The sequence below is a fragment of the Streptomyces sp. NPDC094448 genome (assembly GCF_044763775.1).
Classification (GTDB): Bacteria; Actinomycetota; Actinomycetes; order Streptomycetales; family Streptomycetaceae; genus Streptomyces.
This window is the reverse complement of the sequence record NZ_JBIWGU010000001.1, coordinates 748,020-805,690: the sequence shown is the minus strand read 5'-3', so window position 1 is coordinate 805,690 and position 57,671 is coordinate 748,020. Positions and strand designations below refer to the sequence as shown.

Annotated in this window: 45 protein-coding genes (2 of these 45 cut by a window edge); 17 read left to right on the top strand and 28 right to left on the bottom strand. The window is 72.2% G+C overall.

The features are described 5' to 3' along the window. The 9 genes from ACIQ9E_RS03275 to ACIQ9E_RS03235 all read right to left on the bottom strand — a co-directional run. A protein-coding gene (locus ACIQ9E_RS03275; RefSeq protein ID WP_403701356.1) for a polyprenyl synthetase family protein crosses the window boundary here: on the bottom strand, window positions 1-342 show its 5' portion. It extends 798 nt beyond the left edge of the window; 342 of the gene's 1,140 nt are visible here — the first part of the coding sequence; the start codon lies at window positions 340-342; its stop codon lies off the left edge, out of view. 20 nt (window positions 343-362) lie between these two features. Continuing rightward, the gene (hpnE, locus tag ACIQ9E_RS03270) at window positions 363-1,757 is read right to left on the bottom strand and encodes a hydroxysqualene dehydroxylase HpnE (protein ID WP_403701099.1); all 1,395 of its coding nucleotides are present in this window, start codon (window positions 1,755-1,757) and stop codon (window positions 363-365) included. 94 nt (window positions 1,758-1,851) lie between these two features. Then, window positions 1,852-2,790, bottom strand: a complete 939-nt coding sequence (gene hpnD, locus ACIQ9E_RS03265; protein ID WP_403701096.1) for a presqualene diphosphate synthase HpnD — start codon at window positions 2,788-2,790, stop codon at window positions 1,852-1,854. An 8-nt stretch (window positions 2,791-2,798) separates the two neighbouring features. Beyond that, on the bottom strand, window positions 2,799-3,770 hold the full coding sequence (hpnC, locus tag ACIQ9E_RS03260; RefSeq protein WP_403701093.1) for a squalene synthase HpnC: 972 nt from the start codon (window positions 3,768-3,770) through the stop codon (window positions 2,799-2,801). Window positions 3,771-4,280: 510 nt separating this feature from the next. Then, window positions 4,281-5,207 (bottom strand): ABC transporter permease, encoded by a 927-nt coding sequence (locus ACIQ9E_RS03255; protein ID WP_403701086.1) that lies wholly within the window; start codon window positions 5,205-5,207, stop codon window positions 4,281-4,283. Between the two features lie 92 nt (window positions 5,208-5,299). Next, a complete protein-coding gene (locus tag ACIQ9E_RS03250; protein WP_078902037.1) occupies window positions 5,300-6,079 on the bottom strand; it encodes a CDP-alcohol phosphatidyltransferase family protein in 780 nt (259 codons plus the stop codon). After that, window positions 6,057-7,118 (bottom strand): iron-containing alcohol dehydrogenase family protein, encoded by a 1,062-nt coding sequence (locus ACIQ9E_RS03245; RefSeq protein ID WP_366256827.1) that lies wholly within the window; start codon window positions 7,116-7,118, stop codon window positions 6,057-6,059. The genes ACIQ9E_RS03250 and ACIQ9E_RS03245 overlap by 23 nt, the downstream gene beginning before the upstream one ends. Then, a complete protein-coding gene (locus ACIQ9E_RS03240) occupies window positions 7,106-7,843 on the bottom strand; it encodes a sugar phosphate nucleotidyltransferase (protein ID WP_403701081.1) in 738 nt (245 codons plus the stop codon). The genes ACIQ9E_RS03245 and ACIQ9E_RS03240 overlap by 13 nt, the downstream gene beginning before the upstream one ends. Then, window positions 7,840-9,693 (bottom strand): DUF5941 domain-containing protein, encoded by a 1,854-nt coding sequence (locus tag ACIQ9E_RS03235; RefSeq protein WP_403701353.1) that lies wholly within the window; start codon window positions 9,691-9,693, stop codon window positions 7,840-7,842. The genes ACIQ9E_RS03240 and ACIQ9E_RS03235 overlap by 4 nt, the downstream gene beginning before the upstream one ends. A 322-nt stretch (window positions 9,694-10,015) precedes the next feature. Between ACIQ9E_RS03235 and galE the strand changes: the two genes are divergently transcribed. From galE to idi, 3 genes are all read left to right on the top strand, one after another. Continuing rightward, window positions 10,016-10,984: a UDP-glucose 4-epimerase GalE gene (gene galE / locus ACIQ9E_RS03230; RefSeq protein ID WP_403701078.1), complete on the top strand. Its 969-nt coding sequence runs from the start codon at window positions 10,016-10,018 to the stop codon at window positions 10,982-10,984. Window positions 10,985-11,191: 207 nt separating this feature from the next. Beyond that, window positions 11,192-12,133 (top strand): cation diffusion facilitator family transporter, encoded by a 942-nt coding sequence (locus ACIQ9E_RS03225; protein ID WP_403701075.1) that lies wholly within the window; start codon window positions 11,192-11,194, stop codon window positions 12,131-12,133. A 275-nt stretch (window positions 12,134-12,408) separates the two neighbouring features. After that, entirely contained in the window at window positions 12,409-13,002 is a 594-nt protein-coding gene (gene idi, locus ACIQ9E_RS03220) for an isopentenyl-diphosphate Delta-isomerase (protein WP_403701072.1), read from the top strand. Between the two features lie 63 nt (window positions 13,003-13,065). Here idi and ACIQ9E_RS03215 read toward each other — a convergent pair whose 3' ends face one another. Then, on the bottom strand, window positions 13,066-13,575 hold the full coding sequence (locus ACIQ9E_RS03215) for an ATP-binding protein (RefSeq protein ID WP_403701069.1): 510 nt from the start codon (window positions 13,573-13,575) through the stop codon (window positions 13,066-13,068). Between the two features lie 159 nt (window positions 13,576-13,734). Continuing rightward, on the bottom strand, window positions 13,735-14,370 hold the full coding sequence (locus tag ACIQ9E_RS03210; protein ID WP_403701066.1) for an HdeD family acid-resistance protein: 636 nt from the start codon (window positions 14,368-14,370) through the stop codon (window positions 13,735-13,737). 65 nt (window positions 14,371-14,435) lie between these two features. Between ACIQ9E_RS03210 and ACIQ9E_RS03205 the strand changes: the two genes are divergently transcribed. Continuing rightward, the gene (locus tag ACIQ9E_RS03205; RefSeq protein ID WP_403701063.1) at window positions 14,436-15,386 is read left to right on the top strand and encodes an enoyl-CoA hydratase/isomerase family protein; all 951 of its coding nucleotides are present in this window, start codon (window positions 14,436-14,438) and stop codon (window positions 15,384-15,386) included. A 210-nt stretch (window positions 15,387-15,596) separates the two neighbouring features. Here the strand turns inward: ACIQ9E_RS03205 and ACIQ9E_RS03200 are convergent, their stop codons facing one another. Continuing rightward, a complete protein-coding gene (locus tag ACIQ9E_RS03200) occupies window positions 15,597-16,232 on the bottom strand; it encodes a DJ-1/PfpI family protein (protein ID WP_403701060.1) in 636 nt (211 codons plus the stop codon). Between the two features lie 26 nt (window positions 16,233-16,258). Then, window positions 16,259-17,227 (bottom strand): GlxA family transcriptional regulator, encoded by a 969-nt coding sequence (locus ACIQ9E_RS03195; protein WP_403701058.1) that lies wholly within the window; start codon window positions 17,225-17,227, stop codon window positions 16,259-16,261. A 300-nt stretch (window positions 17,228-17,527) separates the two neighbouring features. On the opposite strand from ACIQ9E_RS03195, the gene ACIQ9E_RS03190 reads away from it, so the two are divergent. Further along, window positions 17,528-19,996: a Tex family protein gene (locus tag ACIQ9E_RS03190; RefSeq protein WP_403701055.1), complete on the top strand. Its 2,469-nt coding sequence runs from the start codon at window positions 17,528-17,530 to the stop codon at window positions 19,994-19,996. 339 nt (window positions 19,997-20,335) lie between these two features. On the opposite strand, the gene ACIQ9E_RS03185 is transcribed toward ACIQ9E_RS03190, so the two are convergent. The 4 genes from ACIQ9E_RS03185 to ACIQ9E_RS03170 all read right to left on the bottom strand — a co-directional run bounded on the left by ACIQ9E_RS03185 (window position 20,336) and on the right by ACIQ9E_RS03170 (window position 26,296). Next, complete coding sequence (locus tag ACIQ9E_RS03185; protein WP_403701052.1) at window positions 20,336-22,054, bottom strand: BCCT family transporter; 1,719 nt, start codon at window positions 22,052-22,054, stop codon at window positions 20,336-20,338. 104 nt (window positions 22,055-22,158) lie between these two features. Beyond that, window positions 22,159-23,463, bottom strand: a complete 1,305-nt coding sequence (locus ACIQ9E_RS03180; RefSeq protein ID WP_403701049.1) for a M14 family metallocarboxypeptidase — start codon at window positions 23,461-23,463, stop codon at window positions 22,159-22,161. Then, a complete protein-coding gene (locus ACIQ9E_RS03175; RefSeq protein ID WP_403701046.1) occupies window positions 23,460-25,478 on the bottom strand; it encodes a Xaa-Pro dipeptidyl-peptidase in 2,019 nt (672 codons plus the stop codon). Before ACIQ9E_RS03175 ends, ACIQ9E_RS03180 begins: the two co-directional genes overlap by 4 nt. Window positions 25,479-25,804: 326 nt before the next feature. Continuing rightward, complete coding sequence (locus ACIQ9E_RS03170; RefSeq protein WP_006345450.1) at window positions 25,805-26,296, bottom strand: ATP synthase F0 subunit B; 492 nt, start codon at window positions 26,294-26,296, stop codon at window positions 25,805-25,807. 266 nt (window positions 26,297-26,562) lie between these two features. Here ACIQ9E_RS03170 and sph point away from each other — a divergent pair, with 266 nt between their 5' ends. Together sph and ACIQ9E_RS03160 are read left to right on the top strand one after the other, a co-directional pair. Further along, complete coding sequence (gene sph / locus ACIQ9E_RS03165) at window positions 26,563-27,576, top strand: sphingomyelin phosphodiesterase (RefSeq protein WP_403701043.1); 1,014 nt, start codon at window positions 26,563-26,565, stop codon at window positions 27,574-27,576. A gap of 279 nt (window positions 27,577-27,855) precedes the next feature. Further along, the gene (locus ACIQ9E_RS03160) at window positions 27,856-28,935 is read left to right on the top strand and encodes a S1 family peptidase (RefSeq protein ID WP_403701040.1); all 1,080 of its coding nucleotides are present in this window, start codon (window positions 27,856-27,858) and stop codon (window positions 28,933-28,935) included. A gap of 146 nt (window positions 28,936-29,081) precedes the next feature. Here the strand turns inward: ACIQ9E_RS03160 and ACIQ9E_RS03155 are convergent, their stop codons facing one another. Next, window positions 29,082-30,209: a LuxR C-terminal-related transcriptional regulator gene (locus ACIQ9E_RS03155; protein WP_403701037.1), complete on the bottom strand. Its 1,128-nt coding sequence runs from the start codon at window positions 30,207-30,209 to the stop codon at window positions 29,082-29,084. Window positions 30,210-30,667: 458 nt separating this feature from the next. Here ACIQ9E_RS03155 and ACIQ9E_RS03150 point away from each other — a divergent pair, with 458 nt between their 5' ends. Continuing rightward, entirely contained in the window at window positions 30,668-31,573 is a 906-nt protein-coding gene (locus ACIQ9E_RS03150) for a MerR family transcriptional regulator (protein ID WP_403701034.1), read from the top strand. A 228-nt stretch (window positions 31,574-31,801) separates the two neighbouring features. Here ACIQ9E_RS03150 and ACIQ9E_RS03145 read toward each other — a convergent pair whose 3' ends face one another. From ACIQ9E_RS03145 to ACIQ9E_RS03130, 4 genes are all read right to left on the bottom strand, one after another. Next, entirely contained in the window at window positions 31,802-34,039 is a 2,238-nt protein-coding gene (locus ACIQ9E_RS03145; protein WP_403701031.1) for a 3-hydroxyacyl-CoA dehydrogenase NAD-binding domain-containing protein, read from the bottom strand. A 45-nt stretch (window positions 34,040-34,084) separates the two neighbouring features. Next, complete coding sequence (locus ACIQ9E_RS03140; RefSeq protein ID WP_403701028.1) at window positions 34,085-35,305, bottom strand: acetyl-CoA C-acetyltransferase; 1,221 nt, start codon at window positions 35,303-35,305, stop codon at window positions 34,085-34,087. 394 nt (window positions 35,306-35,699) lie between these two features. Continuing rightward, window positions 35,700-36,899, bottom strand: a complete 1,200-nt coding sequence (locus tag ACIQ9E_RS03135) for a CaiB/BaiF CoA transferase family protein (protein WP_403701026.1) — start codon at window positions 36,897-36,899, stop codon at window positions 35,700-35,702. Window positions 36,900-37,060: 161 nt separating this feature from the next. Next, complete coding sequence (locus tag ACIQ9E_RS03130; RefSeq protein ID WP_403701023.1) at window positions 37,061-37,759, bottom strand: endonuclease V; 699 nt, start codon at window positions 37,757-37,759, stop codon at window positions 37,061-37,063. A gap of 315 nt (window positions 37,760-38,074) precedes the next feature. Between ACIQ9E_RS03130 and ACIQ9E_RS03125 the strand changes: the two genes are divergently transcribed. The 5 genes from ACIQ9E_RS03125 (at window position 38,075) to ACIQ9E_RS03105 (ending at window position 44,849) form a co-directional block, all read left to right on the top strand. Then, window positions 38,075-38,371 carry a YciI family protein gene (locus ACIQ9E_RS03125; protein ID WP_403701020.1) on the top strand — a complete coding sequence of 99 codons (297 nt, stop codon included), beginning with the start codon at window positions 38,075-38,077 and terminating at the stop codon, window positions 38,369-38,371. 172 nt (window positions 38,372-38,543) lie between these two features. Further along, window positions 38,544-38,966: an SsgA family sporulation/cell division regulator gene (locus tag ACIQ9E_RS03120; RefSeq protein ID WP_403701017.1), complete on the top strand. Its 423-nt coding sequence runs from the start codon at window positions 38,544-38,546 to the stop codon at window positions 38,964-38,966. A 389-nt stretch (window positions 38,967-39,355) separates the two neighbouring features. Continuing rightward, window positions 39,356-41,146, top strand: coding sequence for an ABC-F family ATP-binding cassette domain-containing protein (locus ACIQ9E_RS03115; protein ID WP_403701014.1), 1,791 nt, complete (start codon window positions 39,356-39,358; stop codon window positions 41,144-41,146). Window positions 41,147-41,298: 152 nt separating this feature from the next. Further along, window positions 41,299-43,671 (top strand): ATP-binding cassette domain-containing protein, encoded by a 2,373-nt coding sequence (locus tag ACIQ9E_RS03110; protein ID WP_403701350.1) that lies wholly within the window; start codon window positions 41,299-41,301, stop codon window positions 43,669-43,671. 203 nt (window positions 43,672-43,874) lie between these two features. After that, on the top strand, window positions 43,875-44,849 hold the full coding sequence (locus tag ACIQ9E_RS03105; protein ID WP_403701011.1) for an acyl-ACP desaturase: 975 nt from the start codon (window positions 43,875-43,877) through the stop codon (window positions 44,847-44,849). A 31-nt stretch (window positions 44,850-44,880) separates the two neighbouring features. Here the strand turns inward: ACIQ9E_RS03105 and ACIQ9E_RS03100 are convergent, their stop codons facing one another. The 3 genes from ACIQ9E_RS03100 to ACIQ9E_RS03090 form a co-directional block, all read right to left on the bottom strand. Further along, window positions 44,881-45,132, bottom strand: coding sequence for a WhiB family transcriptional regulator (locus ACIQ9E_RS03100; RefSeq protein WP_403701008.1), 252 nt, complete (start codon window positions 45,130-45,132; stop codon window positions 44,881-44,883). 103 nt (window positions 45,133-45,235) lie between these two features. Beyond that, window positions 45,236-46,027: a VOC family protein gene (locus tag ACIQ9E_RS03095; protein WP_403701005.1), complete on the bottom strand. Its 792-nt coding sequence runs from the start codon at window positions 46,025-46,027 to the stop codon at window positions 45,236-45,238. Between the two features lie 112 nt (window positions 46,028-46,139). After that, on the bottom strand, window positions 46,140-47,108 hold the full coding sequence (locus ACIQ9E_RS03090; RefSeq protein ID WP_403701002.1) for a multicopper oxidase domain-containing protein: 969 nt from the start codon (window positions 47,106-47,108) through the stop codon (window positions 46,140-46,142). Between the two features lie 403 nt (window positions 47,109-47,511). Here ACIQ9E_RS03090 and ACIQ9E_RS03085 point away from each other — a divergent pair, with 403 nt between their 5' ends. Further along, complete coding sequence (locus ACIQ9E_RS03085) at window positions 47,512-50,007, top strand: ThuA domain-containing protein (RefSeq protein WP_403700991.1); 2,496 nt, start codon at window positions 47,512-47,514, stop codon at window positions 50,005-50,007. 71 nt (window positions 50,008-50,078) lie between these two features. Further along, entirely contained in the window at window positions 50,079-52,319 is a 2,241-nt protein-coding gene (locus tag ACIQ9E_RS03080) for an OmpL47-type beta-barrel domain-containing protein (RefSeq protein ID WP_403701347.1), read from the top strand. Between the two features lie 83 nt (window positions 52,320-52,402). On the opposite strand, the gene ligD is transcribed toward ACIQ9E_RS03080, so the two are convergent. After that, window positions 52,403-53,485: a non-homologous end-joining DNA ligase gene (gene ligD, locus ACIQ9E_RS03075; protein WP_403700986.1), complete on the bottom strand. Its 1,083-nt coding sequence runs from the start codon at window positions 53,483-53,485 to the stop codon at window positions 52,403-52,405. Window positions 53,486-53,537: 52 nt separating this feature from the next. Here ligD and ACIQ9E_RS03070 point away from each other — a divergent pair, with 52 nt between their 5' ends. After that, window positions 53,538-54,611 (top strand): ATP-dependent DNA ligase, encoded by a 1,074-nt coding sequence (locus tag ACIQ9E_RS03070; RefSeq protein ID WP_403700983.1) that lies wholly within the window; start codon window positions 53,538-53,540, stop codon window positions 54,609-54,611. A gap of 27 nt (window positions 54,612-54,638) precedes the next feature. Here ACIQ9E_RS03070 and xylB read toward each other — a convergent pair whose 3' ends face one another. After that, window positions 54,639-56,135 carry a xylulokinase gene (gene xylB / locus ACIQ9E_RS03065; protein ID WP_403700980.1) on the bottom strand — a complete coding sequence of 499 codons (1,497 nt, stop codon included), beginning with the start codon at window positions 56,133-56,135 and terminating at the stop codon, window positions 54,639-54,641. A 165-nt stretch (window positions 56,136-56,300) separates the two neighbouring features. On the opposite strand from xylB, the gene xylA reads away from it, so the two are divergent. Next, window positions 56,301-57,467 carry a xylose isomerase gene (gene xylA / locus ACIQ9E_RS03060; protein WP_403700977.1) on the top strand — a complete coding sequence of 389 codons (1,167 nt, stop codon included), beginning with the start codon at window positions 56,301-56,303 and terminating at the stop codon, window positions 57,465-57,467. 193 nt (window positions 57,468-57,660) lie between these two features. Here xylA and ACIQ9E_RS03055 read toward each other — a convergent pair whose 3' ends face one another. Next, window positions 57,661-57,671, bottom strand: the final stretch of a protein-coding gene (locus tag ACIQ9E_RS03055; RefSeq protein WP_403701344.1) for an ROK family protein. It continues 1,210 nt past the right edge of the window; only the last 11 of its 1,221 coding nucleotides appear in the window; the start codon falls outside the window, past its right edge; it ends in the stop codon at window positions 57,661-57,663.

Here is a 57,671-nt window from a genome sequence, read left to right as displayed (position 1 = left end):
GCCGGGGACACCCGCCTGGGGCAGGGCGCCCGCGGCCTCGGCGGAGAGCAGCGCGAGCGCCGGGCGCACGGCCTTCCCGCCGTCGCCGTCGGCGGGCCGTCCCTGGGCGTCGATCCACCCGAAGTGGTAGGCGGCGACGGTGTCCATCGGAGGGGCCAGCCGGTCGACGGCAGCCCGCAGGACCGGTACGGACATCTCCCGGGCACGCTCCAGGAGCGCCGCGATGTCGACCCCGGCCGCGCCGGCCGCGCGCTCGATGCCGGGCGCGGTGTGTTCCGCCGGGTTCGCCGAGGGCACTGTCGGCACGGTCTCTCTCCTGTTGTCGATTGCTTCGCTGGTCACGGTGGGTCCGGTGCGCAGGCTCACGCCGCCTCCTTGAGCGGATGTTCGTGGGGGCGGCCCAGGGCGGCAAGGGCGGCGCCCGCGGCGGTCAGTCCGCTGCGTACGGCGCCCTCCATGGTCGCGGGCCAGCCGGTAGCGGTCCACGCCCCGGCGAGGTAGAGGCCGGGCGCCCGGGTGCGGGCCCCGGGGCGCAGCCGTCCGACGCCGGGCGCGGGTGCGAAGGTCGCGGTGCGCTCCCGGGTGACGAAGAAGTCGCGGACGGCCGCGGTACGGGTGGGCGGCAGCAGCCGCTCCAGCTCCGGCAGATAGCGGGCGCGCAGTTCCGCGACGGGCGCGTCGATCTCGTCCTGGACGGCGGACTGGGACAGGGCCAGATACTGGCCGCCGTCGTTCAGCCCGGAGGCTTCCGTACGGTCGAAGACCCACTGCACGGGCGAGCCCAGGGCGGCGAAGAAGGGCCGGCGAAGGACCGGGCGGTCGTAGACGACGTGGACGTTGAGGATCGGCGCGGTACCGATGTCGAGCAGCCGGTCGGGGGCGTCGAGCGCGCCTTCGGGCAGCAGGGCGTGGGTTTCGCGCTGGGCGGTGGCCAGGACGACGATATCGGTGGCGGTGCCGAGCAGTTCCGTATCGGTCTGCACAAGCCAGCGGCCGTGCCCGTCGCGGGCGACGTCCTTGACCCGGGTGCCGGTCACCACGCGGACTCCGGCGGCTTCGAGGGCGGTGCGGGCCAGGGTGTCGTGGAGGTCGCCCAGCGGCACCCGGGCCCAGCCGATGTCGGCGGCGCCGGGCTCGGACAGCAGCCCGGTTCTGAAGACCATGGCGGCCAGGCCCAGGGAGGCGTCGGCGGCGCGGGCGTTGAGGGTGGCCACTCCGACGAGGTCCCAGAGCGCCTCGACGGTGCGCGGCGACTGCCCGTGGCGATGCAGCCAGGTGGCGAAGTCGACGCCGTCGAGTGCCGGGTCGGCCGGGTCGAGGCCGCGGAGCGCCAGCGCGGCCCGCCCCACGGAGGCCCGTTCCGCGAGGGAGAGATGGGGGTACGTGGCCAGGCTCGCGGCCAGGTGCAGCGGGACCGGCAGTGCGGTGCGCCGGAGCCTGCCGAGCCGGGACCCGGCGGGCCGGCCGGCGTCCAGTACGGGCACGTCCAGCCGGTCCTGTACGGGCGCCAGCGCGGTACCGCCGATCCGGTCGAGGAACCAGCGGTAGGCGGTGCAGCAGCGCAGATACACATGCTGGCCGTTGTCGACGACGAGGTCGCCGCGGCGGAAGGAGAACGCGAGGCCGCCCAGCCGGGGGCGGCCCTCCAGCAGGGTCACGCCGATTCCGGCCTCGGCGAGCCGCAGGGCCGCGGTCACCCCGGCCAGACCGCCGCCGACCACGACCGCGGTCAGGGGGGTGCCGGTCCGGTCCGTCATACGACCTCCCCTCGGGCCGTCGTGGTCAGGGACGCGTTCCCGCCGCGCGCGGTTGCCCGCAGCGCGGCGGCGCGGTGCCGGTGGCGGCGGGGCATCAGACCCGCCCCCTGAGGCTCTGGCGGCTGATGTGCCGGGTGTCGATCCCGGAGAGCCCGCGGATGGCGACGTACGCCTTCTCGTGTCCGGGCAGGGAGACCCGGCCGCGGAGCACGGCCTCGGGATCGGCGGCGATCCGGTCCAGCAGCCGCCGGTAGATCCCGGCCATCGCGGCGACGCAGGCGCCGCTGCGCCGGTCCAGCATCGGCAGCAGCCGGTAGCCCTCGGCGAAGAGGGCCCTGGCCCGGCGCACCTCGAAGTGGACCAGGCCGGTGAAGTCGGCGCCCGGTGGCGGGGTGGCCGTGTGGAAGCCCGCCGAACAGCCGAACTTGGCGAGATCGTCGGCCGGCAGATAGACCCGGCCGTTGGCGGCGTCCTCGCGAACGTCCCGCAGGATGTTGGTGAGTTGCAGGGCGAGCCCCAGGGTGTCGGCGTACTCGGCGGCCCGTTCGGCGCCCGGTACCCCGGGCTGGGTGCCGAAGACGCCCAGCGAGAGCCGTCCGATGGCGCCCGCGACACAGCGGCAGTACGCGCGCAGGTCGTCCCAGGTCTCGTACGTCTCGCCGTGTACGTCCATCAGAACGCCGTCGATCAGTTCGTCGAGGCCTTCGAGCGGGATCGGGAAACGCGTGGCGGCGTCCGCGAGGGCGACCGCGACGGGGTCGGTGTCGTCCTCGGACACGGCTCCCCGGCGGACCCGGTCGAGCACCTCCCGGGTCCCTTCGAGACGCTCCCGCTTCTCGGCGGCGCCCAGGGGTCCGTCGCCGATATCGTCCACCCGCCGGGAGAACGCGTACAGCGCGGACATCGCCTGCCGCTTGTCGGTCGGCAGGAGTCTGATCCCGTAGGCGAAGTTACGGGCCTGTGCTCCCGTGACGGTCTCGCAGTAGCTGTACGCGGCCTGCACCGCCGCCGACACGCTGGCCGGTCCGTCCATCCTCCGGCTCACCCCTCTCTACGCGCTCGCTGCATCACGGCCCCCACGGAGCGCAGCAACTGTGTCCTGGCGGGCTTCGGAGGCCCGGGCAGTACGTCGAATCCGGCGGCCGCGATCGCGTCGACCGCCGCGAGGCCACCGCCCACAAAACCGGCGAGCAGCAACTTCAGCCGGCCCCGCACGCTCCCCACCAGCGGAACTCCTTCGAGCAGCAGCGTCCGGGCGCGGTCGGCCTGGTACGCGATCAGGCTGCGTACGGAGGCGGAAGCGGACGGGGCTGCCAGATCGGCCTCGGTGACATGGAACCGCCGCAGATCGTCGGCGGGCAGATAGATGCGGTCGCGGCCGAGGTCTTCGCGCACGTCCTGGAGGTGCTCGACGATCTGGAGGCCGGTGCAGACCGCGTCGGAGCGGCGCAGCCGCTCCGCAGTCAGAGTACCGCTGACCTGGAGGACCAGGTTTCCGACGGGGTTCGCGGAGAGTTCGCAGTAGGCGACGAGTTCGCCGTAGTCCGCGTACCGCCGTACCCGCTGGTCCTGCCGGTTGGCCGCGATCAGACCGAGGAACGGCTCGGGGGTGAGGGCATGGCGGCGGACGGCGGGCACCAGACCGCGCAGCAGCGGATGGCGGGGCGGCCCGCCGGGATCCGCCGCGGCCGGATCGCCGGCGGGCACCGAACGGCCCGCCGCGGCGAAGGCGCGCCGCAGATCGGTCTCGAAGGCGTCGAGCGCGGCGAGCCGGTCACCGGCCGCACCGGGGGCGAGCCCGAGGGCACGCAGATCCGCCCCGCCGGGGTCGAGGTCGCCGTCACCGATGTCGTCGACCAGCCGGGCGAAGCCGTACAGGGCCATCAGGTCGTCGCGCCAGGCGGACGGCAGGAAGAAGGGGGCCACGGGGAAGTTCTCGGCCGCGGCCTTGTCGAGGGTTGCCCGAGCCGGGTCCACCGGACGGGGCACACGGGGCTGCTGGTGTCCGCTCATACGAAACTGCCCGGTGCGGGGACGGCCAGAGCCTCACGGGGCTGGAGATTGTCGATCATTGCCGTCACATCCCCCGTTCTACACTGCCGATCCAATCCATCCTATTTCGGACACGCCGCCGGTGGTCGCTCCCGCGTGGGGACCGTCCTTCCGATGAGTCGCCCGGGACGGATCGCCCCACTTGCCGTGAATCGGCACCGGCCCAGCTTACGTCGTACGGCGCCGGGCGATACGCCCGGCCCCCGTGGTCACCGCCATCGCACCGCACCGGTGGTCAACCATCCTCTCAGCACCTCGTTTTGGCCTTGTGGACCCCGTACGGCCGTCCGGCCGCCGGGGCACGGCTCCCCCGGTCCAGGGCGAAGCCCACCAGGGACAAGGACGCGACAAGGCCCCCGTCCGGATGCCACCGCGGGGGCCTTGGCCGGGCCGGACGTCGATTCCGGTCCCGGAGTCACGGGCCGGACAAGGATCCGGCCCCGGGTCTTCCGCTCACCGCATGCCCCGGCGTCAGCCGCGGCCGTAGCGCTCCTCCGCCTTCCAGAAGTAGACGAACCCGGCGGCGCCGAAGAGCACCGCCCAGCCCACCGCGAACGCCCACACGTGCGGCGGCAGGTTCTCGGAGCCGTAACCGTCGATCAGCGCGAACCGGATCAGGTCCATGTAGATCGCGGCCGGGTTCCACTGGAGGGCGTCGGCGATCCACGCCGGCTTGTCCGCCAGCATCACCGGGATGGAGAACATCACGCCGGACGCGTACATCCACGTCCGCATGAGGAAGGGCATCAGCTGCGCCAGGTCGGGGGTCTTGCTGCCCAGCCGGGCCATCATCAGCGCCAGACCGGTGTTGAACCCGAACTGGAGCACGAGCGCGGGCAGGATCAGCAGCCATGACAGGGACGGGAAGCTGCCGAAGGAGACGGCGATCACTACCAGGACCGCCATCGAGAACATGAGCTGCTGGAGCTGCTGGAGCGCCAGGGAGATCGGCAGCGAGGCCCGGGGAAAGTGCAGCGCCCGCACCAGACCCAGATTGCCGGAGATCGACTTCACGCCCGCCATCACCGAAGTCTGGGTGAAGGTGAACACGAACACGCCCGTGACCAGGAAGGGAATGAAGACCTCCTGGCTCATGCCCCGGTCGGCGTTGAGGATCAGCCCGAAGATGAAGTAGTACACCGCCGCGTTCAGCAGCGGGGTCACCACCTGCCACAACTGCCCGAGCTTCGCCTGACTGTACTGCGCGGTCAGCTTGGCCTGCGAGAACGCCAGAATGAAGTGCCGCCGGCCCCACAACTGCCGGATGTACTGGAACAGGCTCGGCCGCGCGCCGCTGACCGAGAGACCGTACTTGGCGGCGAGCTGCGCCGAGGTCAGTTGATCGTCCACGGACGGACGGGCGGGCGCCGTCGCGCCGCCGGGGGTTGTGTCACTCACGGGAACTCTCTCTTAGAGCCGGTATCTGCGCCAAGGGCCCCGGGCTGCGGGCGGAGGGGGGACTCCTCCGCACCGCTCCCCGGGGCCGGGGATCACTTCAGGCGGCTGGAGGCCAGGATAGACACCAGGTGCAGCAGCGTCTGGAGCACGGCGATCCCGGCGAGGATCGCGATCCCGAGGCGGGTGAAGAACAGATCCCCCTGGACCGTGTCCAGCACCGCGGCAGCCAGGATGAAGAGGCTGGCCTCGATCCCGCCGACGAGACGGTGGAACTTCAGCGCGGCAGCCGCCCGGCGGGCCAGGGCCAGACCGGAGGAGCGCGGCACCGACGCCTCGTCCTTGACCGCGGCGAGTCCGCTGCGCTGGCGGGCCACGTCGACGAGGTCGGTCTCGGCCTTGATGAGGATCGCGCCCAGGGCGGCGACGGTGCCGAGGAACGCCCACAGCCACTCCGCGCGGCCGTCGCCGAGGACGTCGGCGCCCCGGATACCGAAGCCGACCAGCAGGGCCGCCTCGCACAGGTAGTGGCCGATCCGGTCCAGATAGACACCGGTGACCGAGGTCTGCTTGCGCCAGCGGGCCACCTCGCCGTCGACACAGTCGAGCAGCAGGTAGATCTGGAACAGCACCGCCGCCAGGATCGCCCCGGTCAGCCCGGGGATCAGCAGCGCGGCGCCGCCTATCACCCCGACCACGACCATCAGATAGGTCAGTTGGTTCGGGGTGATACGGGTGTTGACCACATAGCGGTCGACACGGAGGGAGATCTCCCGCATGTACAGGCGCCCGGCCCAGTGCTCGCCGCTGCGCCGGTCCTTCACACCCTCCGGGTGAACGACCGGGCGGAGTTCAGCTACGGATGGTCTTGGCATAGTCGGCGTACGCGTCCCTGATCTGGTCGGTGGTGAGGTCGAGGTGTTCCAGGATGGTGAAACGGCCGGGGCGGGTCTGCGGCGCGTACGCCACCGCCTCGACGAACTCCTCCGCGCTGAACCCGATCTCCTCGGGGAGCACCGGAAGCCCGTGGCGGCGCAGCACCTCGGCGAAGAGGCCGGACCGCTCCCGGTCGCCGCGCAGATGCATGGCGAAGGCGGCACCGAGGCCGACCTGTTCGCCGTGGCTGGCGGCCCGCTGCGGATACAGCAGGTCGAAGGCGTGGCTGATCTCGTGGCAGGCGCCCGACGAGGGGCGGGTGTCGCCGCTGATGGAGATGGCGATCCCGGTCAGCACCAGGGCTTCGGCGAGGACCGTGAGGAAGGCGTCGTCACCGATGCCGCCGGGGTGGCGGAGCACCGACTCGCCCGCCGTCCGGGCCATGGCCGCGGCCAGGCCGTCGACCTTCTCGCCGTTGATCCGCTGCGACAGCTCCCAGTCCGCGATCGCGGACAGATTGGAGATGGTGTCGCCGATGCCGGAGCTGATGTAGCGGGCCGGGGCCGAGCGGATCACGTCCAGGTCGATGACGGTGGCGATCGGGGTGGGCAGTCCGTACGAGCCCCGGCCGTTGTCGTTGTCCAGGGTGGCGACCGGGGAGCAGATGCCGTCGTGGGCCAGATTGGTGGCGACCGCGACCATCGGCAGGCCGACCCGGGCCGCCGCGTACTTGGCGACGTCGAGGATCTTGCCGCCGCCGAGGCCGACGACCGCGTCGTACCGCTTGCCCTTGATGGCGTCGGCCAGCTTCACGGCCTCGTCGATGGTGCCGCCCGCGACCTCGTACCAGTGGGCGCCCGGCAGGGCCGGCTCCAGCCGCTCGCGCAGGGCCCGGCCCGAGCCGCCGCTGATGGCGACGGCGAGCGTGCCGGAGGACGAGATCCGCTGGTCGGCGAGGATGACCGCGAGGTCGTCCAGGGCGCCGGGGCGGATATCGACGACGACCGGCGAGGGGATCAGCCGGGTCAGTACTGGCACGCGATCTCACGGCCCTTCGCGAGGTCGTCGTGGTTGTCGATCTCGACCCACTTCACATCCCCGATGGGGGCGGTGTCGACGGTGAAGCCGCGGTTCACCAGCTCCTGGTAGCCGTCCTCGTAGTAGAGGTCGGGGTCGCGTTCGAAGGTGGTCTTCAGCGCGTCGGCCAGCTCCTCGGCCGCCTCGGGCTCGATGAGAGTGACGCCGATGTACTCACCGGTGGCGTCGGCCGGGTCCATCAGCTTGGTGATCCGGCGTACCCCGAGACCGTCCTCGGCGACCACCTTCATCTCCTCGTCGGCGAGGTTCTTCACCGTGTCGAGGGCGAGGATGATCTTCTGTCCGTTTCCGCGGGCGGCGAGCAGGGTGCGCTCGACGGAGACGGGGTGGACGGTGTCGCCGTTGGCGAGGATGACGCCCCGCTTCAGCTCCTCACGGGCGCACCACAGGGAGTAGGCGTTGTTCCACTCCTCCGCCTTGTCGTTCTCGACGAGGGTGAGCTTCAGCCCGTACTTCGCCTCCAGGGCCTCCTTGCGCTCGTAGACGGCCTCCTTGCGGTAGCCGACCACGATCGCGGCCTCGGTGAGGCCGATCTCGGCGAAGTTCGCGAGGGTCAGGTCGAGGACCGTCCGCTCGCCGTCGACCGGCACGAGGGCCTTCGGAAGCGTGTCGGTGTAGGGGCGAAGACGCCGTCCGGCACCGGCTGCCAGTACGAGGCCGATCATGCGGTTTCTCCTTCGTCGTGTACTGCGGGGGCGGCGGAGGACACCCAGAAGCGGATGCTCTCCACCAGCACCACGAGGGCGACGGCGACCGCGAGCGCCGTCAGCGCGATGGTGAAGCCGGCGCCCGTCAGCAGGGCGGCCAGCAGGGCGGCGGCCAGCGTCCGGCCCTCGTGTCCGCCGGTCAGCCTGACCAGCAGGCGCGGGGGCGCGCCGGAGCCGCCACGGATGCGGTACACCGTGTCGTAGTGATGGTAGGCGACCGCCGCGACCAGGCCGAAGGCCGCGGGCAGCGCCCCGGGGACGTCCGCGCGGGCGGCCAGCGCCAGGACCGTGCCGTACTCGGCGGCCCGGAAGACCGGCGGTACCAGCCAGTCGAGGGCGCCCTTGAGGGGGCGGGCGACGGCCAGGCCCGAGGTGAGGACGTAGACCGCGGCGGCGGCCACGGGGGCCCAGGAACCGTACGGGGCGAGGGCCGCGGTGGTGACCACGGCGGCCCCGCCGATGAGGGCGAGGACCGGTACGGCGAGTTCGGGCAGCCGGGCGGCGATACCGCGCCCGGCGCGGGCGACGGCCTCGGCGAGCGGGCCGGAGTCGGCGAGGTCGGCCAGGGCCTGGGCGGCCCGGTCGGTCCTGCGGGCCTTGCGGGTCACGGAGCGCAGCAGGCGTCCCGCGGTGGTGTAGCAGGCGGCGAAGGCGCAGCCGGCGAGCAGGGCGTAGAAGACGATCCGGGGGGTGGTCACCGCGGTCAGCACGGCGATCATGGCCCAGCGTTCGCCGATCGGCAGCACGATCATCCGGCGGATCCAGACCGTCCAGCCGACGCTGTCGAGACGGTCGGAGAGCGCGGCGGTGGGGCTGGTGTTGGAGACCGCGTCGTGGTTGGCCTCGTTGAAGGAGAAGTCCACGACGTGGCGGCAGGTCTGGAGGACCATCGCGGCCAGCGCCAGGGCCCATACGTCGTCGCCGCCGCGGGCGGCGCCGAGGGCGAGGCCCGCGTAGTACGCGTACTCCTTGGCCCGGTCGAAGGTGGCGTCCAGCCAGGCGCCCATCGTCGAGTACTGCAGCGAGTAGCGGGCGAGCTGCCCGTCCGTGCAGTCCAGGACGAAGGAGAAGAGCAGCAGCAGTCCGGCCGCGACATAGCCGCCGCGGGTGCCGGTCGCCGCGGCCCCGGCCGCGATCAGGGCGGTGATCAGGGAGGCGGTGGTGACCTGGTTGGGCGTGAAGCCGCGGCGGGCGCACCAGCGGGCGATGTAGCGCGAGTACGGGCTGATCGCGTAGGTCGTGAAGAAGCCGTCCCGGGCCTTGACCGCGGAGCGCAGCCGTACGGCCTCGTCGTCGACGGCGGCGACGGCCTGCCGGGCCTCGTTGCGGGCCTGCGGGTCGTCGGGGACGGTCGCCACCAGGGATCCCAGCTCGGGCCTGTGGACCGCGGTGCCGCCGTCCTCCAGCGCGGCCGCGAGGGCGTCGGGCAGGGATTCCGTACGCTCGGCGGTCCGCTGCGACGACGGTACGGCCCCGGCCTCCGCCCCGGTGGCGGCAGGTGCGCCGCCGGCCGTCAGGGCCCGGGTCAGCGCGGTACGGGCCCCGGGCTGCGCGGTCAGCGCGCCCGGTACGGCGGCGGCGGGGAAGCGGGGGTCGGTGAGCGCGAGCCGGAGCGCGTGCACATGTCCGACGAAACGTGCGTCGACGACCGCGACCCGCTCGGTGGCGGGAACGGCGGCGAGCAGTGCGGCGGTCGCACCGGGGTCATCGGAATCGGGGGCGACCCGGACGTCGAAGCCCAGCGACCGCAGATCGCCATCGAGTGACGATCCGGGTACGGGCGGACCGGTGAGGATGGCGGTCGACAGACGAACTCACTCCTTGGAACCGAGGTGTGGATGCGCGGCGGCCCGGCCCGTGGCACACGGGCGGCGACTCGTCGGCAGAGGCTATCGGATGCACGGGAACGGGAGTTCACCGGCCGCGAACGCCCCGGCACGGCCCCCCGGGCCCGGTGAGGCCCCGTCCGGAGATCATCATTGTCGATCCTCGCCCCTGCGCCAAACCGCGCCCCGGCGACCCCGGGCCGGGCCCGCCGCCGGCGGGTGGGCGGCCGGGTCCGGGCGGCCCGCGCGGCCCGGGGACGGCCGCGCTCCGGGGCGTGCGGGGGCAGGCCATAGGGTGGGTGGTATGACATGGCTGATCACGGGTGGGGCGGGCTATATCGGCGCGCATGTGGTGCGGGCGATGGCCGATGCCGGGGAGAAGGCGGTCGTCCTCGACGATGTGTCCTCGGGAATCGTCGAGCGGCTGCCCGCCGAGGTTCCGCTGGTGCGCGGCAGCGTCTCGGACCGCGAGCTGCTGGCGGACACCCTCCGCGACCACGCGGTGACCGGTGTCGTCCATCTCGCGGCGAAGAAGCAGGTCGGGGAGTCCGTCGAGCAGCCGCTGCGCTACTACCACGAGAACGTGCACGGGCTGACCGTGCTGCTCGAAGCGGTCGTCGAGGCCGGGGTGCGGCGCTTCCTCTTCTCCTCGTCGGCGGCGGTGTACGGGATCCCGGACCAGGAGCTGATCGCGGAGACCGCGCCGTGTGTGCCCATCAATCCGTACGGCGAGACGAAGCTCGCCGGGGAGTGGCTGGTCCGGGCGGCCGGGCGGGCGCACGGCATCGAGACGGCCTGTCTGCGCTACTTCAATGTCGCGGGCACGGCCAGGCCCGAACTGTCGGACACCGGGGTCTTCAACATCATCCCGATGTTCTTCGACCGGATCACCCGCGGCGAGGCGCCGCGGATCTTCGGTGACGACTATCCGACGCCGGACGGCACCTGCATCCGCGACTACATCCATGTCGCGGACCTCGCCGACGCGCATCTCGCCGTGGCCCGCAGGCTGGCCCGCGAGCAGGGCACCGGGGACCTCACGGTGAACATCGGACGGGGGGTCGGGGTCTCCGTGAGGGAGCTGGCGGAGCTGGTGTCCGAGGTCACCGGCTTCGGCGGCGAGCCGCTGGTCCGCCCGCGCCGCCCCGGGGACGCGGCCCGCGCCGTGGCCGCGGTGGACCTGATCGCCCGGGAGCTGGGCTGGACCGCGCGCCACGGGGTACGCGAGATGGTCGAGTCCGCATGGCAGGGCTGGCAGCTCCACCACCCGTAGGGAGCCCTGGCGGATCGGGCCGGGCCGCTGCCGTGCACACTCCGTCCCACGGGGCCGCCCGCGATCTCCACTTCTCTGACCTGCGGATCGTTTCCGCAGGTCAAGGGGATGACAACGGTGTTCAATGCCGTGTTGCCACATACCCCCCACCCGTAGTTCACTGGGGCTCGGCAAGGCGATCTCTCCCGACGATCTGGAGGCCGTTTCATGGGGGCTGGGCACGACCACGGGCATACGCACGGCGGGCCGCCGCCGACCGGGACCGCCGCCGCCGCGTACCGGGGACGGCTGCGCGTCGCACTGACCATCACCCTCAGCGTGATGGTGCTGGAGATCGTCGGCGGGGTCGTCACGGGGTCGCTCGCGCTGGTGGCGGACGCCGCCCATATGGCGACCGACGGCATCGGACTGGGCATGGCCCTGCTCGCGATCCACTTCGCCAACCGGCCGCCCAGCACCAACCGCACCTTCGGACTGGCCCGGGCCGAGATCCTGGCCGCGCTCGCCAACTGTCTGCTGCTGCTCGGTGTGGGCGCGTACCTCCTCTTCGAGGCGGTCGAGCGGTTCATCACGCCCGCCGAGACCAAGAGCGGACTCACCATCGCCTTCGCGCTGGTCGGCCTGGTGGCCAATGTGATCTCCCTCGCCCTGCTGATGCGCGGGCAGAAGGACAGCCTCAATGTCCGCGGCGCCTATCTGGAGGTGCTCAACGACGCGCTCGGCTCGGTCGCCGTCCTGGTCTCGGCGGTGATCATCCTGCTGACGGGCTGGCAGGCGGCCGACCCGATCGCCTCGCTGCTGATCGGCCTGATGATCGTGCCGCGTACGGTGAAACTGCTCCGGGAGACCCTGAACGTGCTGCTGGAGGCGGCGCCCAAAAACGTCGATATGGCCGAGGTACGGCGGCACATAGTGGAACTGCCCGGCGTGGAGGACGTCCACGATCTGCACGCCTGGACCATCACCTCCGGAATGCCGGTGCTCTCCGCGCACGTCGTCGTCGCCCAGGACGTCCTGGACGCGGTCGGGCACGAGCGGATGCTGCACGATCTCCAGGGCTGCCTCGGAGACCACTTCGACGTGGAGCACTGCACCTTCCAGCTGGAACCGGTGGGCCACGCGGAGCACGAGCCGAGACTCTGCCACTGACACCACCGAAGCCGACCGAAACCCACCGGGCGATGATCGGATCAAGTGTTCGAATGTCGTACGCGGGGTTCCGGGGATTCCGGCCCGCCGGGCCGGGGCACGATCCGGTACCGGGGCCCCCGGAACGTCCCCGGGCGGACCCGTCCGCGGTGTGCGCCCGCACGCCGTGACGGTCCGGGCAGGGACATGCCCGGTCGGCCGAAGTGCGGACAAGCCGCTTTTGTACGGCAGACTGGGCGGGCCCCCAGGGCCGAGCACCGATGCGAAGGATGGTTATGCCGACCTCACCAGTCACCGCCCCTCACAGCGCGTCGAACGGCGCCCCGCCAGCGATCATGCTTGAGCTGGTGGACGAGCACGGCACCACCATCGGCACGGCGGAGAAGCTCGCCGCGCATCAGCCGCCCGGACAGCTGCACCGGGCGTTCTCCGTGTTCCTCTTCGACGAGCGCGGGCGGCTGCTGATCCAGCGCCGGGCGCTCGGCAAGTACCACTCCCCCGGGGTCTGGTCCAACACCTGCTGCGGGCACCCCTACCCCGGCGAGGCGCCGTTCACGGCCGCCGCCCGGCGGACCCACGAGGAGCTGGGGGTCTCCCCGTCCCTGCTGGCCGAGGCCGGGACGGTGCGCTACAACCACCCGGACCCGGACTCCGGTCTGGTGGAGCAGGAGTACAACCACCTCTTCGTCGGCATGGTGCAGGACACTGTGGACCCGGACCCCGAGGAGGTCGGCGAGACCGTCTTCGTCACCCCCGCCGAGCTGGCGGAGCGGCATGCCGCGGCACCGTTCTCGGCGTGGTTCATGACCGTGCTGGACGCGGCGCGCCCGGCGATCCGTGAGCTGACGGGACCGGCCGGCGGCTGGTGACCCGCACGGCGCGGCACCCGGCCCGTGAGGGGCCCGGGTGCCGCGCCGTTTCCGGACACCGAGCTAGAAGTCCAGGGGCAGCTCGGCCCAGATGACCTTGCCGCCGCTCGGGGTGTGCTCGACGTCGCAGTGGCCCCCGGCCTCCCGGGTGATCTCCCGCACCAGCAGCAGACCGCGGCCGCCGGTCTGGGCCCAGTCGGTCTCCAGGGCCGCCGGCCGGTAGGGATGGTTGTCCTCGACGGCCACCCGGACCCGGCCCGGCCACAGGGCCACCTCGACGGCGAGCTGCGGGGAGAGCACCGCGGCGTGCTTGACGACATTGGTGACCAGCTCGGAGACGATCAGCAGCAGGCCCTGGACGGTCTCTCCGGCCGGTACGCCCTGCTGCTCCAGCAGCTCCCGGACCGCGTACCGGGCCCGGGGCACGGAGGACTCGGCGGTCGGCGCGGTGAACCTCCAGACGCCCTCGCCCACCGGGGGCCGGGGCGGTACCGGGCCGGGCCCCTCCGCCGTACCCCCGGGTCCGCCGTACGGCGCCGCAGGCCAGGCCGGAACGCTTCCGCGGCTCTCCATCAGTCCGACCCCCACCCATGGCGCCACCGCCACTGTCCGCTGCCCACCGACGTCGGCTGACTCCGGGGTAATAAGTGTTGCGGGGTACGGTCACCCCCCGCCGCACTGAACGGAATCAACCGGCAATCGACGGCTTTTGACCGGCTCCGTACGCCCCCGTCAGCCGAGCGGCCGCCCCTGACCGTTCCCCGGCCAGTCGTCCGGCCGACCGGTCGGATCCGGTTCCGTCACCATGCGGACGATCCGCCGGCCGCCGACCCCGATGGCGATCAGCCCCAGACCGTCGAAGAGCAGCGCCAGCGAGAAGAAGAGCCCGAGGACGTATCTGCTGCTCTCCGGCCAATTCCCCAGGACGAGGATGCCCAGCACCAGCAGCACGGCGCCCTGGAACAGGGTCCAGCCGAACTGCGGTCCCCGTACCACCAGACTGCCGACCAGCCGGAACAGTCCGCCGGTCAGGAAGAGCAGGGCGGCGAAGAGGGTCAGCGTCTCCGCCGATCCGGTGGGATGCCGGATCACCACGATGCCCGCGGCGATGTTCAGCGCCGCGACGATCACGGCCAGCCAGAAGTAGTCGCTGCCCCGGGACGCGACGGCCTGCACCAGACCGACGATCCCGCCGATCAGCAGCAGCCAGCCGAACAGGAGCATCGAGGTCAGGGTCGCAAGCCCCGTGTAGACGAGCCCGACGATTCCCGCGATCACCAGGATCGCGCCGAGCACGGTCAGCAGGCTGAAACTGCGCTTCAGCTTGCGGGGCTCCGCCGGTCCGGCGGAGCGGGTGGTACCGGCCATGGCTTTCCGCCTCCTCGCACCCCTTCCTGATCGTAGGTCCACCCGCGGCGGATAGCATCCGGCGCATGGAGTCAGCCCGCTCCGGTCCGGAGCCCCGCATCGTGTGCGCCGTCGCCGACGGGGTCGCCACGGTCGTCATCGGCAACCCCGCCAAACGCAACGCCATGACGAAGGCGATGTGGCGGGCCGTCCCGGACCTGCTGGCACGGCTGGCGGTCGATCCCGCCGTCCGGGTGCTGGTCCTCACGGGCGAGGGGCCGACCTTCTGCGCGGGGGCGGACATCGCTTCGCTGCGGGGTGCGGGCGCCGGCTCCGGATCCGGATGTACGGGCGGGCCGGACGGTACGGCCGGGTCCGGAGCGGCGGGCGGGCCGGACGGTACGGGCGAGACCCCGCAGGCGCTCGCCGTCCTGGCGGAGGAGGCACTGGCCGCCTTCCCCAAGCCGACACTGGCCGCCGTCCGCGGCCACTGCGTCGGCGGCGGCTGTCAGCTCGCCGTCGCCTGCGATCTGCGGTTCGCCGCGGACGGCGCGCTGTTCGGGGTGACCCCGGCGAGGCTCGGCGTGGTCTATCCCGCATCGTCGACCCGTCGCCTGGTGGAGCTGGTCGGCCCGTCGGCCGCCAAGTATCTGCTCTTCTCCGGGGAGCTGATCGACAGCGGGCGGGCTCTGCGCACCGGTCTGGTGGACGAGGTACTGCCGGAGTCGGAGCTCGGCGTCCGGGTCGCCGGATTCGCCCGGATACTCACCGAGCGGTCCCAGTTGACGCAGGTCGCCGCGAAGGAGTTCGCCGCGGGCCGGACCGACCGCACGGAACACTGGGAGCGGCTGGCGGCCGAGCAGGCCCGCCCGGGCGGCGACACCGCGGAGGGTGTCGCCGCTTTCCTGGAACGCCGGGCACCCCGCTTCACCTGGTCGGCTGAGGCCCTGTCCGGGCGATCTTGTCGGGCCCGCGACGACGGCTACGGCACTCCCCCTGGGCCTGGCGGCCCGGGTGGGGGTCCCCCCGGGCGGTAGCCAGGGGGACCCCCACCCTGCGCTGTCGGACCACGCAAGTACTCTCCCGCGGCCCTCCGGGCCCGGTGGGGGTCCCCCCATGCGTACGAGCCGTGGACCTCCGCCTTGCGAAGCACCGCATCCGGGGCCCCGCCCGGCCGCAGGTCCGGGGGAGCCGCGGGCTGATCCTCGAAGACCGCCCGGACCGGACCTGGTCCGGCCGCCGGGCCGTCAGGCGGGGCGTGCGGCGGTGTCCCCGCGCCACTTTTCGACGAGGTGTGCGGGCGCCTTGTCGGGTGAGCCGGCGTCGTACGGGGGTTGCGGATCGTACTCGGTGAGCAGTTGCACGGACTGGGCAAGTTCGTCACCGCCGATCCGGCCCAGGAGATGAAGCGCCATATCGATACCGGAGGACACCCCGGCGGCGGTGACGTACTTGCCGTCGAAGACCACCCGATCCCCGGTGGGCTCGGCACCCAGCGTCGCGAGATCCTCGTAGGCCAGCCAGTGGGTGGTGGCCCGGCGCCCCTGGAGGAGTCCGGCCGCGCCCAGCAGGAGGGAGCCCGTGCAGACGGACGTGGTCCAGGTGGTGCCGGCGTCGACGGTACGCAGCCAGGCGAGGATCTCCTCGTCGGCCATGGCCTCCTGGTCCCCCGGCCCGCCGGGGACCAGCACGATATCGGGGCGCGGCACCTCGGCCAGGGTCCGGTCGGCGACCAGGGCCAGCGACCCCTGGTCGCCGCGGACGGGTCCCCGGTTCTTGCCGACGAAGACGGTCTCGGCGCCCGGCAGCCGCCCGAGCAGCTCGTAGGGGCCGACGGCGTCGAGGGTGGTGAAACGGTCGTAGAGGAGTACGGCGATCTGCATGGGAAACCCTTCGTCCGGTCACAGCATCAGGCATGGGTCAGGGGAACGTGGAAGCGTCTGCGGTACTCCAGCGGGGCCGTGTCCAGATTGCGGACGAAGGCCCGGCGCATCGCCTCCGGTGTGCCGTAGCCGCAGGCGCGCGAGACCTCCTCGACGCCGCGGGTGGTCTCCTCCAGGAGCCTGCGGGCGTGTTCGAGGCGGATCCGTTCCACGTACCGCCCGGGTGTGACCCCGGTCTCGGCGTGGAAGGCGCGGGCGAAGTGGCGCGGCGAGAGCCTGGCGCGGGCGGCGAGGGAGGCGACGGAGAGATCCCGGTCCGGGTTCTCCGCGATCCAGCGCTGGACGTCGCGCAGCGGCTCGCGATGGGCGGTCTGGGCGGCCAGCGGCGCGCTGAACTGGGCCTGGTTCCCGGGCCGCCGGAGGAAGACCACCAGATGGCGGGCGACGACGAGCGCGGCCTCCCGTCCGTGGTCCTCCTCGACGAGCGCGAGCGCCAGGTCGATACCCGTGGTCACCCCGGCGGAGGTGGAGATCCGGCCGTCCCGTACGAAGATCGGCTCCGGGTCGACGTCGATCTCCGGGTACTCCCGGGCGAACTCGTCGCAGAACGCCCAGTGGGTGGTGGCCCGGTGTCCGTCGAGCAGTCCGGCGGCGGCGAGCAGGAAGGATCCGGTGCACACGGAGACCAGCCGTTCGGCCCGCGGCCCGTGTTCCCGCAGCCAGTCGACGACCTCCGGGGAGCTGTCGCTGCCGTCGGCGCCGCCCGGCACGATGACGGTATGGGGTACGGGAGCGGATTCGAGGTCGGTGTCGGGGAGCAGCCTCATCCCGCTCCCCGTGCGGACCGGCCGGGCGCCGGGCGACGCGGTGCTCAGCCGGTACGCCGCCGGGTCGCCGGCCGCCCACCCGGCGCCGGCGAACACATCGGCGGGTCCGGTGACATCGAGGCTCTGGACGCCGTCGTAGAGGACGACGAGAACGGTTCGCTCGGGCATGCCTCCTATCCTGGGCGGCCCGCCCGATGGCGGCAATGACGAACAACCCACCTTTCCTGCCATGCCCGTCGGGGGCGGCCAGGAGCGGCACGTACGCTCCGGGATGCTCCGGCGGAGCGCCGGGGCCGGGCGTGGAGTCCGGGGCGGTCCGGGCAGCGGTGGCCGGGTGCGCCGGAGCCGCCGGGACGCGGTCGGCCCTCACCCGCGGGTGGTTCGTGGCGTGGGACCCCGGGGAGAGGGGGCCGTTTGGCAGAATGCAGGTTCAAGCACAGCCGGTACGAGAAGGCGAGTCGGGGAACCGTGACGATGTCCATCGAAGGCAGGATCGCCGAGGAGCTCGGCGTACGGGAGCGGCAGGTCGTGGCGGCCATGGGGCTGCTGGACGGCGGGTCGACGGTTCCCTTCATCGCGCGGTACCGCAAAGAGGCGACCGAGATGCTGGACGACGCCCAGCTGAGGACGCTGGAGGAGCGGCTGCGGTATCTGCGGGAGCTGGAGGACCGGCGGAAGTCGATCCTGGAATCCGTACGGGAACAGGGCAAGCTGGACGATGCGCTGGAGGCGCGGATCCTGGCCGCCGACACCAAGGCCCGGCTGGAGGACATCTATCTGCCCTTCAAGCCCAAGCGCCGGACGAAGGCGCAGATCGCACGGGAGGCCGGTCTTGAGCCGCTGGCCGACGGGCTGTTGACGGACCCGTCGGTGGAGCCGGCGGCCGCGGCCGCGGCGTTCGTGGACGCGGAGAAGGGCGTGGCCGATCCGGCCGCCGCGCTGGAGGGCGCGCGGGCGATCCTGACCGAGCGGTTCTCGGAGGACGCGGACCTGATCGGCGAGCTGCGCGAGCGGATGTGGACGCGGGGGCGTCTGGGGTCGAAGGTGCGGGAGGGCAAGGGCGACGCGACGCAGGGCCCGGCCGCCAAGTTCGCGGACTACTTCGATTTCGCGGAGCCGTTCACCGAGCTGCCGTCGCACCGGGTGCTGGCGCTGCTGAGGGGCGAGAAGGAGGAGGTCCTCGACCTGGCGCTGGAACCGGACGCGCCCTCCGGGGATCCGGGACCGACCGCGTACGAGAACGCGATCGCGCGGCGCTTCGGGGTGGCCGACCGGGGCCGTCCGGCGGACCGCTGGCTGGCGGACACGGTCCGCTGGGCGTGGCGCACCCGGATCCTGGTCCACCTCGGGATCGACCTGCGGCTGAGGCTGCGGACGGCCGCCGAGGACGAGGCGGTCCGGGTCTTCGCGGCCAATCTGCGGGATCTGCTGCTGGCCGCGCCCGCCGGGACGCGGGCCACGCTGGGGCTGGACCCCGGTTTCCGTACCGGCGTGAAGGTGGCCGTGGTGGACGCGACGGGCAAGGTCGTCGCCACCGACACGATCCACCCCCATGTGCCTGCGAACCGCTGGGACGAGTCGCTGGCGACGCTGGCGCGGCTCGCCCGGGAGCACGCGGTCGAGCTGATCGCGATCGGCAACGGCACGGCATCCCGGGAGACGGACCGGCTGGCGGCGGAGCTGCTCGCCCGCCATCCGGAGCTGAAGCTGACGAAGGTGATGGTCTCCGAGGCGGGCGCGTCCGTGTACTCGGCGTCCGCGTTCGCCTCCCAGGAACTGCCCGGTCTGGACGTCTCGCTGCGCGGGGCGGTCTCCATCGCCCGGCGGCTCCAGGATCCGCTGGCGGAGCTGGTGAAGATCGACCCCAAGTCGATCGGCGTCGGCCAGTATCAGCACGATCTGTCCGAGGTGAAGCTGTCGCGCTCCCTCGACGCGGTCGTCGAGGACTGTGTGAACGGCGTCGGTGTCGACGTCAACACGGCGTCCGCGCCGCTGCTGTCGCGGGTGTCGGGCATCGGCGCGGGGCTGGCCGAGAACATCGTGGCGCACCGCGACTCGAACGGCCCGTTCCGCTCCCGCCGGGCGCTGAAGGACGTGGCGCGGCTCGGGCCGAAGGCGTACGAGCAGTGCGCGGGCTTCCTGCGGATCCGCGGCGGTGACGATCCGCTGGATGCCTCCAGCGTGCACCCGGAAACGTATCCGGTGGTCCGCCGGATGGTGAAGACGACGGGCGGGGAGGTGGCCTCGCTGATCGGGAACGCGGGTGTGCTGCGGTCGCTCCGGGCGGCCGACTTCGTGGACGACGCCTTCGGTCTGCCGACGGTCACCGACATCCTGCGCGAGCTGGAGAAGCCCGGCCGGGATCCGCGGCCGGCATTCCGGACGGCCACCTTCAAGGAGGGTGTGGAGAAGATCGGCGATCTGGCGGCGGGGATGGTCCTGGAGGGTGTGGTGACGAACGTGGCCGCGTTCGGCGCGTTCGTGGACGTCGGTGTCCACCAGGACGGTCTGGTCCATGTGTCGGCGATGTCGAAGACCTTCGTGAAGGATCCCCGGGACGTGGTGAAGCCGGGTGACGTGGTGAAGGTGAAGGTGCTCGACGTCGACATCCCGCGCAAGCGGATCTCGCTGACGCTCCGTCTGGACGACGATGCGGCGGGGCAGGCCCCGCGGCAGGGCGGCGGGCGGGAGCGCGAGGCCCGCGGCGAACGCGGCGGACGCGGCGAGGGCGGTGAGCGCGGCGGCCGGCCGCAGCAGCGCCGGGGCGGCGGACAGGCCGACCAGGGCCGGAACGGTCAGGGCCAGGGCGGTCAGGGCGGGGGCCGGGGTGACGGTGCCGGCCGCGGCCGGGACCGGCAGGCCCCGCCGCCCGCGAACAGCGCGATGGCGGACGCCCTCCGCCGCGCGGGCCTCACGGGCCCGGACCGCCGCCGCTGATACGGCGCCGGGCGCCCCGCTCCCGGGCGGGGCGGGGCGGGGCGTCCGGTGGCGCGCCCGGGGGGCTGCTCGCCTTCCGTAACGGCCCCGGCCGGGGCGGGAGACAGGGACCGCCGGTCAAGGACGGCCCGGCTGCGGGCTGCGGGCTGCGGGCTGCGGGCTGCGGGCTGCGGGCTGCGGGCTGCGGGCTGCGGGCTGCGGAGAACGATCCACGACCGTGCGGGGCACGCGAGACGTTCCGGCCGGGTGGCCGCCGGGCCGGGGGTATCCCCGCAGCCCGGCTCTCCGCTGCCCGGGGCGGCGGGTACCCGCTCCCCCGGCAGATCCCGGCTCAGGCGTTCAGGTGCCGGGCGGGCCCGAGGGGCCCGGGCCGATGCGGAACTCGAAGTCGCCGTCGTACTTCTCGTGGCCCGCGATCACGGCCGACTCCATGGCCTCGGTGCCGACCTCGTTGCGGACGATCAGGGGGTCGTGCCGCAGATCGCGCATCAGGGCCACGCACATGCCGATCATCACGACCACGAACGGCGCGGCGACCAGGATGGTCAGATTCTGGAGTCCGGCGAGCGCATCGCCCTCGCCGTTGCCGATCAGCAGCATGATCGCGGCGACCGCGCCGGTGACAATGCCCCAGAACACCACGACCAGCCGGGCCGGTTCGAAGGTGCCGTACTGGGAGAGGGTGCCCATGACGACGGACGCGGCGTCGGCGCCCGAGACGAAGAAGATCCCGACCAGGATCATCACCAGAATGCTGGTGGCGGTGGGGATCGGATACTGCTGGAGGACGGCGAAGAGCTGGGCCTCGGGGGTGGCTTCGTCGCCGATCTTCTCGCGTTCGGCCAGCTTCATCGCGGTGCCGCCGAAGACGGCGAACCAGACCAGGCTGACCGTACTGGGGACGAGGATGACCCCGCCGATGAACTGGCGGATGGTCCGGCCGCGGCTGATCCGGGCGATGAACATGCCGACGAAGGGCGTCCAGGAGATCCACCAGGCCCAGTAGAAGACCGTCCAGTTGCTCAGCCAGTCGGCGACGGCCTGGCCGCCGGTCGCCTCGGTGCGTCCGGCGAGCTGCGGCAGTTCCGCGAAGTAGGCGGCGATGGAGGTGGGCAGCAGGTCGAGCACGATGACGGTGGGCCCGGCGATGAAGACGAAAAGCGCCAGCACCAGCGCGAGGACCATATTGGTGTTGGAGAGCCACTGGATACCGCGCTCCACACCGGAGACCGCGGAGACCACGAAGGCGGCGGTGAGTACCGCGATCACACTCACCAGCAGGGTGGTTCCGACGGTGTCCAGCCAGCCGAGTTCGGTGATGCCGCTGCCGATCTGGAGGGCGCCGAGCCCCAGGGAGGCCGCGGACCCGAAAAGCGTGGCGAAGATCGCCAGGATGTCGATGACACGACCGGTGCCGCCCGCGCAGCGGCGGGCGCCGATCAGGGGCTCGAAGACGGCACTGATGGTCTGGCGGCGGCCGCGGCGGAAAGTGCTGTAGGCGATGGCGAGTCCGACGACCGCGTAGATCCCCCAGGGGTGCAGGGTCCAGTGGAAGAGGGTGGTGGCCATGGCGATCTGCATGGCCTCGCCGGGGGTGCCCGGGGAGGTGCCGGGCGGGGGCGACAGGAAGTGCGCGAGAGGTTCGCTCACCCCGTAGAACATCAGGCCGATGCCCATACCCGCGCTGAACATCATCGCGACCCAGGAGACGGTACGGAATTCGGGCGCCGCGCCCTCCTCGCCCAGCGGGATCCTCCCGTACCGGCTGATGGCGAGCCAGAGGGCGAAGACGACGAATCCGGAGGCGGCCAGGACGAAGGCCCAGCCGCCGTTCTTGATCAGCCATTCGAGGAGGGTGCTGGAGACCTTCTCCAGGGCGTCGGTGGCGATCGCGCCCCAGACGACGAACGCGAGGGTGAGGACGGCGGCGACACCGAAGACGATCCGGTCGGTGACGGGCCGCCCGTGGGGCTGGGGCAGTCCGGGGGGCTCGGTGGTGACCGGCCGGGCCCCCCGGTCGTCGGGGGTGGATCCGTGCGACACAGGTACACCTTTCATGCGGTAGACGAGACATGACCGGATTCGCTCCGTTTGCCTCGGTTATGCCCTACCACAGGTGCCCGGTGCCGCCGGGCGCAACAGGCCCGTTCGACGGGCCCGGTTCAGCAGCTCGTGACGGGCTGTCCCTTCGTCAGGTGATACGTCGCACGCGCGTCCAGCAGCAGGGGGACGAGTTGCCGCTTCGACTGCCGCAGCGGTACCCGGGCCCCGCCGTCGCGGCCGGGCAGCGCGGCGACCCCGTGCAGGGCGAGTTCGTCGCGTACGTCGTTCCACTGGGCGGCGTCGAGCCGGTATCCGCAGGGCGGTGGGGCGAGGGTCTCCTCCGGGGTCGCGGGGTCGTTGTCGGCGCCGCCGAGGTAGACCGGCCCGCGGTCGCGGAATCCGGCGGTACGGGCCGCCGCCGTGGCTGCGTCGATCCGGCCGCGGCGCTCGTCGGCGTACGAGAACAGCCCGTCGAGCGCGGCGAGCTGACTTCCCACCCGGCGCCGGTTGTTGACCGACTCGTCGGCCTGCTCCTCCGGTGTGACGGCGTCGACCCGGCTCTCGATGAGCAGTCCGATCGCGTTCTTCACCCCGGTGGCGTTGCGCAGGATCCGCTCCTGTCCGTCGCCCGCGACCTGCCGGATCGGTTCGCCGGTTTCCGGGTCGGTCCAGATGCCGTAGGTGCCGGTGTGGTAGCCCGCCGCGTGCGCGGCCGGGCGGACGTACTCCGCGGAGAGCTTCCGGGACTCCTCGTGGACCTTGGTGTGGGTGTTGAGGTTACGGGGCCAGAGGTCGAACAGCTGCTTGTCGTAGTAGCGGGGGGTCGCGCCGTACTCGTGCAGGTCGTAGACGATATCGGGGCGCTGGTCGCGCAGGACGGCGGCGACCGTCCGGGCTTCGGCGGTCTTCAGGGCGAGGTGGTCGCGGTTGATGTCGACGCCGTCGCTGTTGCCGCGGGTGTCGGCGGCCCTGCCGTCCGGGTTGGCCGTGGGGACGACCAGGATCCGGGTGCGGTCGAGCAGCCGCCGGGTCTCCCGGTCCCGGGCGTAGCCGAGGTCGCGGACGGTGGAGAGACAGGCCTCCCGGCCCGCCGGTTCGTCGCCGTGCTGGGAGCAGATCAGCAGCACGGTGCTGTCGGCGTACCGGTTTCCGACCGTGACGAGCTGGAGCGGCCGGTTCTGCTTCGTCGTGCCGATCCGGGCTACCGAGACCCGGTCGCTGCCCCGGTCGACGGCGGCGAGGAAGGACTGCTCCTCCGGCTGGCCGGTCCAGCGGGCGCCGGCACTGGTTTCGAAGCCGGTGCGCGGCGGGCGGGGTGCTGTGTCATCGGCGTCGTGGGCGGCCCGGGCAGGGGTGGTGAGCAGCGGGGCGGCGAGTGCGGCGGCGGCCGCCCCGGTCATAAGGGCGCGGATACGCGGGTTCATCGGCGGTGGTCTCCGGGGATCGGGTCGATCGGACGCGGGCCGGTGACGGAGTCGGCCGGGCCCGGCCTGCGCGGGGTCGTCGCGGCGGTATCGCCGGCGGGGGTGCCGGACGTGGCCCGGGCGAAGGCGGCGGCGCCGCCCACCAGGGGCAGATCGGCGCGGGTGCGGGCCAGGTCGAGGGTGAGGGTGGGGGTGCTCGCCGGGGGTTCGATCAGATAGCGGTCGGTACCGGCGACGATCAGCGCGAGCCGGTGGCCGGCCGGGACGACATGGTCGGTGGCGTGCAGGTCGAGGGTGATGGTGTGCTTCTTGCCGGGGGTCAGGGGGCGGCCGACGGCGTCCGAGGCGTGGTTGCCGAGGTCGGCCCAGCCGCGGCTGAAGACGGTGAAGCCGACGTCGGCGGTGGCGGCCCTGGTCTCCTTGTAGCAGGCGCTGTCGCCGGGGGTGCTCGTTCCCCAGCAGGTGCGGTCGGTGAGGGTGGTGATGCCTTCGCCCGCGCCCGCGTAGTCCCGGATGGTGGCGGGGCCGAGATCGACCAGGACGGCCGAGAGATGGGCGCTCGTGGTGGTGGGCGTCGCGGTCACGGTGACCTTGCCGGAGCCGGAGAGCCGCAGATCGCGGCTGAGGGGCTTGCTGATGAAGCCGGCCTTGGCGGTGGTGGAGCGGTCGATCGCGGCGGCCCAGTCGATCTCGTCGAGCTGCGGCGCGTCGGTGAAGGATTCGGCGGCGCCGGGGCCGGCGGGCCGCAGGGAGAGGGTGCCGACGCCGGGCGCGGTGCCGTTGCCGGGCCGCAGGGTGGTGGCGCGGGTGCCGGACGGGGGCCAGACCCGGTCCGTGGACCACTGGTCGGGGGCGCGTTCGACATCGGCCATGGGTTCGTCGTCGATGCCGTTGTCGTAGCCGAGGAGGTAGTGGTCGAACCAGCGGTGCAGGGTCCGCACCCAGTCGGCCCGCCGGAAGTCGAAGGGGTCGACGTGGCCGACCTGGGAGAGCCATACCTTCCGCTCGACGCCCGCCTTCGCCAGGGCGTCCCACCACTGTCCGAAGTGCTTGCCGCGGACGTTGAGGTCCTGTATGCCGTGGACGGCGAAGACGCTGGCCTTCACCCGGTCCGCACCGGACACATAGTCCCGTTCGGCCCAGAACCCGGTCAGATCGCCGGAGCGCGGGGCTCCGTCGACGATGCGCTGCTGGACGGCGCCGCAGCGGGTACGGGCCTCGGGGCTCTCGACGCGGTTCGACAGCCAGTCGGGGCCGGAGTCGAAGAGCGGGGCGCCCTGGGCGAAGTAGTAGTCGTACCAGGAGGAGATCGCGCCGATGGGGACGATGGTCTCCAGTCCGTCGACTCCGGTGGCGGCGACCCCGTTGGCGACGGTGCCGTCGTAGCTCTTGCCGATCATTCCGGTACGGCCCGTGGACCAGTCGGCTCGGGCGCGGTCGGCTCCGGTACGGGTGGTGTAGCCGCGGGCCCGGCCGTTCAGCCAGTCGACCACGGCCTTGGCGGAGAGGACGTCGGAGCGCCCGCCGACGTCCACACAGCCGTCGGAGCGGCTGGTCCCGGCGAGGTCGACGGCGGCGAAGGCGTAGCCGCGGGGGACGAAGTAGTTGTCGTAGTAGAGGGGGAACTGGACCGGGTTGCCGTTGGCGTCGTAGGTCTTGCGCTGGCCCTCGTTGCCGCGGCCGCAGCAGGCGTAGTACGGGCTGGCGTCCATGATCACCGGAACACGGCGGCCTTGGGCGGCGGCCTCCCGGGGCCGGACGATGTCAACGGCGACCCGGTCGGAGCGGCCGTCGCCGTCGCCGTCGACCCGGGTGTCGACCCAGACGGATTCACGGACGGCGTCGGAGTAGGAGTAGACGGGTCTGCTCTCCCGGGCCGCGGTCGCCGCGGTCGCGGGCCCGGTCGCGGCGGCGGCGCCCGCCGGGGCGAGGGTCATGGCCATCAGGGCGGCAACCGAGGCCGCGAGGAGTGATCTGTACGTCGTCAAGCGGGTACCCCGCGCATATGTCGACATGGGCGGGACCGTACTCCCGGGAACCGTGGAGCAACAGAGGGCGACGATGAGGTCAGGGTGGCAGGTGGGGCGGAAGGGCGTTTCTGTGGCGATTCCGGGGTGGTTCGGGGCGGGATTCGGGGGGAGGTGGCGGGGATTCCGGGGGCGGACGGGGCCGGGGCTCGGTGGAGGGGACCGGGCGGTCAGGAGCGGTGGGCGGGACCGGGCAGTCGGGACCGGGGGCACGGTGGGCGGGCCGGGAAAGCACGACGCCCGTGCCGGGAACGCGAGGTTCCCGCACGGGCGTGCGATGCGTCGGTCTGCGGCCCGGAGGCCGGTACCGGGTGTCAGCTCTTGGTACCGCGGCCCTCGGGGCCCGGGACCGGCTCGCCGACGATGCGCTCGGCGAGGGAGTGCGCCCAGGCGTCCACGTCGGAGCGGAGCGCGGCCTCGGCGACGACCCGCTCGGCCTCGATGGCGGCGGCGCCCTCGGCGACGATGCGCTCCTTCTCGCGCAGGCCCTCCTCGCGAGCCGCGGCGATCAGGGCGGTGCCCTCCTCGTGGGCGCGCTGGCGGGTGTGGGCCGCCTCGTGGCGGGCCTCGGCGAGGATGGCCTCGCGCTGGGCGCGGATGTCCTCGGCCTCGGCGCGGACCTCGTCGGCCGCGTCCATGACGCCCTGCGTCTTCGCCTCGCGCTCGGCGATCACGGCGGCGGCGCGCGGCAGCAGCCGGCCCGCGAGCACGGCGTAGACGAGCGCGAAGGCCACGAGTCCGATGACAAGGCCCCAGCCCGTGGGGTTGAGCGGACCGATGTCGAGGGGAAGAAGCTTGTCGTTCAAGGGCTCGTCCTGCCTTGTCCGTAGGTGTCCGGGGTGTTCCGTCGCTGTCCGGTCAGTCGCCTGCCGGAGGCGCGCCATTCCTCCCTTGTCCGGGGGAGCATGCCGCGCGCCCGCGCGGGCGCGGGACGCGACGGCGGGCTGGGTCAATCCTACCGTTGCCCGCAATCAACTCGGCACCCGGTCATTACCCAGTGGTAACCGGAGCTGCTTGGATGGTCCTGACGATCTTCGCCCGTGAGCCCCGACCGATGAGTCCAGGAGTCACCGTGCCTCGTTTCCCCCTGCCCCTGCCCCGCCGCGCCGCCGCCGCGGCCGTGTCGGCGGCACTCGCCGCCGCCACCCTCACGGCTGCCGCTCCCCCGGTCGCCGCTGCGCCGGCCGCCGCCGGGCCGGAGACCGCCGTCCCGGGCCTGAAGGTGCTGACGTACAACACCTTCCTGTTCAGCAAGGCCCTCTATCCCAACCGGGGGCAGGACCACCGGGCCACGGAGATACCCGCCGCGCCCTTCTTCCGCGGCCAGGACGTGGTCGTGCTCCAGGAGGCGTTCGACAACTCCTCCTCGGAGCTGCTGATGCGGCGGGCGGAGGGCGAGTACCCGCACCGGACACCGGTTCTGGGGCGCAGCCGGTCCGGCTGGGACGCGACCGGCGGGGCGTACTCCGCGGCCACCCCCGAGGACGGCGGGGTGACCGTGCTCAGCAGGTGGCCGGTGGTCCGCAAGGAGCAGTACGTCTATGCGGACGCCTGCGGCGCCGACTGGTGGTCCAACAAGGGCTTCGTGTACGCGGTCCTCGATGTGAACGGGGCCCGGGTGCACATCGTGGGCACCCACGCGCAGTCGACGGACCCGGGCTGTGCGGCCGGGGCGGCCGCGGCCGTCCGGGCCCGGCAGTTCCGTGAGCTGGACGCGTTCCTCGACGCCAAGCGCATTCCGGCGGCGGAGCAGGTGATCGTGGCAGGCGATCTGAACGTGGACCGGCACGCGCCCGAGTACGCGGCGATGCTCGCCGAAGCGGGACTGGCGGACGCGGACGGGCGGGCCGGGTATCCGTACTCCTTCGACACCACGGGCAACTCCATCGCGGCCGAACGCTATCCGGACGAGCCGAGCGAGGATCTCGACCATGTCCTCCACCGGGCCGGACACGCCCGGCCGGCCGGCTGGACGAACGAGACCGTGGCCGCGCGGAGCGCGCCGTGGACCGTGACGAGCTGGGGGCGGACGTACACGTACACCCATCTGTCGGACCACCATCCGGTGGTCGCGTCCGGGCGCTGACCACGCCGGTACGGGCTCCCGGGCGGCCCGGCGGGCCGCCCGGGAGCGGTCCGCGCCCGGGGGCCCATCGGGTGCGGACCGCCGCCGGCCGGTTCCGACGGACCGTCAGGCCTACGGCGCCCGGGGCTCCCGCGAGCCCCGGGCGCACCACCGCACGCCCTTGTAGAACTGACAGGGGCATGCCACATTGATGCGGCGACCCGGGCCTGGTCCGGTCCACACTGCTCTTCGCAAACCCCCACAATCCACCCGAGGATCGCTGCGAAGGAGACCACCCCCATGAGACGCACGTTCGGTGTGCGCATCGCCCTTTCCGTTCTGCTGACCCTGCCCGCGGCGGGCATCGGGGCGGGCGCCGCCAACGCCGCTCCCGGACCGGCCCCCGCCCCCGCTCCGGGGCCCGGCGTCGCCGCGTCCGCCACCGCCTACGCCCTCGACGCCGAGCTGGAGCGGACGCTCGGCGACCGCGGCGCGGGCTCCTACCTCGACACCCGTACGGGAGAGCTGACCGTCGCCGTCACCGACGCGGCGGCCGCCGACGAGGTCCGTGCCTCCGGCGCCCGGGCCCGGGTGGTCGAGCGGTCCACGGCACAACTGGAGGACGTGATGGGCGTCCTGGAGTCCCGGGCGAAGATCCCGGGGACGTCGTGGGGTATCGACCCCTCGGCCAACCAGGTCGTCGTCGAGGCCGACCAGTCCCTGAGCGTCCGCTCCCTGGCGCGGCTGCGCACCGTGGCCGCCGCACTGGGCGATGCCGTCCGCATCGAGCGCGTACCCGGCGCCTTCACCAAGGAGGTGAACGGCGGGGACGCGATCTACGGCGGCGGCTACCGCTGCTCGGCGGCGTTCAACGTGGTCAGGAACAACGTCCGCTACTTCCTCACCGCGGGCCACTGCACCAATGTGGCGAGCAGTTGGTCGGCGGTGTCCGGCGGACCGCAGATCGGGTTGCGCGAGGGGACCAGCTTCCCGACCAACGACTACGGGATCGTCCGCTACGACGGCACCGACGTACCGCCCGGCACGGTCAACCTCTACAACGGCGGATCCCAGGACATCGTGTCGGCCGCCGATGCCATCGTCGGCCAGTCGATCCAGAAGAGCGGGTCGACCACGAGGGTCACCAGCGGCACGGTCACGGCCGTGAACGTGACCGTCAACTACAGCGACGGCCCCGTTTACAACATGGTCCGGACGACCGCCTGCTCCGCGGGCGGCGACAGCGGCGGCGCCCACTTCTCGGGCTCCACCGCGCTCGGTATCCACTCGGGCAGCTCGGGCTGCTCCGGGACCAGCGGCTCCGCGATCCACCAGCCGGTGCGGGAGGCCCTGTCGGTCTACGGGGTGACCGTGTACTGAGCGGCGGCGGGGGCGGCGCGCGGCCGGTGACGGGTCCGCGTGCCGCCCCGGGGCAACCACCGGTGAACGCGGGCCCGCGCCGTGGGCCCGGTGGCGGTCAGGACGCGCGGTCACCCCCGGCGCGGGCCGGGCGGGATCCGACAGGATCAGGGAGACCCGGCGGAAGCCCGGCCCGCAAGGGTCGCGCCCTCCGGTGGGCGGCGCAGGGAAGCCGCGTGGGGGGCCGTCAGCAGGGCGACCAGCTCGCGCCGGCTCCGTACCCCGGTCTTGGTGAAGACCGACTTCAGATGGTCCTGCACGGTCGCGGGCGTGAGGAAGAGGTTCAGGGCGATCTCCCGGGTGCTGCAGCCCCGGACGGCTTGCAGCGCGACCTCCTGTTCCCGGTCGCTCAGCCGGTGCGCCAGCAGGGCCAGCGGCATGACGTCGGTGGGGGACGCGGGCTGGGCGACCACCGCCACATGGCCGTCGGCGCGGCCGTCCAGCAGGGAGGCGTGCAGCGAGAGCCACTCGCCCTTCGGTCCGCGGAGCCGGGCGCAGGCGCCGGGCGCGGTGCCGCCGCCGCCCGCATCGGCTCGGGCCCACTGGGCCACCATCACCACGGCGGTGGGCACCCCGGCCGGGCGGGTCATCTCCTCGTCGAGGGCCGCCAGCAGCTCCTGCGCCCCCGGGTCGGCGCTGACCAGCTTCCCGCCGGGCCCGATCAGCAGTACGGCGGGCACGGACGGCGGCCCTTCGGGCCCCGGAGCGGCGGTCGCGGCGTCCCGCAGCACCACGGCAACGGTGCGCGCGACACGCTCCGCGAAGCGGATCTCCCGCGCTCCGAACGGGCGGGCTCCCCCACCCCGCATCAGCGCCGCCGCACCCCACCGCCCGCCCTGGGCATCCAGGTTCAGCCGCAGCTCGTCCGTGAAGCCGAGGTCCTGGAGGAGTTCCCGGTAGCGGATGCTCCGTTCGGGATGCCCACCGGTGGCCCGGTGGACCGAATCGGCCAGCCGGCCCGCCTCCCGGATGCTGGCGAACCGGGTGGGATCGTCGGACCACGCCTCCAGATGGACCGCGTGCTCGAAGCCCACGGGCGGCAGGTCCTGGGAGAACGTCGAGGTGAGAAAGCCCGTGACCGGGTCGGCATCGTGCCAGCAGCCGGCGTCGTAGCCGAGGACGGGCCTCAGCAGGGCATGGACCCGGAGGAAGAACTCGTCCAAGGGCAGCCCGGCACGGCCCATTTCGGCGATGGCCGCGAGGGTCCGGCGCTCGATCTCACGGAACGATGCCATCGGACTACCATACGAGCCCGTCGGCCGCTCTCCCAGCAAAGGGGGATGTCTTCGGCCAGGGAACGAGGACAGGATCGTACTCGGCTCACCTCCCCACGGGCGGGCCGGAATCCCCCGCACGAACCACCTCTCCGAAAGGTCGTCTCCACCCGGAACACCTCCTCTCGAAGCACCTCCGCAGTTCTCCGTATGAACGCACGGACACACCTCACCCCCGATCCCCGGCAAGGAGCCGCTTCCCCCCACGGACCATCCTCCAGGGCCCCGCACCGCACCACCGGGGTGTGCGCCCACCCCGGCCGCGCGGAGCCGCGCCCGGCGGAGCCCCGCCCCCACCGCGAGGGGGGCGGGGCTCCGCCCCTTCTCCCGCGCCCTCCACCGTCTTTCAACAGCACCGGTGAGACAGCAATACTGTTCCACCCGGGCTGTGGACGACGACCGGGAGAGTGAGGCACAGCATGGTTACCGGCACCACCGCGACCCCCGGGTCCGACGGCACGGACGAGCCGCCGCTGACGGTGGACGAGCTGGCCGCGCGGGCGGGTGTGACGGTCCGGACGATCCGTTTCTACGGCACCCGCGGACTTCTGCCGCCACCGGTGATCGGCCCCCGCCGGGTCGGCCACTACGGCCCGGGGCATCTGTCCCGGCTCGCCCTCATCGAGGAGTTGCAGCGCCAGGGCATGACCCTGGCGGCCGTCGAACGCTATCTGGAGCAGCTACCGCCGGACATCGGCGCGCAGGATCTGGCGATCCACCGCGCGCTGGTCGCCTCCTGGCTGCCGGACTCCGCCGAGGTGGTCGCACGGGAGGAGTTGGAGCGCAGGCTGGGCCGGGGGCTCGGCGACGACGACATCGGCAGGCTGGACGCGATGGGCGCCGTGGCGCGCGGCCCCGAACCGGGAACGTACCGCGTCGATCCGGGCCTGCTCCGGCTCGCCGCGCAGTTGCTGGATGTGCCGATCCCGTACGAGACCATCCTCGCCGCCCGCACCGTCCTGCTGGAGCACACCCGCTCCGTGGCCCACGAACTGACCCGGCTGTTCCGGGACGAGGTATGGCAGCCGTACCGGGACCGGGAGGCGGAAGGTGCAGGAACGGACCGGGCGGAAGGAGCGACCGGGGGCGCCGGAGGAGCGCAGCCCGCAGATCCCGGACCGGAGGGCGGCTGCGCGGGACCGGACGGTGCCGGGCGGGCGGAGCGGGCCGAGGCGATGCGGACCCTGTCCGCGCCGATCCGGCCGCTCGTCGTCCAGGCCCTGGTCACCGCCTTCCAGCGGTCGTTGAAGGAGGAGTTGCGGGCCGCGTTCGGACCCGACGCGGCCGGGTCCTCCGGGGCCTCCGCTACCGCGGCCGGGGACTGAGGCCCTGAGCGGCGGGCCGCCGGGCCGGTGGGCAGGCACGGCCCGGTGGCCGCCGGCCCGGCGTCGCGTTCCCGCTCGGGACCGACGGCCACCGGGGCCATCGGGGCCACCGGGGGCGGGATCCGGAACCGGACCGTCACCCCCGGGACCTCCGTTCCGGTACTCCGCGTCCGGGCGCCGAGCCCGGGGCTCCGCGTTCGCGGCCCCCGGCCCCCGGATCCCGGCCCGCTACCCCTCCCCGTCCGTGAAGCGTTCGCCGCGCTCCGCCTTCGCCACCAGCAGCGCCGGGGGCTCGAACCGCTCCCCGTACCGCGCGGCCAGCTCCCGGGCCCGCGCCGTGAAGCCCGGCAGCCCGCCCTCGTACCCGTTGATGTACTGGAGCACGCCCCCGGTCCAGGCCGGGAAGCCGATGCCCATCACGGAGCCGATGTTCGCCTCGGCCACCGACGTCAGCACGCTCTCCTCCAGACAGCGCACCGAGTCCAGCGCCTCCGAGAACAGCATCCGCTCCTGCATGTCCACGAACGGGACGTCCGCATCCGGCCGGGTGAAATGCTCCCGCAGCCCCGGCCAGAGCCCGGTGCGCGCGCCGTCGTCCCCGTACTCGTAGAAGCCCGCTCCCCCGGCACGCCCGGTGCGGCCGAACTCGTCCACCATCCGGTCGACGACCGCGTCCGCGGGATGCGGCACCCAGGTGCCGCCCGCCTCCTCGGCCGCCCGGCGTGCCTCGCCGCGGATCCGGCGCGGCAGGGTGAGCGTCAGCTCGTCCATCAGGGAGAGCACCTTCGCCGGATACCCGGCCTGCGCCGCGGCCTGTTCGACGGACGCCGGGTCGACGCCTTCCCCGACCATCGCCACGCCCTCGTTGATGAAGCGGCCGACGACCCGGGAGGTGAAGAAGCCGCGGGAGTCGTTGACCACGATCGGCGTCTTGTTGAGCTGCCGGACCAGATCGAAGGCACGGGCCAGGGCCTCGTCCCCGGTCTCCCGCCCCTTGATGATCTCCACCAGCGGCATCTTGTCGACCGGTGAGAAGAAGTGGAGCCCGATGAAGTCGGCCGGTCGCGCGACGCCTTCGGCGAGGCTGCCGATGGGCAGGGTCGAGGTGTTGGAGCAGAGCAGGGCGTCGGGGGCGACGACGTCCTGCACTTCCTGGAAAACCCGGTGTTTGAGCCCGGTGTCCTCGAAGACCGCTTCGATGACGGCATCGCAGCCCGCGAGGTCGTCGAGGGAGGCGGTCGGGGTGATCCGGGCCAGCACCGCGTCCCGTTCGGCCTCGGTGGTACGGCCCCGGGCGACCGCCTTGTCGAGCAGTTTCGCCGAGTACGCCCGGCCCCGCTCGGCGGCCCGGACCGAAACGTCCTTGAGGACGACGTCGATCCCGGCCCGCGCACAGGCGTACGCGATACCCGCGCCCATCATCCCCGCGCCCAGCACGGCGGCCTTCGCCACCGTGCGCCGTTCGAACTCCCGCGGCCTGCCCGCGCCCGTGTTCACGGCCTGGAGGTCGAAGAAGAAGGCCTGGATCATGTTCTTCGCGGTCTGCCCCGTCACCAGTTCGGTGAAGTAGCGGGCCTCGATGGTCTGCGCGGTCTCGAAGTCGACCTGGGAGCCCTCGACGGCCGCGGCGAGGATACTGCGGGGCGCCGGATAGGGCGCGCCGCCGGTCTGCTTCTTCAGGTTGGCCGGGTAGGCGGGCAGATCGGCCGCGAAGCGGGGGGTGGCGGGGGTGCCGCCGGGGATGCGGTAGCCCTTCTCGTCCCACGGCTGCCGCGACTCCGGGTGGGCGTCGATGAAGGCCCGCGCCTTGGCGAGCATATCGCCGGGCGTTTCCGCGAGTTCGTGGACCAGGCCGTTCTCCAGGGCCCGCCGCGGTGTGTAGCGGGTGCCCTGGAGGAGCACCTTCAGCAGGGCGTCGGCGATGCCGAGGAGGCGTACGGTCCGGGTCACCCCGCCCGCCCCGGGGAGCACGCCGAGGGTGACCTCGGGCAGTCCGATCCGGGATCCGGGGGTGTCGAGGGCGATGCGGTGGTGGCAGGCGAGGGCGATCTCGTAACCGCCGCCGAGCGCGGCGCCGTTGACGGCGGCGACGACGGGAACACCGAGGGTCTCGATCCGGCGGAGGGCGTGTTTGACGGCCATGCCCATGTCGAAGACCTGCTGGGCGTCGTCCGGGCCCAGCCGGATCAGATCCTTGAGGTCGCCGCCGGCGAAGAAGGTCTTCTTCGCGGAGGTGACGATGATGCCGCGGATGGAGTCCCGTTCGGCCTCGGCGCGTTCGGCGACCGCGGTGATCGCCGTACGGAACGCCTGGTTCATGGTGTTGGCGGACTGGCCGGGGTCGTCGAGGACAAGGGTGACGACGCCGGTGCCGTCGGCCTCCCAGCGGATGGCGGCGGACGGCGGCTGCGCCGGGTCCGGGGCGGGAAGCGGGGACTGGCCGGCGGTGGATGTGCTCGTGGTCATGGCTGCGGTCTCCGGGTGGCGGCGGAAGTCGGAAGGGGCGGCGGTTCAGGCGGTGACGCGTTCGACGACGGTGGCGATGCCCATCCCGCCGCCGACGCAGAGCGTCACCAGGCCGTACCGCTTGTCCTGGCGTTCCAGCTCGTCGACGAGGGTGCCGAGGATCATCGCGCCGGTGGCGCCCAGCGGATGTCCCATGGCGATCGCCCCGCCGTTGACGTTGATCCGGTCGAGGGAGAGGTCCATTTCCCGGGCGAAGCGCAGGACGACGCCCGCGAAGGCCTCGTTGATCTCGACGAGGTCGATGTCGTCGATGGTCAGTCCGGCGCGGGCGAGGGCCTTGCGGGTGGCGGGCGCGGGTCCGGTGAGCATGATGGTCGGCTCGGAGCCGGAGACGGCGGCGGAGACGATCCGGGCGCGGGGCGCCAGCCCGTACCGCTCGCCGATCTCCTTGGTGCCGATGGCGACGAGTGCCGCGCCGTCGACGATGCCGGAGGAGTTGCCCGCGTGGTGCACATGGTCGATCTTCTCGACCCAGTGGTACTTCTGGAGGGCGACGGCGTCGAAGCCGCCGAGGTCTCCGATGCCCGCGAAGGAGGGTTTCAGCGCGGCGAGGGAGTCGGCGGTGGTGCCGGGGCGCATATGCTCGTCCCGGTCGAGGACGAGCAGGCCGTTGCGGTCGCGGACCGGGACCACGGAGCGGTCGAAACGGCCGTCCTTCCAGGCGGCGGCGGCCCGCTCCTGGGAGAGCGCCGCGTATTCGTCGACGTCGCGGCGGGAGAAGCCCTCGATGGTGGCGATGAGATCGGCACCGATGCCCTGCGGGACGAAGCCGACGGCGTGGTTGGTCATCGGGTCGGCGAACCAGGCGCCGCCGTCGGAGGCCATCGGGACCCGGGACATGGACTCGACGCCCCCGGCGAGCACCAGATCCTCCCAGCCGGAACGGATCTTCGCCGCGGCCATGTTGACGGCTTCCAGACCGGAGGCGCAGAAGCGGTTCTCCTGGACCCCGGCGACGGTGTCCGGGAGCCCGGCCGCGATCGCCGCGATCCGGGCGATGTCGGAGCCCTGGTCTCCGACCGGGCCGACGACACCGAGCACGATGTCGTCGACGGCGGCCGGGTCGAGCCCCGGATGCCGGTCGCGCAGGGCCCCGATCAGGCCGGTGACAAGGTCGATCGGCTTGGTGCCGTGCAGGGCGCCGTTGGCCTTGCCGCGCCCGCGCGGGGTGCGGATCGCGTCGTACACATACGCTTCGGTGCTCAAGACGACTGCCTTTCGGAAGCGGCGGGACGCCGGTGGCCGGCGTTCCGGGCGGCCGGCGCGCTCTCACGCCGGTGGGGCGGGCGGGGACGGTCGTGCGGAGACGGGTACGGGTTGACGGGGTGCGGCTGCGGGCGCTCAGGCCCTGTCCGGGCGATCTTGTCGGGCCCGCGACGACAGCTACGGCACTCCCCCTGGGCCTGGCGGCCCGGGTGGTACCCCCACGCTGCGTTGTCGGAGTCATCCAAGTACTCCCCCGCAGCCCTCCGGGCGCGGGGGGACCCCCATGCGTACGAGGACGATCCTCCGCCTTGCGATGCACCGCATCCGGGGGCACCACCCAGCCGCAGGACTGGGGGAGCCGCGGGCTGACCCTCGAAGATCGCCCGGACATGACCTAGCCCGCGGTGGGGCCTGGTGCTTCGGATGCTTCCGGTACGGCGTGGGCGGGCAGGCCCCAGTCCCGGGCCACGGACTCCGTGTCCGCGCCCGGCAGCGCCGGTCCGCTCCGTACCGCCACGGGGGTCGCGGAGAAGCGGGGCGCGGGGGCCGGCTGGGTGATCCCGGCGTGCTCCACGAAGGTGCCGCGGGCGGCGAGCTGGGGATGTGCGGGGGCCTCGCGCAGCGAGAGCACCGGGGCGACGCAGGCGTCACTGCCTTCGAATACCTCCGTCCATTCGGCGCGGGTCCGCTGTTTGAAACGGGCGGCGACGGCGGCCCGCAGTTCGTCCCAGCGGTCGAACTCCTTCCGGGCGGGGGCGTCGTCGGGGAGTCCGAGGAGTCGTACGAACTCGTGGTAGAAGCGCTGTTCCAGGGCGCCGACGGCCATGTACTGCCCGTCGGCGGTCTCGTAGCAGCCGTAGAAGGGGCAGCCGCCGTCGAGGAGGTTGGCGCCGCGGCGGTCCTGCCAGCCGCCCGCGGCCATCATGCCGTGGATCATCGTGGCCAGATGGGCCGCGCCGTCGACGATCGCCGCGTCGACGACTTGGCCTCGGCCGCCGTCGGCGCGGGCGTGCTGGAGTGCCGCGAGGACACCGATGACGAGGTAGAGGGAGCCGCCCGCGTAGTCGCCGACGAGGTTGGCCGGGACGGCGGGTGCCTCGTCGGCGCCGCCGATCATGCCGAGGGTGCCGGTGACGGCGATATAGCCGATGTCGTGGCCGGCCCGGTCGGCGAGGGGGCCGTCCTGGCCCCAGCCGGTCATCCGCCCGTACACCAGCCGGGGGTTGCGGGCCAGACAGGCGTCGGGGCCGACACCGAGCCGCTCGGCGACCCCGGGCCGGTAGCCCTCGATCAGTACGTCGGCCCGTTCGACCAGGTCGAGTACGGCCCCGGCGCCGCCGTCCGCCTTGAGGTCGATGAGCACGGAACGCTTGTTGCGGTTGGTGAGGTCGTACGCGGGGTCGATGGCGAGTCCGGCGCCGCCGGGCCGGTCGACCCTGACGACGTCGGCGCCGAGGTCCGCGAGGACCATGGCTGCGAACGGGCCGGGGCCGATACCGGCGAGTTCGACGACGCGTACCCCTGCGAGCGGGCCGGTGGACGGACCGCTGTGCGGGCCGGTGTCCGGTGTCGGCGGAATCGTCGGCGGTGTCATCGGACCCCCAGCATTGATGTGACACAACTGATGTAACACCAATGATGGTAAGAACGTGTTCCACTCCGGACAAGGGTTTGCCCGGAGCGGCCGGGCGGATTCACCGGGCCGGTCGACGCGCCCGCGCGCGGAGCCCGTCCGGGCGCCGGTTCCGGCGGCGGTCAGAGGGACCGTACGGCCGCCGCCAGGGCATCGCGGCAGAGCCGGTCCGCGAGGCGGGTCGTCTCGGGGAGGCGGTAGCGCGGGGTGAGGTGGAGGGTGTGGGCGCAGGCCGCGTCGAGGCCGGTGCGGTGGCCCACGGAGACGTACACCGGTTTCACGTCCGTCCGGGTCCGCAGGGCGCGGCCGACCTCCTCGCCGTCGCCGTCCGTCAGCGGCGCGGCCGCGCCCCGCTGCGGTCCGGGGTCGTCGTGGCGGAAGACGAACGGGTTCTTGGCGACGCCGATCGTGCGGAGTCCGGTGAGGACGCCCAGATGGCTGGCGAGTCCGAAGCGCCGCGGATGGGCCAGTCCGTAGCCGTCGCAGACGACGAGGCCGGGCGGGGTGCCCAGACCCTCCAGCGCGGCGAGGACCGCGGGGAGTTCACGGAAGGCGAGCAGCCCGGGGATGTACGGGAAGGCGACGCGCCCCACCGCGGTCGCCCGCGCCACGACGTCGAACGTGGCGGCGTCGAGGGTGACGGCGGCCGCGGCGACGACATCGCGCTCGTCGTCGTAGGCGACGTCCACCCCGGTCACGCGGCCCGTGCCGACGGGCGGGCCGGGTTCACCGGCGATCACGCGGTCGCGGAGTCCGTCCTGGACGGCGCGCGCCCCCGCCTCGTCGCGCGGCCAGCCGTCGGGGATGTCGATCAGCGTCATGCCGGCCCACCCTACGCAGCGGGTCGTCTGCGGCGGGGTACGGGCCGCCCGGTGCACCGCCGCCGGACTCCGGGCCGCATCGGCCGTCGTCGGTGGCCCGGCACCACATCCGTACCCGTGGACCCGGACCCGGCAGCTCGTCCCGGCCACCCTCCGGCAGCCGGGACGGCCGGATCCGGTGCCGCGCGCCCCGGCGGAACGGGCCTTTCGCGTCCGCGCGGTCGGACCGATCGGGCCGGGCGGGGCACGTCGTCCGCGGGCGGCCGGCTCCCGCCGCCCGCGGAAGGACGCCGCGGGTGTCGTAGCCTGGCGGCCATGTTCGTACTGGAACTGACCTACACCGCACCGCTGGAGCGGGCCGACGCCCTGATGGACGCCCATATCGCCTGGGTGGACCGGCTCTTCGAGGAGGGCGTTTTCATCGCGTCCGGGCGGAAGAACCCCCGGGACGGCGGGATCATCCTGGCCGTAGGCGACGACCGGGCCCGGATGGAGCAGCTCGTGGCGGCCGATCCGTTCACGGCCGGCGGGGTGTGCGCGTACCGGATCACCGAGTTCACCGCCACGCGTACGGCTCCGGAGCTGGCGCCGTACCGGCAGCAGCCGAACTGACGGTCCGGCTCCGGTTACGGTTCCCTCCCGTCCGGCTCCGGTTTCCGCCTGCCCTCCCCTGTCGGCAGTGATGCAGGTCACGCACCCCGGCAGTGCACCCGGAGCACCGGTCCCTACGTCCTTCCGGGTGTCAGAGGGCATCCGCGGGCCGCGCGCAGGAGCAGGGGGGACCATGTCCACAGCCACCGTCATCGAGCAGCCCGTGCATGCCAGGATCGTGGCGTCGGCGCCCCGCGCGGAGCCCGTGCGGGCGCTGCTGCGCTACGAGACCGGCGATCCGTACGCCGTACGGATGGCGTTCCCGGCCGATGCGACGCTGGAGGGGACCGATCTGGCCTGGGCGTTCGCGCGGGAGCTGCTGACCGCGGGGGTGGACCGGCCCGCGGGGGACGGTGATGTCCGGATCCGGCCGTACGGCTACGACCGCACGGTCGTCGAGTTCCATGCGCCCGAGGGCGTCGCCGTCGTCCATGTCCGCACTGCGGAGGTGCGGCGGTTCCTCGACCGGGTCCAGGGGGTGGTGCCGTCCGGGCAGGAGTCCCGCTATCTGGACCTGGACCACGATCTGGTCCGGCTGCTGCGCGACGCCCGCTGACCCGGCGACGACCCGGCCTCCCCTTCCCGCGCCCCGGCGTCCCCCCGCCTCCGCCCGCCCGTGGGTTTAATGCGTTGACCGGCCGCCGCGCCCGGGGCTACGGTCGTCGTGTCCCTGTCGCCACCGATCGGAGCAGAACGTTGAAGGTCTGAGGTCCGAGACACCGTCCGCCCCCGTCGTCCGCGACGGCCGGGCGTTCCGCGTGCGACCTCGGCGTTCGAGCCGTTCTTCCGGGCCGGGACCCTTCTCCTCTCCTCCCGCGGGCCTTCCGCGACCGCTGCCGCGGCGCGCCCGCGGCTGATCCCGCCCTCTCCCCCGGCGCGTTCCCCCCTCGTCGTACCCGGTGTCTCCCCCGTTGCCCGCTTGCGCCCTCTGCGACAGGAGACCCCATGACTACTGCTTCCACTCATCTCAGCTGCACCGACCTCGCGTTCTCCTGGCCGGACGGCACCCCGGTGTTCGACGGCTTCCAGCTCGCGGTCGGCCCCGGCCGCACCGGGCTGATCGGGCTCAACGGCTCCGGGAAGTCCACCCTGCTGAAGCTGCTGTCCGGCGAGCTGACCCCGGCGAGCGGCACCGTCCGCGCCGTCGGTGAGATCGGCTGCCTGCCGCAGGACCTGACCCTCGACACCGGGCTGCGGGTGGACGAGGTGCTGGGGATCGCCGCCACCCGGGCCGCACTGCACGCCATCGAACGCGGCGACACCGACGAACGGCACTTCGCCGCGGTCGGCGACGACTGGGACGTCGAGGAGCGGGCCCGGGCGGCGCTGGACCGGCTCGGACTGGGCCGGATCGGGCTCGACCGGACGATCGGCGAGGTCTCCGGCGGCGAGGGCGTCCTGCTGAAGCTCGCCGCCCTGCTGCTGGCCGGGCCCGGCGTCCTGCTGCTCGACGAGCCGACGAACAACCTCGACCGGTACGCCAGGCGGCGGCTGTACGACGCGGTCGCCGCCTGGTCCGGGGTGATGGTCGTGGTCAGCCATGACCGGGAGCTGCTGGAGCTGGTCGACCAGATCGCGGATCTGCGCGACGGCGAGGTCGTCTGGTACGGCGGGAACTACACGGCGTACGAGGAGGCCGTCGCCACCGAGCAGGAGGCGGCCGAGCGGATGGTCCGGGCCGCCGAGGCGGATGTCCGGCGGCAGAAGCGCGAGCTGGTCGACGCGCAGTCGAAACTGGCGAAGCGGCGGCGGTACGCGCACAAGGCGCAGGTGGAGAAGCGGGTGCCGAAGATCGTGGCGAACACGCTCAAGGGCGCGGCCCAGCAGTCCGCCGGAAAGCACCGGGCGGTCCAGGCCGAACGGCTCGCCGGCGCCAGGGAGCGGCTGGACGAGGCGCTGGAGGCGGTCCGGGACGACGACGAGATCCGCATCGAGCTGCCGTACACCACGGTCCATCCGGGCCGTGAGGTGCTGCGGCTGAAGGACCTGCGGCTGCCGTACGGCGCCGAGGTGCGCGGTGAGTTCGGCATCCGGGGGCCGGAGCGGATCGCTCTCGTGGGGCGGAACGGCGCGGGCAAGACCACCCTGCTGCGGACGATCGCGGGCGAACTGGCCCCGGTCGAAGGCGACGCCGAGGCCCTGGTTCCGCTGCGGTTCCTGCCGCAGAAGCTGGACGGGCTCGACGACGGACTGAGCATCGTCGAGAACGTAGCCCGGGTCGCGCCCTCCGCGACCGTCAACCGGATCAGGGCCCGGCTCGCCCGCTTCCTCTTCAAGGGGGCGCGGGCGGACCAGCCGGTAGGGACCCTGTCGGGCGGGGAGCGGTTCCGGGCGGCGCTGGCCTCGCTGCTGCTGGCCGAGCCCGCGCCGCAGTTGCTGCTGCTCGACGAGCCGACGAACAATCTGGACATGGCGAGCGTCCGGAAGCTGACGGCGGCGCTGGACGCATACGAGGGCGCGCTGATCGTCGCCGGGCACGACGTACCGTTCCTGGAGTCGATCGGGATCACCCGCTGGCTGCTGCTGGACGGCGGGCTGTACGACGTCGATCCGGAGGAGGTCCGCGGCGGCGGGCTGCGGGCACCGCGGCCGCGGGAGCAGGGCGCGCGGCGGGCCCTGGGGCGGGCGGCCTACCGGCTGCCCGGCCCGGGGTCCTCGCGTGACCGTGGGGCCGCCGGGAATCCCGGGGGTCCTGGGGATCCCGTAGGAAATCACGACAGAACCTGTCCGGTTTGATGTCTAGCGTCGGCCGTATGCCTGAGATCCGTACGCCTGAGACCCGCACGCCCGCGCTCTGTACACCCGCGCTCTGTCCGCCCGAGACCGGTGAGCCGGAGACCTTGGAGCCGGCGGCCCGTCCGCCCGGAACCCTCCGCTCCGAGACCGATATGTCCGGGATCCGTACACCTGCATCCCGGTCCCCCGGGTCCGGCGGCGACGCGATCGTCATCACCGGCGCCCGTGAGAACAACCTCCGCGACATCTCCCTCACCCTGCCCAAGAACAAGATCACCGTCTTCACCGGTGTCTCGGGTTCCGGAAAGTCCTCCGTCGTCTTCGACACCATCGCGGTGGAGTCGCAGCGCCAGCTCAACGAGACGTTCAGCGCCTTCGTCCGCAACCGGCTGCCCACGTACGAACGGCCGCTCGCCGACGGGATGGACGAGCTGTCCGTGGCCATCGTGGTGGACCAGAGACCGCTCGGCGGCAACGCCCGTTCCACGGTCGGCACGATGACCGACATCTACTCCGTCCTCCGGGTGCTGTTCTCCCGCCACAGCACGCCGTCCGCAGGTCCGGCGACCGCGTACTCCTTCAACGACCCCACCGGTATGTGCCCGGTCTGCGACGGGCTCGGCCGGACGGTCGCCCTGGATGTCGAGCGGGCGATCGACTGGACGAAGTCGCTGGACGAGGGCGCCCTGCTGCTGCCCGGGCTCTCGGTGGGCTCCTGGGAGTGGAAGCTGTATGCCGAGTCCGGCCGGTTCGACACCGCGAAACCCCTGGGCGCGTACACCCCGGAGGAGCGCGAGCTGCTCCTCCACGGCAGCGGATTCTCCGTCCGGATCGAGATGAAGACGGGCTCGGCCGATATGCGGTTCGACGGGATCGTCAACCGCTTCACCCGGCTCTTCCTCAAACGCGATACGGGGACCCTGTCCGAGAAGCGGCGGGAGGCGGCCGGCCGGTTCACCGTCGAGCGGCCCTGCCCGGAATGCGGGGGCGCCCGGCTGAACGCGGCGGCGCGGGCGTCCCGGATCGACGGTCTGGCCATCGCCGACTGGACCCGGATGGAAGTGGCCGAACTGGTCGAGGTGCTGGCGCGGATCGACGATCCGGTGGCCGCGCCGGTGGCGGCCGCCGCCCGGGAGAAGCTGGAGCGGGTGGTGGGGATCGGCCTCGGCTATCTCTCCCTGGACCGCGAGACCACCACCCTGTCCGGCGGGGAGGGCCAGCGGCTGAAGACGGTACGCCATCTCGGCAGCTCCCTCACCGGACTGACCTTCGTCTTCGACGAACCGAGCGTGGGGCTCCACCCCCGTGACGTGGGCCGGCTCAACGACCTGCTCGTCCGGCTGCGGGACCGCGGCAATACGGTCCTGGTGGTGGAGCACGACCCCGACGTCATGGCGATCGCGGACCATATCGTCGATATGGGCCCGGGTGCCGGCACCGAGGGCGGGCGGGTGGTCTACCAGGGCCCGTTCGAAGGGCTGCGGCGGGCCGACACCCTCACCGGGCGGTGCCTGCGCCGCCGCACCCCCCTGAAGAAGCAGTTCCGGACGGCCACCGGCTGGCTTCCGGTGACAGCGGCCGACCGCCACAACCTCAAGGGCATCGACGTACGGTTCCCCACCGGGGTGCTCACGGTGGTCACCGGCGTCGCCGGGTCGGGCAAGTCGACCCTGGTGTCGGAGGTGTTCACCGCGGCCCACCCCGAGGCCGTCGTGATCGACCAGGGGGCGATCACCGCTTCCGTACGCTCCACACCCGCGTCCTACCTGGGGCTGATGGACGGTGTCCGCAGGATCTTCGCCCGGGAGAACGGGGTGGATCCCGGCCTGTTCAGCTTCAACTCGTCCGGTGCATGCCGGGAGTGTTCGGGCCGGGGCGTCATCCACACCGATCTGGCGTTCATGGATCCGGTGACCACCGGCTGCCGGGCGTGCGGCGGCAGGCGGTTCCAGGACCATGTCCTGGAACACCGGGTGCGCGGCCGGTCGATCGTCGACGTCCTCGGGATGACCGCGGCGGAGGCCTCGGCGTTCTTCGAGGGCGAAGCGCAGATGCTGCGCAGGCTTGCCGCGCTCGACGAGGTGGGGCTGGTCTACCTCAGCCTGGGACAGCCGCTGAGCACGCTCTCCGGCGGTGAGCGGCAGCGGCTGAAACTCGCCACTCAACTGCACCGCACGGGCAGTGTGTACGTCCTGGACGAGCCGACGACCGGACTGCACATGGCCGATGTCGGCACCCTCGTCACCCTGCTGGACCGGCTGGTCGACGCCGGGAACACGGTGATCTGCGTGGAGCACAACACCGATGTGGTCAAACGGGCGGACTGGGTCGTCGATCTGGGGCCCGACGGCGGGAAGCACGGCGGGGAGCTGGTCTTCGAGGGGACCCCGGACCGGCTCGCGGCACATCCGGGGTCGTTCACGGCCGCGTTCCTCCGCCGGGATCAGGGCCTCGCCCAGCCCTCCCCGGAGGAGGCTGTTCCAGTGGGCCTTCCGGCCCTTCCGGAGGCTCCGCCACGCCCGTGAGATACGTGACATGCCTCTCCGGCTCCCCCGGCGAAACCCTGCCACAACCCCTTTGAGCTGCGGATATCACCAAACGTAAGCGGCTCGGTCCGGAGCGGGCTTGGTGGAAGGCTTACCCCACCCTTAACCTACGGTCTCGTAACCTACGAATCCGTAGGTATCGTCTGCCCGCACAGGCTTCTCTCCCGTCCCCTGGAGCACCCGTGACCATCACCTCTCCCCACCTCGGCAGTTCGGAAGCGTGGACCGACGCCCGGCTGCTGTTCGCGCTCGAAGAGGTGGTCGAGAAGGAGCTGAACCGCCATCTGAAGGCCGCCAAGGACTGGATGCCCCACGAGTATGTGCCGTTCGGCGACGGCCGCAACTTCCCGGGCTTCTTCGAGGACGGAGTGGCCTGGGAGTCCGAGCAGTCGAAGGTCACCGACATAGGCCGGATCGCGCTGGTGGTGAATCTGCTCACCGAGGACAACCTCCCCAGCTACCACCACGAGATCGCCAGCCTCTTCGGCCGTGACGGCGCCTGGGGCACCTGGGTGCACCGCTGGACCGCGGAGGAGGGCCGGCACGGCATCGTGATGCGCGACTACCTGCTCACCTCCCGCGCCGTCGACCCGGACAAGCTGGAAGCCTTCCGGATGTCGCATATGTCGGAGGGGTTCGAGTCCGACAACCGCCATTCGATGCTGCACTCCGTTGCGTACGTCGCCTTCCAGGAGCTGGCCACCCGGGTCTCCCACCGGAACACCGGCCACCAGTCGGGCGACCCCGTCTGCGACCGGATGCTCGCCCGGATCGCCACGGACGAGAACCTCCACATGGTCTTCTACCGGAATCTGCTCAGCGCGGCGTTCGAGCTGGCGCCCGACCTGACCATGCAGGCCGTGCGGGATGTGGTGGTCGACTTCCGGATGCCCGGCCACGGTATCCCCGGCTTCGAGCGGGCCGCCGCCCAGATGGCCATCGGCGGGATCTACAACCTGCGGATCCACCACGACGACGTGCTGGCGCCGGTCCTTCGCTTCCTGAGGGTGCTGGAGATCGGCGATCTCGGTCCGGACGGACTGAAGGCCCAGGAGGAGCTGGGTCTCTACATGAACGGGCTGAACGCGGAGGCGACGAAGTTCGACGAGAAGCTCGCCGCGCGCCGCGCCCGGCTGGCGGCCCGCGCCGCCGGCTGACCCGCCCCGCCGGGCCTCCGGGGCGGGCGGCTCAGGCCGCCCGCCCCGACTTCAGCCGGTGCCGCTCCTGCTCGGAGAGCCCGCCCCAGACCCCGAACTTCTCGTCGTGCTCCAGCGCGTACTCCAGACACGCGACCCGCCCGGGGCAGGCGCGGCAGAGCTGCTTGGCCTCACGGGTGGAGGAGCCGGGAGCCGGGAAGAAGAACTCGGGGCCGGTCTGGGCGCAGAGGGCCGTCTCCTGCCAGGAGAGGTCCTCGACGGCGGCGATGGTGGTGTTCTGCATGCCGACCACCGTCGCGTATCGCGATAAACGCCTGATCAACGACGCATCAACAGCCCTCACCGGCCGCAAAATGCCTGATGGGAAGGCTTGGGCGGGAATTCGGTCACTCCCGGGGCGCGGGCGTCATCACAAAGAACTGCGCGCCCGCCGGGTCGGCGATGTTGGCGAAGCGCCCGATGCCCTCCATATCGGCGGGCGCCAGCCGTACCGTACCGCCCGCTTCGGTCGCCCTGGCCGCCGTGGCATCGCAGTCCTCGGTGAAGAAGTACGGCTGCCAGCACGGCCGGTCCAGTACGCCTTCGCCGCCGAGCGGGGCGATCCCGCCGAACATGTCGTCGGCGGTCTTCCGGGCTGGGTGGATCATCGTGTACGCGGCGCCGTCGCCGCCGGGCATCGGCATCGACGTGGTTCCCCAGCCGAAGACCTCCGAGTAGAAACCGAGGGCGCCGGGCACGTCCGAGGTGTTCAGCTCCACCCAGAACAGGGTGTTGGGGGCGTTGACCGCGTCCAGTCCCTTGTTGGTGCCGGGCTGCCAGACGGCGAAGAACGCGTCCTGCGGATCGGTGAAGCACGCCATCCGGCCCAGGTCCATCACATCCATCGGCTCCACCAGCACGGTGCCGCCGCCGTCGCGGACCACTGCCGCCGTGGCATTGGCGTCGGGGGTCTGGAAGTAGATGTTCCAGGAGGTGGGGCCCTGTTCGGGCGCGATGGTCATCCCCCCGGCGACCGTCTTCCCGCCGCTCTGGAAGAGACCGTAGCCGCCGACCTCGGCACCGCCCGGCTGGAACGCCCAGTCGAAGACGGTGCCGTAGAACCCGGCGGCGGCGTCGATATCGGGGGTGCCGAGGTCCAGCCACACGGGTGAACCGGGGACGTAATCCGTGCTGAGCATGGTGCTCCGCCTTCCGCGCGTCGGACGCTCCCCCACGTCCCCAGTCTCCCGCCGCTCCCGGGCCCCCGCATCCGGTGCCGCCGGGCCCCGGGGTGCACCGGGGGCGGGAGGATCAGTGGTGCGGCGGGTCGTAGCCGGGGATCGTGCCGTCGGGTTTGGCGATGAGCAGCAGACCCGCCATGCCCATATCGGAGTGGCTCTGGACATGGCAGTGGTACATCCAGGCGCCCGCGCCCACCCCCTCTCCCGCGATGATCTGGAGGCCGAAGGAGTCCGCGGGGCCGGTGATCTTGTTGTCGACGATCCGGCTGGGGTCGTTCGCCCCGGTCAGCAGGCCGGTGCGGTTGTCCGCCCAGCGATGACCGTGGATATGGAACGTGTGGTAGTACTCGCCGTGGGTGATCATGACGATCTCCACCCGGTCGCCCACGGTCGCCCGGAAGTCAGGGCCGGTGTGGCCCTGCTTGTTGTTGATGGTCATATCGTTGAAGACCACGGTGAACTGCTTGTCGGGCAGGATGTCGCCCTTGCGCCGGACGACGACCGGACCGTAGAGCCCCTTGCGGATGCCGCCGGTGCCGTGGTCCGTACCGACGACGTGGTCGTGGTAATGCCAGTAGCCGGCGCTGCCCTCGCGCCAGGTGCCGTCCGCGCGGCGGCCCGGGGCATGGGTGCGCCAGGTGTAGGTGCGGGTGGCACCGGGCTCCACATGGCTGCGGCTGAGCCGGGTGCCGTCGTTGTTGATGTCGTAGTCGACACCGTGGACATGGAGGCTGACGGGGATGTCCATGAGGTTCTCGAACTCGATATGGAGGGTGTCGCCCTCGTTCAGTTCGATCATCGGGCCGGGGATGGTGGCCTTGCCCTTCTCCAGGCCGTACCCCAGCTGACCGTCCGCCAGCTTCTCGGCGTAGAGCTTCATATGGCGCACCTTGCCCCCGGCGGGTGCGGTCCGGGGCGGGATCGCGGCCAGCGGCCCGGCCTGGGCGGGGGTGCCGCCCGTGGCGAGGGGGACCGCGGTGACCCCGGCCGCGGCCGCACTGCCGGCCAGTACTCGTCGGTTGAAGCTCCGTCTGTCCATGCCGCACTCTCCGCTCTGCCGGGGAACGCCTGGGAACGCCTGGGAACACGTGGAACGTTGGGGTGCCCGGGATGTCTGGGGTGCCCGGGGTGCCCGGGCACCTGGAAACGCCGCGGACGCCCAGGTCACTCGGGACGCCTGGGGACGCTCAGGAACGCTGGGGGACGCTGGGAATTGCCGGGAAACACCGCGAGGGGACCGAAGGGATGCCCGAACGGGGCACACGGCACCGCCGGGGGACGGCCATACGGTAGCCCGAGGATCTTTGTTTATCCACACTCAGGACAAAGTTTGTTCTTTCGCGGTCATACCTATTGGCGAACCGCGAAAAGAGGTCTAGCTTCCTTTGCTGTCGTCGGCTGCTGTCGGCTGTTGTCATGACCACAGAGGAGTGGGTGACCCCATGCAGCGCGCACCACATCACCGGTCAAGATCCCGAACCGGCGCCTTCCGGGGCGCCGTCGCGGCGGCCCTCGGGGTCGGCGCCCTCACCGCGTCCCTGCTCACCGGGGTGGAGACGGCTTCCGCCGGCACTCCGCCGGAACCCCGGGCGACAACGATGTCCCTCCCTTCGCCACCGGGCGGCAAGAACGTCCGGGTCCTGGTCTTCCACGGTTCGGCGTCCGCGGAGTCCCCGCTGGTCGACGCCGGTATCCGGGCGGTGGAGACGATCGGTCTCACCGGTCCGGCGGCGGGCCGGTTCGCCACCGAGGCCACCGACGATCCCGCCGTGTTCACCGATGCCGCCCGGCTCGGGAAGTTCAACGCGGTCGTGTTCCTGACCGGCGGCGGCGATGTCCTGGACCCGGAGCAGGAAGCGGGCCTGGAGACCTTCATGGAGGCCGGGGGCGGTTTCCTCGGCGTCCATGACGCGGCGCGTACGGAGCCGTACTCCGACTGGTTCACCGGGCTGATCGGGGCCCGGCCCACGGGCGCGCCCAGCTCCGTCCAGCGGGCCGTGGTCGAGGTCGGCGACCGGCAGCATCCGGCGACCGCGTCCCTGCCGCTGGAGTGGAAGCGGCCGGACAAGTGGTTCAACTGGTCGGTCAACCCGTCGGGCAGTGTGCACACCGTGGCCCGGCTCAAGGAGAGTTCGATCACCCCGGCCGCGAAGCCCAACGGCTGGGACCACCCGGTCTCCTGGTGCCGCGACTACGACGGCGGCCGGTCCTTCTACACCGGGATGGGCGGTACGGTCGACAGCTTCGCCGAGACCGACTTCCGCGACCATCTGCGCGGCGCCCTGGCCTGGACGTCCCGTCTCTCCCGCGCCGACTGCAAGGCCACCATCACCGCCAACTACACCGCCGAACGGGTCACCAAGCCCAACCAGCCCGGTCAGAACGACCAGATCGGCGAGCCCCACGGTCTGGTCACCGCCCCCGACGGCACGGTGTTCTACATCGGCCGCGGCGGCGCCGACAGCACCCGGCCGGTGGTGACCGACTGGAACAACCCGGATATCGGCAAGGGCAACGGCGAGATCCACGTCTACGACCCGAAGACCCGGCAGACCACCCTGGCCGGTGCGCTGAGCGTCTTCGGCAACAAGGGCGGCGGCGACGAGCTGGTCAAGAACGAGGAGGGGCTGCTCGGTATCGAGCTGGACCCGCAGTTCTCGTCCAACGGCTGGGTGTATCTCCACTACACACCGCACTCCGACATCAACCGCGATACCCGGATGGCGGACCGCCGGGTCTCCCGCTTCGGCTACGACTTCACCACCCGCAAACTGAACCTCGCCAGCGAGAAGGTGCTGCTGGAGTGGCCCGTCCAGATCCACAGCTGCTGCCACTCGGGCGGCGGGATGGCCTGGGACTCGAAGGGCAACCTCTACATCGCGACCGGGGACAACAACTCCTCGCGGTTCAGCGACGGCTACTCGGGCAACAACCCGCAGCCGAACTACAAGGGCGTCTCCTTCGCGGACGCGCGCCGTACCTCCGGCAACACCAACAACCTCAACGGCAAGATCCTCCGGATCAAACCGAAGCCCAACGGCACCTACACGATCCCCGCGGGCAATCTCTTCACCGGTGACGAGACGGCCGAGGGCGGCGGGAAGACCCGCGGCGAGATCTATGTGATGGGCGTCCGCAATCCGTCCCGGATCTTCGTCGACCGGAAGACGGACGTCCTGTACGCGGGCTGGGTCGGCCCGGACGCCGGAGCACCGTCCACGACCTGGGGCCCGGCGAAGTACGACACCTTCGCCGCGATCACCAAGGCGGGCAACCACGGCTGGCCGTTCTGCATGGGCAACAACCAGCCCTACCGCGACCGCGGTGCCGCCGACCCGGCGAAGCCGCTCGGCTGGTACGACTGCGCGGCCCCGAAGAACGAGTCCCCGAACAACGACGGTCTGGTGAATCTGCCACCGGTCACCCCGAACACCATCTGGTACTCGCCGCAGGGCGGCGGGCCGGACTTCCCGAGGGACGCGAACGGGGTGCCCAGCTACCAGCTCGAAGAGCAGAAGCTGCTGATGCCGTGGCTCAAGGGCGGCGCGCAGGCGACCATGACCGGTCCGGTCTACCGCTACGACGCGGCGAGCAGCTCCGCCGTGAAGTGGCCTTCGTACTGGGACGGCAAATGGTTCGTGGGCGACTTCTACGACGGCGACCAGCCGCGGCACGCCGTTCTGACCGACCCGAAGACCGTGGGCCGGGGCGGGATCCCGGTGCACGCCGAATCCCTGAAGAAGATCGTCCCGGTCGGGGCGAACGGCATCCGCAACCTCATGGACTGGAAGTTCGCCCCGGACGGTTCGCTGTACGTCCTCGACTACGGGCGCGGCTTCTTCACCTCCGAGGCGCGCTCGGCGCTCTGGCAGATCACCTACAAGGGCGGCGAGGCCACCCCGCCCGCGGACCGGCTGGCACGGAAGGCGGCACGGTGAGCATCCTGCGGCACACCAAGGGAAGACGCGGAACGGCCGGATTGTGGACGGCCCTGGTGGCCTCGTTCGCCATGGTCGTGGGGCTGCTGTCGGCGGTCGCGTACGGCCAGGGCGGACCCGCCCGTACCACCGCGGCGGCCGGCAGCGGTACGGCGGCCGTCCGGGCCGCGGACGGCACCCCGGCCGGCGGCGCGGCGAAAACGGCCGAAGCACCCGCCGCGGCGCAGACCCTGACCTGGACGGCGGGCGATCCGATCGACCGCTATCTCAGCTTCCCCACCACCGCGGTGGCGGGCCGGACGACGATCGTCTTCGAGAACAGCCGGGCATCGGGCAACACCACCGGGATGCCGCACACGCTCACGTTCGACGTATCGGACCCCGAGTACAACAACGACGTCCCGCTGAACATCCTGGCCAATCCGAACGACGACCGGGGCGGCAAGCACACCACCGAGGTCACCCTGACCCCCGGCCGCTACCGCTTCTTCTGCACGATCCCCGGCCACGGCACGATGCAGGGCATCCTCACCGTCTCCGACCCCGCCGGTGAGGACACCACCGCACCGGTCACCGAGGCGAAGGTGACGGGCGACCGGAACGCCGAAGGCGCGTACGTCGGAACCGCCACGGTCGCGGTGACGGCGACCGACGACGCTTCCGGTGTGGAGCGCATCGAGTACGCGACCGGTGCCGACGGCCCCTGGCAGGCGTACACCGCGCCCGTCGTGGTGAACACGGTCGGCGAGCACCGGATCCGCTACCGCGCCACCGACCGGGCCGGGAACACGGCCGCCGAGAAGTCCGTCTCCTTCAAGGTCGCGCCCCCGCCGACGGACGACCGGACCCCGCCGGAGACCTCGGCCACGGTCTCCGGCGAACAGGACGGGCAGGGCCGCTATCTCGATATGGCGACCGTGACCGTCACCGCGTCCGACACCGGCTCCGGCGTCAACACCGTCGAGTACGCGCTCGGCGCCGACGGCGCCTGGCAGCCGTACACCGCCCCCGTGATGGTCCACGGGGTCGGCACGCACACCGTCCGCTACCGGGCCACGGACCGGGCGGGCAACGCTTCCGCCGCGAAGGCGGTGGAGTTCACCGTCGTCACCCCGCCGTCACCGGACACCACACCGCCCGTGACGGGCGCGGAGGTCACGGGGCAGCGGAACTCCGACGGGGCGTACCTGAACCGGGCCACGGTGACCGTGAGCGCCACCGACCACGGCGGCTCGGGTGTGGAGCGCGTCGAGTACGCACTCGACGGGGGCCCCTATCTCGCCTACACCGCACCGGTGGCCGTCGACCGGACCGGCTACCACACCGTCCACTACCGGGCGACGGACAAGGCGGGCAACACCTCCGCCGCGCTGAGGGTGACGTTCACGCTCGCGGAGGGCGGCGGGGTTCCGGCCCCGAACTGCCCCGAGTGGGACGAACGGCTCACCGTGATCGTCGGTACGGTCGACACCGGGGTGCCCAACCGGATGACCCGCTCCCGCTGCACCGTCAACGAACTGATCGAGGACGAGAAGGCGTGGTCCTCGCAGGCGCTCTTCCTCAAGCACGTCGACAAGGTGCTCGACGGGCTGCTGGAGGACGGGGTGATCGACACCCGCGAGCACCGGAAGGTCTACGCGGCCGCCCAGCAGTCCGGGATCGGGAAGCCCGGACAGAACACCGGCTACCGCGACCTCTTCGACGGGACGAAGAAGTCCTTCGACCGCTGGCAGCACGTCGGCGGCGGCTCCTTCGCCCTCAACGACGACGGGTCGATGACCAGCGGCACCACCAAGGGCGGGCTGGGGATGCTCTGGTTCCCCGCGGCCCAGTTCGGGGACTTCTCGCTGAAGCTCCAGTGGCGCGACGACGCCCCGGGCACGGGCAACGCCAACAGCGGGGTCTTCGTCCGCTTCCCGTACGTCCACGACAATCCGGAGGAGCCGCGCCCGGAGTGGGTCGCCATCAAATACGGCCACGAGGTGCAGGTCCTGGACCGGCCCGACGGCGATATGTACAAAACCGGATCGGTGTACGGCTTCGACCGCGTCGGCCTGGCCGGGGCGGGCGTGACGCCCAAGGGCACCTGGAACGACTACGAGATCCGGGTGGTCGGGCAGTCGTACTCGGTCTACCGGAACGGCGCGCTGGTCAACCGGTTCGAGAACACGGCCGGGCAGAGCTTCGCCCCGCCGCGGGCGGGTGACGTCGGCACCGACGGACGCCGCTACGCGATCGGCCATCTCGGACTCCAGGTCCACGGCACGACCGATGTGGTCTCCTACCGCAATATCCGGATCCAGGAGCTGTGACACCCGGCTCCGTCCGCCGTGGGCCCCTCCCGCCGGGAGGGGCCCACGGCCCGTTCCGGGCGGGCTTCCCGCACCGGCCGGTCCTACTCCGCCGCGGCTTCGTCCGTCGCGGTGCCGTCCGCAGCGGTCTCGTCCACGGCCGTCTCGTCCGCCGCCGTCTTCTTCCTGGCCCGGCTCGGCTGGACCCGTTTCGGCTCCCCGGGCATCTTCGGATACTCCGGCGGATACGGCAGATCCCCCAGCCCGTGGTCGGCCTCGTCCTTCCGGGCCGCCTCCAGCAGCGCCTCCAGACCGAACCGGTGGTCGTCCATATCGGCGTGGACGTCGCCCGCCTCCGCGTACCGTCCGGGCATGGTCATGATGTCGAAGTCCTCCGGGCGGGCATCGTCGATCTCCTCCCAGCGCAGCGGTGCGGAGACCGGCGCATGGGGCCGGGGCCGGACGGAGTAGGCGGAGGCGATGGTCCGGTCGCGGGCCGTCTGGTTGTAGTCGACGAAGATCCGCTCTCCGCGCTCCTCCTTCCACCATTTGATGGTGACCCGGTCCGGCATCCTGCGCTCCAGCAGCCGGCCGCAGGCGATGGCGGCCCGCCGGACCTGGACGAAGGTCCAGTCGGGCCTGATGGGGACGAAGACGTGCAGCCCCCGTCCGCCGGAGGTCTTGGGCCAGCCGCGCAGTCCGACGCCGTCGAGGACGTCCCGCAGTTCATGGGCGGCGCGCACCGCGTCCTCGTAGTCGGTGCCGGGCTGCGGGTCGAGGTCGATGCGGAGTTCGTCGGGGTGCTCGGTATCGGCCCGCCGCACCGGCCACGGGTGGAAGGTGACCGCGCCCAGATTGGCGGCCCAGACCACGGCGGCGGGTTCGGTGGGGCACAGTTCGTCGGCGGACCGGCCGCTGGGGAAGGTGATATGGGCCGTGGGGATCCAGTCGGGCAGATACTTGGGGGCGCGTTTCTGGAAGAAGGACTCGCCGGTCACTCCGTCGGGGTAACGCTCCAGGGTCGTCGGCCGGTCCCGCAGGGCGCGGGTGATGCCGTCGCCGACGGCCAGGTAGTAGCGGACCATGTCCAGCTTGGTGTATCCGCGCTCGGGAAAGTAGACCTTGTCGGGGTTGGAGACCTTGACGGTCCGCTCCCCCACTTCCAGTTCCAACGCTCGGCCGGCCATGTGCGTCAGGGTATGCCGAGCCGACTTTCCCCGCATACCGGACAATCCCCCTATGGACCTCCCGGTGATGCCGCCCGTGAAACCGATGCTGGCCAAGTCCGTGAAGACCATTCCGCCCGATATGCAGTACGAGGCCAAATGGGATGGTTTCCGGGCCGTGGTCCACCGCGACGGCGACGAGATCGTCATCGGCTCCCGCACCGGTAAGCCGCTCACCCGCTACTTCCCGGAGCTGGTGGCCGCGCTCGCGGAGAACCTTCCCCCGCGGTGTGTGGTGGACGGCGAGATCGTGATCGTGCACGGCGGCCGGCTGGACTTCGACCGGCTCAGCGAACGCATCCACCCCGCCGAATCCCGGGTCAGGACTCTCGCCGAGCGCACCCCGGCGAGTTTCGTCGCCTTCGACCTGTTGGCCCTCGGGGACGTCTCCCATCTGGAGACCCCGCTCGCGGAGCGGCGGTCGCTGCTCGCCGGAGCGCTGCGGACGGCCCGGCCGCCGGTGCATCTGGCGCCCGCCACCACCGACCGGGAGCTGGCGGAGGTCTGGTTCGACCGCTACGAGGGCGCCGGGCTCGACGGTGTCGTCGCCAAACCCCTCGACCTGCCGTACCGGCCCGACGCCCGGCTGATGTTCAAGATCAAACACGAGCGGACGGCCGATGTGGTCGTCGCGGGCTACCGCTTCCACAAGAGCGGTCCCGTGGTGGGTTCGCTGCTGCTCGGCCTGTACGACGGCGCCGGGGCGCTCCAGCATGTGGGCGTCTGTGCCGCGTTCCCGATGAAACGGCGGGAGGAGCTGGTCGGGGAGCTGGAACCGCTGCGGATGGACCCGGCCGACGCCCATCCGTGGGCCGCGTGGACGGACGCGGGTGCCCATGAGTCGTCCCGGCTGCCGGGGGCGGTCAGCCGCTGGACGGGGAAGAAGGACCTGTCGTGGACCGCGCTGCGGCCGGAGCGGGTACTGGAGGTGGCGTACGACCATATGGAGGGCACCCGGTTCCGGCACACCGCCCAGTTCCGCCGCTGGCGGCCGGACCGCTCCCCCTCCGACTGCACCTACGCACAGCTGGAGGAGCCGGTCGGCTACGACCTGTCGGAGGTGCTGTCGGAAGCGGGATCCGGCTGAAGTACCGCCGGGGTGGAGGGGTGGGCGTCAGCCCGTGCCCGTGGTGCCCTCGTCCCGGGTCAGGGCGCCGATCGCCGACGAGACGCGGGCCCAGGTCTCCGTATCGCGGTCCAGCGCGGGGAGTTCCACCGCGGGCGGGGATCCGGCCGACCAGGTACGGGCCACCGTGACCGGGTCCGCCCCGGTGGCGGCCGCCGCCGCGAGGGCCGCCGCGCCCAGGGCCGTCAGGTCGGCGTCGGCGGGGATCAGCAGGGGGCGGCCGGAGAGGCGGCGAACGGTCTCCACCCAGTAGCGGCCCCGGGCGCCGCCGCCGATCAGACGCAGGGGAAGGGACGCCGGGCCCGGGGCGGCCGGGTCGAGGCCGCAGGCGGTGAGGACCTCGTCGAGGGCACGGAGCACGGTCACCGCCGCTCCCTCGTAGGCGGCGCCCAGGATCTGCTGCCGGGTCGTCGTATGCCGCAGGCCCGTCAGCAGCCCGGCCGCCTCCGGGAGATCGGGGGTGCGCTCGCCGTCGAGGTACGGGAGGAGCACCACGCCCCCGCCCGCCTCGGCGGCGTCCCGGCCCAGGCCCAGCAGGGCCGCGATCCGGTCCACGGCGAGCGTGCAGTTGAGGGTGCAGGCCAGCGGGAGGTACGTACCGTCCGTGGCCGCGAAGCCGGAGAGAGCAGGTGTCACCGGCCGGGAGCGGGTCGCCGCGTACACCGTGCCGGAGGTGCCGAGGCTCAGTACGGGATGGTCCAGCAGGCCCGTACCGCCCAGTCCGAGTCCCACCGCCGCCGCCATATTGTCGCCGGTGCCCGCCGCGACCGCGATCCCCGCCGGAAGGCCCAGAGCCTCGGCCGCGGCGGGGCGCAGGGAGCCGATCCGGGTGCCGCCGGTGGGCGCGACCTCGGGCAGGAGGCCGGCGTCGAGACCGAGGAGTCCGAGGATCTCCGGGTCGTAGCCGCCGGTCGCCGTCGCGTACCAGCCGGTGCCCGAGGCGTCGCCCGGGTCCGTCGCCGCGACCCCGGACAGCTTCTCCGTGAGGTAGTCGTGGGGAAGGCGGACCGCGGCCGCGGCCGCCGCGGCGCGCGGTTCGCGCTCCGTCAGCAGCCGCCACTTCGCCGCTGTCAGCGCGGCGACCGGCGCCGAACCGGTCCGTTGCGCCCACTCCCGCGCCCCGCCGGGCAGCGCCCCCGCCAGCGCGGCGGCCTGCGGCGCGGAGCGGGTGTCGTTCCACAGCATTGCGGGCCGGACCGGGCGCCCTTGTGCATCGAGGACGACCAGCCCGTGCTGCTGGCCGGCGACCGCGATCCCGGTGACCGCCGAAGGCCGTACCCCCGAATCCTTCAGCGCCTGTGCGACGGCCTCGCACAGCGCCCGCCACCAGAGTTCCGGATCGGTCTCCCGGGCCCCGGCCTCGCCGGTGACCTCGTGCGCGGCCCGGCCGACCGCGAGGGTGCGGCCCGTGGCGGCGTCGGCCAGCACCGCCTTCGCCGACTGGGTCGAGCTGTCAACGCCGATGACAACGGCCTGAGCGGGCATCGCCACACCTCTCAGCTTCTGATTTGGAGTCGCGGCAAACAAAATACGGCAACCCCGGTTCGACCAACAGGTGTTGAGGGTCTTCAAGAAATCCATGGCTGTGGGCATCATTAGTCAGCAGTACAAACAAAACCCGGCAGCCCGCGATCCGAGGTGGTCAGCGCCATGACCGAGTTCACTCCCACCCCCGACGACCGGTTCAGCTTCGGCCTCTGGACGGTCGGCTGGCAGGGCCGCGATCCCTTCGGGGACGCGACCCGGCAGCCCCTCGACCCGGTAGAGACCGTGCACCGCCTCGCCGGACTCGGCGCTTACGGCGTCACCTTCCACGACGACGATCTGATCCCCTTCGGCGCCCCCGAGTCCGAACGCGAGCGCCGGATCGAACGATTCCGCACCGCCCTGGACGAGACCGGACTCGTCGTCCCCATGGCCACCACCAACCTCTTCACCCATCCCGTGTTCAAGGACGGCGCGTTCACCGCCAACGACCGGGACATACGGCGGTACGCGCTCCGCAAGACGATCCGCAATATCGACCTGGCGGCCCGGCTCGGCGCCACGGTCTATGTCGCCTGGGGCGGGCGCGAAGGGGCCGAGTCCGGCGCGGCCAAGGACGTCCGGACCGCGCTCGACCGGCTGAAGGAGGCCTTCGACCTGCTCGGCGAGTACGTCACCGAACAGGGCTACCCGCTGCGCTTCGCCGTCGAGCCCAAACCCAACGAACCCCGCGGCGACCTCCTGCTGCCCACCGTCGGGCACGCCCTCGCCTTCGTCGAACGCCTCGAACGCCCGGAGCTGTTCGGGCTCAACCCCGAGGTCGGCCACGAGCAGATGGCCGGGCTGAACTTCCCGCACGGAATCGCCCAGGCGCTCTGGGCGGAGAAGCTGTTCCACATCGACCTCAACGGGCAGAACGGCGTCAAGTACGACCAGGACCTCCGCTTCGGCGCGGGCGATCTGCGCTCGGCCTTCTGGCTGGTCGACCTGCTGGAGTCGGCGGGCTACGAGGGCCCGCGGCACTTCGACTTCAAACCGCCGCGCACCGAGGATGCGGCCGGGGTCTGGGCCTCCGCCGAGGGCTGTATGCGGAACTATCTCGTCCTCAAGGCCCGGACTGCGGCCTTCCGCGCCGATCCGCGGGTACGGGACGCGCTGCGCGCCGCCCGCCTCGACGAACTGGCCGTCCCCACCGCGCCGGACGGCCTGGCCGGGCTGCTGGCGGACCGGACCGCGTTCGAGGACTTCGACGCGGAGGCGGCGGCGGAACGCGGGATGGCGTTCGAGGCGCTGGACCAGTTGGCGCTGGACCATCTCCTCGGCACGGCGTAGGCAGCCGTACGATCGCGCCCGGGGCGGTGGGCGGCCCGGCTTCCACCGGCCGGGAACCCGCCGCCCGGCGGACGGGAGGACCGGAGGACCGGTTCCGGATCCGGCGCCGTCCGGTGGACTCCGCGGCCCGCGCCGGCCCTGTCCGCTCCGGATCCCCCGCCCGGCCTTCAGCCCGCCGGCTCCGGATCCCGCGTCAGCCCGTGG

Bases quoted from the DNA above. Each gene is read 5' to 3' on its own strand.
- hpnE (WP_403701099.1), bottom strand. From the start codon at position 1,757: ATGACGGACCGGACCGGCACCCCCCTGACCGCGGTCGTGGTCGGCGGC.
- hpnD (WP_403701096.1), bottom strand. From the start codon at position 2,790: ATGGACGGACCGGCCAGCGTGTCGGCGGCGGTGCAGGCCGCGTACAGC.
- hpnC (WP_403701093.1), bottom strand. From the start codon at position 3,770: ATGAGCGGACACCAGCAGCCCCGTGTGCCCCGTCCGGTGGACCCGGCT.
- ACIQ9E_RS03250 (WP_078902037.1), bottom strand. From the start codon at position 6,079: ATGCCAAGACCATCCGTAGCTGAACTCCGCCCGGTCGTTCACCCGGAG.
- ACIQ9E_RS03240 (WP_403701081.1), bottom strand. From the start codon at position 7,843: ATGATCGGCCTCGTACTGGCAGCCGGTGCCGGACGGCGTCTTCGCCCC.
- galE (WP_403701078.1), top strand. From the start codon at position 10,016: ATGACATGGCTGATCACGGGTGGGGCGGGCTATATCGGCGCGCATGTG.
- ACIQ9E_RS03225 (WP_403701075.1), top strand. From the start codon at position 11,192: ATGGGGGCTGGGCACGACCACGGGCATACGCACGGCGGGCCGCCGCCG.
- idi (WP_403701072.1), top strand. From the start codon at position 12,409: ATGCCGACCTCACCAGTCACCGCCCCTCACAGCGCGTCGAACGGCGCC.
- ACIQ9E_RS03215 (WP_403701069.1), bottom strand. From the start codon at position 13,575: ATGGAGAGCCGCGGAAGCGTTCCGGCCTGGCCTGCGGCGCCGTACGGC.
- ACIQ9E_RS03210 (WP_403701066.1), bottom strand. From the start codon at position 14,370: ATGGCCGGTACCACCCGCTCCGCCGGACCGGCGGAGCCCCGCAAGCTG.
- ACIQ9E_RS03205 (WP_403701063.1), top strand. From the start codon at position 14,436: ATGGAGTCAGCCCGCTCCGGTCCGGAGCCCCGCATCGTGTGCGCCGTC.
- ACIQ9E_RS03200 (WP_403701060.1), bottom strand. From the start codon at position 16,232: ATGCAGATCGCCGTACTCCTCTACGACCGTTTCACCACCCTCGACGCC.
- ACIQ9E_RS03195 (WP_403701058.1), bottom strand. From the start codon at position 17,227: ATGCCCGAGCGAACCGTTCTCGTCGTCCTCTACGACGGCGTCCAGAGC.
- ACIQ9E_RS03185 (WP_403701052.1), bottom strand. From the start codon at position 22,054: ATGAAAGGTGTACCTGTGTCGCACGGATCCACCCCCGACGACCGGGGG.
- ACIQ9E_RS03180 (WP_403701049.1), bottom strand. From the start codon at position 23,463: ATGAACCCGCGTATCCGCGCCCTTATGACCGGGGCGGCCGCCGCCGCA.
- ACIQ9E_RS03175 (WP_403701046.1), bottom strand. From the start codon at position 25,478: ATGTCGACATATGCGCGGGGTACCCGCTTGACGACGTACAGATCACTC.
- ACIQ9E_RS03160 (WP_403701040.1), top strand. From the start codon at position 27,856: ATGAGACGCACGTTCGGTGTGCGCATCGCCCTTTCCGTTCTGCTGACC.
- ACIQ9E_RS03155 (WP_403701037.1), bottom strand. From the start codon at position 30,209: ATGGCATCGTTCCGTGAGATCGAGCGCCGGACCCTCGCGGCCATCGCC.
- ACIQ9E_RS03150 (WP_403701034.1), top strand. From the start codon at position 30,668: ATGGTTACCGGCACCACCGCGACCCCCGGGTCCGACGGCACGGACGAG.
- ACIQ9E_RS03145 (WP_403701031.1), bottom strand. From the start codon at position 34,039: ATGACCACGAGCACATCCACCGCCGGCCAGTCCCCGCTTCCCGCCCCG.
- ACIQ9E_RS03135 (WP_403701026.1), bottom strand. From the start codon at position 36,899: ATGACACCGCCGACGATTCCGCCGACACCGGACACCGGCCCGCACAGC.
- ACIQ9E_RS03130 (WP_403701023.1), bottom strand. From the start codon at position 37,759: ATGACGCTGATCGACATCCCCGACGGCTGGCCGCGCGACGAGGCGGGG.
- ACIQ9E_RS03125 (WP_403701020.1), top strand. From the start codon at position 38,075: ATGTTCGTACTGGAACTGACCTACACCGCACCGCTGGAGCGGGCCGAC.
- ACIQ9E_RS03120 (WP_403701017.1), top strand. From the start codon at position 38,544: ATGTCCACAGCCACCGTCATCGAGCAGCCCGTGCATGCCAGGATCGTG.
- ACIQ9E_RS03115 (WP_403701014.1), top strand. From the start codon at position 39,356: ATGACTACTGCTTCCACTCATCTCAGCTGCACCGACCTCGCGTTCTCC.
- ACIQ9E_RS03110 (WP_403701350.1), top strand. From the start codon at position 41,299: ATGTCCGGGATCCGTACACCTGCATCCCGGTCCCCCGGGTCCGGCGGC.
- ACIQ9E_RS03100 (WP_403701008.1), bottom strand. From the start codon at position 45,132: ATGCAGAACACCACCATCGCCGCCGTCGAGGACCTCTCCTGGCAGGAG.
- ACIQ9E_RS03095 (WP_403701005.1), bottom strand. From the start codon at position 46,027: ATGCTCAGCACGGATTACGTCCCCGGTTCACCCGTGTGGCTGGACCTC.
- ACIQ9E_RS03090 (WP_403701002.1), bottom strand. From the start codon at position 47,108: ATGGACAGACGGAGCTTCAACCGACGAGTACTGGCCGGCAGTGCGGCC.
- ACIQ9E_RS03085 (WP_403700991.1), top strand. From the start codon at position 47,512: ATGCAGCGCGCACCACATCACCGGTCAAGATCCCGAACCGGCGCCTTC.
- ACIQ9E_RS03080 (WP_403701347.1), top strand. From the start codon at position 50,079: ATGGTCGTGGGGCTGCTGTCGGCGGTCGCGTACGGCCAGGGCGGACCC.
- ligD (WP_403700986.1), bottom strand. From the start codon at position 53,485: ATGGCCGGCCGAGCGTTGGAACTGGAAGTGGGGGAGCGGACCGTCAAG.
- ACIQ9E_RS03070 (WP_403700983.1), top strand. From the start codon at position 53,538: ATGGACCTCCCGGTGATGCCGCCCGTGAAACCGATGCTGGCCAAGTCC.
- xylB (WP_403700980.1), bottom strand. From the start codon at position 56,135: ATGCCCGCTCAGGCCGTTGTCATCGGCGTTGACAGCTCGACCCAGTCG.
- xylA (WP_403700977.1), top strand. From the start codon at position 56,301: ATGACCGAGTTCACTCCCACCCCCGACGACCGGTTCAGCTTCGGCCTC.